At 70.0% G+C, this 47,852-nt stretch carries 43 protein-coding genes and 1 pseudogene; 17 read left to right on the top strand and 27 right to left on the bottom strand.

All coding sequences use genetic code 11. The features are described 5' to 3' along the window. The first annotated feature begins 136 nt into the window (after positions 1–136). The 5 genes from FXF52_RS26890 to FXF52_RS26870 all read left to right on the top strand — a co-directional run bounded on the left by FXF52_RS26890 (position 137) and on the right by FXF52_RS26870 (position 8,615). Complete coding sequence (locus FXF52_RS26890; protein ID WP_148801120.1) at positions 137–3,241, top strand: discoidin domain-containing protein; 3,105 nt, start codon at positions 137–139, stop codon at positions 3,239–3,241. A 36-nt stretch (positions 3,242–3,277) separates the two neighbouring features. Next, the gene (locus FXF52_RS26885; protein ID WP_222870696.1) at positions 3,278–4,576 is read left to right on the top strand and encodes an ABC transporter substrate-binding protein; all 1,299 of its coding nucleotides are present in this window, start codon (positions 3,278–3,280) and stop codon (positions 4,574–4,576) included. Continuing rightward, positions 4,573–5,595 carry a carbohydrate ABC transporter permease gene (locus tag FXF52_RS26880; protein ID WP_255472386.1) on the top strand — a complete coding sequence of 341 codons (1,023 nt, stop codon included), beginning with the start codon at positions 4,573–4,575 and terminating at the stop codon, positions 5,593–5,595. Before FXF52_RS26885 ends, FXF52_RS26880 begins: the two co-directional genes overlap by 4 nt. Continuing rightward, a complete protein-coding gene (locus FXF52_RS26875; RefSeq protein WP_148801119.1) occupies positions 5,592–6,500 on the top strand; it encodes a carbohydrate ABC transporter permease in 909 nt (302 codons plus the stop codon). Before FXF52_RS26880 ends, FXF52_RS26875 begins: the two co-directional genes overlap by 4 nt. A gap of 84 nt (positions 6,501–6,584) precedes the next feature. Next, complete coding sequence (locus FXF52_RS26870; protein WP_148801118.1) at positions 6,585–8,615, top strand: hypothetical protein; 2,031 nt, start codon at positions 6,585–6,587, stop codon at positions 8,613–8,615. Here FXF52_RS26870 and FXF52_RS26865 read toward each other — a convergent pair. From FXF52_RS26865 to FXF52_RS26855, 3 genes are read right to left on the bottom strand one after another with little or no spacing between them, the layout of a single operon-like run. Further along, the gene (locus tag FXF52_RS26865) at positions 8,606–9,604 is read right to left on the bottom strand and encodes a LacI family DNA-binding transcriptional regulator (protein WP_222870695.1); all 999 of its coding nucleotides are present in this window, start codon (positions 9,602–9,604) and stop codon (positions 8,606–8,608) included. The two genes, FXF52_RS26870 and FXF52_RS26865, sit on opposite strands and share 10 nt — an antisense overlap. A 20-nt stretch (positions 9,605–9,624) precedes the next feature. Continuing rightward, positions 9,625–10,530: an ROK family protein gene (locus FXF52_RS26860; protein WP_148801117.1), complete on the bottom strand. Its 906-nt coding sequence runs from the start codon at positions 10,528–10,530 to the stop codon at positions 9,625–9,627. A gap of 2 nt (positions 10,531–10,532) precedes the next feature. Then, a complete protein-coding gene (locus FXF52_RS26855; protein ID WP_148801116.1) occupies positions 10,533–12,266 on the bottom strand; it encodes a class I mannose-6-phosphate isomerase in 1,734 nt (577 codons plus the stop codon). Positions 12,267–12,527: 261 nt separating this feature from the next. Between FXF52_RS26855 and FXF52_RS26850 the strand changes: the two genes are divergently transcribed. The 4 genes from FXF52_RS26850 (at position 12,528) to FXF52_RS26835 (ending at position 22,947) form a co-directional block, all read left to right on the top strand. Beyond that, positions 12,528–14,570, top strand: coding sequence for a hypothetical protein (locus FXF52_RS26850; RefSeq protein WP_148801115.1), 2,043 nt, complete (start codon positions 12,528–12,530; stop codon positions 14,568–14,570). 224 nt (positions 14,571–14,794) lie between these two features. Beyond that, entirely contained in the window at positions 14,795–15,997 is a 1,203-nt protein-coding gene (locus tag FXF52_RS26845) for an ROK family transcriptional regulator (protein ID WP_222870694.1), read from the top strand. Between the two features lie 495 nt (positions 15,998–16,492). Beyond that, positions 16,493–22,204 (top strand): ThuA domain-containing protein, encoded by a 5,712-nt coding sequence (locus tag FXF52_RS26840; RefSeq protein WP_255472383.1) that lies wholly within the window; start codon positions 16,493–16,495, stop codon positions 22,202–22,204. Continuing rightward, positions 22,204–22,947 carry a hypothetical protein gene (locus tag FXF52_RS26835; protein ID WP_148801114.1) on the top strand — a complete coding sequence of 248 codons (744 nt, stop codon included), beginning with the start codon at positions 22,204–22,206 and terminating at the stop codon, positions 22,945–22,947. The genes FXF52_RS26840 and FXF52_RS26835 overlap by 1 nt, the downstream gene beginning before the upstream one ends. Before the next feature lie 307 nt (positions 22,948–23,254). On the opposite strand, the pseudogene FXF52_RS26830 reads toward FXF52_RS26835, so the two are convergent. After that, positions 23,255–23,818: pseudogene (locus tag FXF52_RS26830) on the bottom strand (condensation domain-containing protein); the annotation flags it as partial. A 58-nt stretch (positions 23,819–23,876) separates the two neighbouring features. Continuing rightward, a complete protein-coding gene (locus tag FXF52_RS26825; protein ID WP_187413713.1) occupies positions 23,877–24,413 on the bottom strand; it encodes a TetR/AcrR family transcriptional regulator in 537 nt (178 codons plus the stop codon). Between the two features lie 365 nt (positions 24,414–24,778). On the opposite strand from FXF52_RS26825, the gene FXF52_RS26820 reads away from it, so the two are divergent. Further along, positions 24,779–25,117, top strand: a complete 339-nt coding sequence (locus FXF52_RS26820) for a DoxX family protein (RefSeq protein WP_187413712.1) — start codon at positions 24,779–24,781, stop codon at positions 25,115–25,117. A 42-nt stretch (positions 25,118–25,159) separates the two neighbouring features. Here the strand turns inward: FXF52_RS26820 and FXF52_RS26815 are convergent, their stop codons facing one another. From FXF52_RS26815 to FXF52_RS26805, 3 genes are all read right to left on the bottom strand, one after another. Beyond that, positions 25,160–25,567, bottom strand: coding sequence for a hypothetical protein (locus FXF52_RS26815; RefSeq protein WP_148801123.1), 408 nt, complete (start codon positions 25,565–25,567; stop codon positions 25,160–25,162). A gap of 71 nt (positions 25,568–25,638) precedes the next feature. Continuing rightward, complete coding sequence (locus tag FXF52_RS26810) at positions 25,639–26,151, bottom strand: hypothetical protein (RefSeq protein ID WP_148801110.1); 513 nt, start codon at positions 26,149–26,151, stop codon at positions 25,639–25,641. 236 nt (positions 26,152–26,387) lie between these two features. After that, positions 26,388–26,993: a TetR family transcriptional regulator gene (locus tag FXF52_RS26805; RefSeq protein ID WP_148801109.1), complete on the bottom strand. Its 606-nt coding sequence runs from the start codon at positions 26,991–26,993 to the stop codon at positions 26,388–26,390. Positions 26,994–27,073: 80 nt separating this feature from the next. On the opposite strand from FXF52_RS26805, the gene FXF52_RS26800 reads away from it, so the two are divergent. Then, complete coding sequence (locus tag FXF52_RS26800) at positions 27,074–28,003, top strand: oxidoreductase (protein WP_148801108.1); 930 nt, start codon at positions 27,074–27,076, stop codon at positions 28,001–28,003. Here FXF52_RS26800 and FXF52_RS26795 read toward each other — a convergent pair. Further along, positions 27,966–28,934: a LysR family transcriptional regulator gene (locus FXF52_RS26795; protein ID WP_148801107.1), complete on the bottom strand. Its 969-nt coding sequence runs from the start codon at positions 28,932–28,934 to the stop codon at positions 27,966–27,968. The two genes, FXF52_RS26800 and FXF52_RS26795, sit on opposite strands and share 38 nt — an antisense overlap. A 128-nt stretch (positions 28,935–29,062) precedes the next feature. On the opposite strand from FXF52_RS26795, the gene FXF52_RS26790 reads away from it, so the two are divergent. Then, entirely contained in the window at positions 29,063–30,304 is a 1,242-nt protein-coding gene (locus tag FXF52_RS26790; protein ID WP_255472382.1) for an MFS transporter, read from the top strand. A 271-nt stretch (positions 30,305–30,575) separates the two neighbouring features. Here the strand turns inward: FXF52_RS26790 and tnpA are convergent, their stop codons facing one another. After that, on the bottom strand, positions 30,576–31,007 hold the full coding sequence (tnpA, locus tag FXF52_RS26785; RefSeq protein ID WP_148801105.1) for an IS200/IS605 family transposase: 432 nt from the start codon (positions 31,005–31,007) through the stop codon (positions 30,576–30,578). 23 nt (positions 31,008–31,030) lie between these two features. Here tnpA and FXF52_RS26780 point away from each other — a divergent pair, with 23 nt between their 5' ends. After that, positions 31,031–32,182, top strand: a complete 1,152-nt coding sequence (locus FXF52_RS26780; protein ID WP_148801104.1) for an RNA-guided endonuclease TnpB family protein — start codon at positions 31,031–31,033, stop codon at positions 32,180–32,182. On the opposite strand, the gene FXF52_RS26775 is transcribed toward FXF52_RS26780, so the two are convergent. The 9 genes from FXF52_RS26775 to FXF52_RS26735 all read right to left on the bottom strand — a co-directional run bounded on the left by FXF52_RS26775 (position 32,160) and on the right by FXF52_RS26735 (position 36,493). Then, positions 32,160–32,510, bottom strand: coding sequence for a UBP-type zinc finger domain-containing protein (locus FXF52_RS26775; protein ID WP_255472388.1), 351 nt, complete (start codon positions 32,508–32,510; stop codon positions 32,160–32,162). The two genes, FXF52_RS26780 and FXF52_RS26775, sit on opposite strands and share 23 nt — an antisense overlap. Before the next feature lie 100 nt (positions 32,511–32,610). Then, positions 32,611–32,769 (bottom strand): helix-turn-helix domain-containing protein, encoded by a 159-nt coding sequence (locus tag FXF52_RS26770; protein WP_255472387.1) that lies wholly within the window; start codon positions 32,767–32,769, stop codon positions 32,611–32,613. A gap of 26 nt (positions 32,770–32,795) precedes the next feature. Continuing rightward, positions 32,796–33,047: a hypothetical protein gene (locus tag FXF52_RS26765; protein WP_148801102.1), complete on the bottom strand. Its 252-nt coding sequence runs from the start codon at positions 33,045–33,047 to the stop codon at positions 32,796–32,798. Positions 33,048–33,109: 62 nt separating this feature from the next. Beyond that, the gene (locus tag FXF52_RS26760; protein ID WP_148801101.1) at positions 33,110–33,442 is read right to left on the bottom strand and encodes a YnfA family protein; all 333 of its coding nucleotides are present in this window, start codon (positions 33,440–33,442) and stop codon (positions 33,110–33,112) included. Continuing rightward, positions 33,439–33,714 carry a hypothetical protein gene (locus FXF52_RS26755; protein WP_148801100.1) on the bottom strand — a complete coding sequence of 92 codons (276 nt, stop codon included), beginning with the start codon at positions 33,712–33,714 and terminating at the stop codon, positions 33,439–33,441. Before FXF52_RS26755 ends, FXF52_RS26760 begins: the two co-directional genes overlap by 4 nt. A 16-nt stretch (positions 33,715–33,730) precedes the next feature. Beyond that, positions 33,731–34,180, bottom strand: a complete 450-nt coding sequence (locus tag FXF52_RS26750) for a MerR family transcriptional regulator (RefSeq protein WP_148801099.1) — start codon at positions 34,178–34,180, stop codon at positions 33,731–33,733. Next, positions 34,177–34,533 carry a hypothetical protein gene (locus tag FXF52_RS26745; protein ID WP_148801098.1) on the bottom strand — a complete coding sequence of 119 codons (357 nt, stop codon included), beginning with the start codon at positions 34,531–34,533 and terminating at the stop codon, positions 34,177–34,179. The genes FXF52_RS26750 and FXF52_RS26745 overlap by 4 nt, the downstream gene beginning before the upstream one ends. Positions 34,534–34,659: 126 nt before the next feature. After that, complete coding sequence (tuf, locus tag FXF52_RS26740) at positions 34,660–35,847, bottom strand: elongation factor Tu (RefSeq protein ID WP_148801097.1); 1,188 nt, start codon at positions 35,845–35,847, stop codon at positions 34,660–34,662. Positions 35,848–36,154: 307 nt separating this feature from the next. Next, a complete protein-coding gene (locus FXF52_RS26735) occupies positions 36,155–36,493 on the bottom strand; it encodes a hypothetical protein (protein WP_148801096.1) in 339 nt (112 codons plus the stop codon). A gap of 288 nt (positions 36,494–36,781) precedes the next feature. Between FXF52_RS26735 and FXF52_RS26730 the strand changes: the two genes are divergently transcribed. Both FXF52_RS26730 and FXF52_RS26725 read left to right on the top strand, forming a co-directional pair. Beyond that, positions 36,782–37,156: a hypothetical protein gene (locus tag FXF52_RS26730; RefSeq protein WP_255472380.1), complete on the top strand. Its 375-nt coding sequence runs from the start codon at positions 36,782–36,784 to the stop codon at positions 37,154–37,156. 64 nt (positions 37,157–37,220) lie between these two features. Further along, entirely contained in the window at positions 37,221–38,132 is a 912-nt protein-coding gene (locus FXF52_RS26725) for a TIGR03619 family F420-dependent LLM class oxidoreductase (protein WP_148801094.1), read from the top strand. A 23-nt stretch (positions 38,133–38,155) separates the two neighbouring features. On the opposite strand, the gene FXF52_RS26720 is transcribed toward FXF52_RS26725, so the two are convergent. The 3 genes from FXF52_RS26720 to FXF52_RS26710 form a co-directional block, all read right to left on the bottom strand. Then, positions 38,156–38,590, bottom strand: a complete 435-nt coding sequence (locus FXF52_RS26720; protein WP_148801093.1) for a TIGR03668 family PPOX class F420-dependent oxidoreductase — start codon at positions 38,588–38,590, stop codon at positions 38,156–38,158. Positions 38,591–38,700: 110 nt separating this feature from the next. Then, positions 38,701–39,042 (bottom strand): RidA family protein, encoded by a 342-nt coding sequence (locus FXF52_RS26715; protein WP_255472378.1) that lies wholly within the window; start codon positions 39,040–39,042, stop codon positions 38,701–38,703. Then, the gene (locus FXF52_RS26710) at positions 39,039–39,890 is read right to left on the bottom strand and encodes an NAD(P)-dependent oxidoreductase (RefSeq protein WP_148801092.1); all 852 of its coding nucleotides are present in this window, start codon (positions 39,888–39,890) and stop codon (positions 39,039–39,041) included. Before FXF52_RS26710 ends, FXF52_RS26715 begins: the two co-directional genes overlap by 4 nt. Positions 39,891–39,950: 60 nt before the next feature. Between FXF52_RS26710 and FXF52_RS26705 the strand changes: the two genes are divergently transcribed. Both FXF52_RS26705 and FXF52_RS26700 read left to right on the top strand, forming a co-directional pair. Continuing rightward, positions 39,951–40,916: a LysR family transcriptional regulator gene (locus FXF52_RS26705; RefSeq protein WP_255472376.1), complete on the top strand. Its 966-nt coding sequence runs from the start codon at positions 39,951–39,953 to the stop codon at positions 40,914–40,916. A gap of 386 nt (positions 40,917–41,302) precedes the next feature. Beyond that, positions 41,303–41,788, top strand: coding sequence for a hypothetical protein (locus FXF52_RS26700; protein ID WP_148801090.1), 486 nt, complete (start codon positions 41,303–41,305; stop codon positions 41,786–41,788). A gap of 139 nt (positions 41,789–41,927) precedes the next feature. On the opposite strand, the gene FXF52_RS26695 is transcribed toward FXF52_RS26700, so the two are convergent. From FXF52_RS26695 to FXF52_RS26675, 5 genes are all read right to left on the bottom strand, one after another. Then, complete coding sequence (locus tag FXF52_RS26695) at positions 41,928–44,693, bottom strand: AAA family ATPase (RefSeq protein WP_148801089.1); 2,766 nt, start codon at positions 44,691–44,693, stop codon at positions 41,928–41,930. 43 nt (positions 44,694–44,736) lie between these two features. Beyond that, positions 44,737–45,363 carry a hypothetical protein gene (locus FXF52_RS26690; protein WP_255472374.1) on the bottom strand — a complete coding sequence of 209 codons (627 nt, stop codon included), beginning with the start codon at positions 45,361–45,363 and terminating at the stop codon, positions 44,737–44,739. Between the two features lie 11 nt (positions 45,364–45,374). Further along, a complete protein-coding gene (locus FXF52_RS26685) occupies positions 45,375–45,941 on the bottom strand; it encodes a hypothetical protein (RefSeq protein WP_148801088.1) in 567 nt (188 codons plus the stop codon). 178 nt (positions 45,942–46,119) lie between these two features. Next, positions 46,120–46,905 (bottom strand): polysaccharide deacetylase family protein, encoded by a 786-nt coding sequence (locus FXF52_RS26680; protein WP_255472373.1) that lies wholly within the window; start codon positions 46,903–46,905, stop codon positions 46,120–46,122. A gap of 9 nt (positions 46,906–46,914) precedes the next feature. Then, positions 46,915–47,805 (bottom strand): alpha/beta fold hydrolase, encoded by an 891-nt coding sequence (locus FXF52_RS26675; protein WP_148801087.1) that lies wholly within the window; start codon positions 47,803–47,805, stop codon positions 46,915–46,917. Between the last annotated feature and the right edge of the window lie 47 nt (positions 47,806–47,852).

Raw genomic sequence — 47,852 nt, 5'->3', positions numbered from 1 at the left:
GAGTGTTGACGTAAATCGACGATGTCGATGACACTCTCTTCGACCCGGATCCCCTCAAGCGGCGTGCAGGCCAGCCGGACTGCTGGTTGGCGCTGGTACGGCGAGGATTGGAGTGCAGGTGATCAGGTTCAGACGTGTGGCAGCGCTTGCCATGGCCGCGGTTGCTGGTGCCGCGGCGGTGATGCTGGCGCCGCCCGTTGCTCAGGCGGGGCCGTCGCTGGAGATCGGTGCGGGTTTCCTGTCGGTGGGGCTGAGTGAGACAGGCCGGGTGACCAGCCTGGTGGATGTGCGGTCCGGGTTTGACTATGTGGCGGCGGGTAAGTCGGTGCCGCTGGTCAGCGTGGTGGCCGACGGGCAGCAGGCGGTGCCGACCGACGTGGAGTTCTCGCCGCGGGACAAGGTGCTGACGTTCCGCACCGACAAGGCAACAGTCAAGGTGAAGGTCGTCAACTACCCGACGTACTCGACGCTTGAGGTGGTCGGGTTGGACCCCGCGCCGGGCGCGGACGTGCAGACGCTGCTGTGGGGGCCGGTGCCGACGAAGGTCACCCAGACCGTGGGTGAGAGCGTCGGCGTGGTCCGCAACAACAATTTCGCGTTCGGGCTGCGCCCGCTCAACGACAAGACCGTGGGGTCCTGGCCGAACGAATACCTCGCCTACGGGTTCGGCCCGGACATCAACAGCAACCCCTACAGCCTGCAGGTGGCTCCGCACGTGGAATACAGCGCGGCGGAGAAGACCACGTGGGGCAGCATCCTGCGCGCCTACACCTATGACTACAGCAGGGCCCGGACGCGGCAGCGTGACACCGGATTCGAGATTCCGGTCGGCCCGCTGGCGGGGCCGGAGGGCCGGATTGTCGGGTCGAAGGTCGCGCTGTTCGGCAGTGCGCCGGATCTCGCGCTCAGTGTGCTCAGCGAGATCGCGCAGGGCCAGGGCCTGCCCTATCCGACCATCAACGGGCAGTGGCAAAAGGCCACTCAGGACTCCTCGCAGTCGTTCCTCGTGCTCAACGACCTCAACACCGGCAACTTCGACGCCGCCGTCACGTTCGCCAAGCAGGCCGGGCTGGGGACCGTCTACGCGCTCGGTGGGAATGGTCCGTGGAAGTCGCACGGCCACTACCAGTTCAACAGCTCGTTCGGCGGGTCGGACGAGGCCGCGACCAAGTTGGTGGCCAAAGCCGCCGCCGAGGGGGTCGAGGTGGGGGTGCACACACTGTCCGACTTCATCGACGCCCACGATCCCTACGTGCAGCCAGCTCCGGCCGACAAGCGGCTGGCGGTGGGGGTCAGCGTCAAGCTGACCCGCCCGCTCGGTCAGGACGACACCAAGCTGTACGTGGACGCCGAGCGCCCGCTGGGAGGCGGCGCCGGCTACGGCAAGCGGCTGCGGATCGGGGACGAGTTCATCACCTACGGCGCGGTGACCAAGGTCAGCGACACCGAGTGGGAGGTCAGCGGCCTGAAGCGGGCGGAGTGGGGATCCGCCGCCAAGTCCTACCCGGCCGGCACCAGCGCCGCCCAGGTCATCGTGAACCAGTACGGCGGGGGAACCGGCGACCTGCCGATCATCGACGAGATCGCCACCCGGCTCGCCACCGCCTTCAACACCACCGGCATCACGTCGATGTCCTACGACGGCTTGGAGTCGGCATCTGAGAGCGGCTGGGGCCCGCACGGCTTCGCGCGTCTGGTCAACGGCGTCTACCGGCAACTGGACGCCAAGGACGGGTTCATCACCGAAGCCAGCCGCCTGTCGTCCAACACCTGGGATGCGCAGTCCCGGGTCAGCTGGGGCGAGATCGGCTCCACCTCCTACGGTCAGGTCGTCAAGAACAACGTCTTCTACCGGGCCAACTTCATGCCCCCGATGATGGGCTGGCTGCGGCTGAACGGAAACGCTAGTCAGCTGAGCATCGAGTCGACCATGGCCCACGCCGCCGCGCTCGACGCCGGCATCGGGTTCCAGACCAACGTGTCGAACCTGGCCTCGGGGTCCAACACGGCCACGGTCCTCGAGATGGTCAGGATGTGGGAGTCCGCGCGGACCAGCGGCGCCTTCACGGCCGAACAGAAGAAGGTGATGGTCGACGCCGACACGTACTGGCATCTGGAGGAGGTCACGCCCGGCCAGGAGTGGTCGTTGCAGCAGTTGGACGCGGCCGGCAAGCCCGTCGGCGAGCCGCAGGCGGCCAAGGCCCCCACCCCCGGTTTCGCTACTCCGGCGCCGCCGACCGCCCAGATCGGCAAGCTGTACGAGTTCAAGGCGACCTCCAGCACTCCTAAGACGATCCGCTACGAGATCACCTCGGGGGCGCTGCCGGACGGGCTGACCCTGAAAAAGGACACCGGCGCTATCACCGGCATCCCTACTCGCCTGGGTGGCACGGAGTTCACCATCACGGCCCGCAACGGCGGGACCATTCCGGACGCGTCGATCACCTACCCGCTTACGGTCGCCCCCGTCCCGGTGCCGCCGCAGGTCGTCCTCACCGTCAACGCCGACCGCGACGTGGTCGTCCGTGGGGAGTCGGTCGACGTGTCGGTCTCCGTGCGCAACGACGGCCCCCATCCGTTGTCGGGTGTGCTGTCGCTGGCCGGGCCGGACAAGGTGCGGGTGGATCCGGACACGGCGGAGTTTTCCGACCTCAAGCCCGGCGAAGCGGTGGTTCGCTCGTTCAAGGTCAACGTCCGATCCGACATCGCGGCCGGCCAGGTCGTGCTCACGGCCTCCGCTCAGGTGACCGGAAAACCGGTGGCGCCGGTTCAGGTCTCGCTGACGGTGCCGCGGGAGAACTTTGCCCTGGGCAAGCCCACGCAGCAGTCCACCACCGCCTACGAGGGAGTGTCTTCCCGCGCCGTCGACGGCAACACCGACGGGGCGTGGGGCAGCGGCTCGGTGACCCACACCGATTATCAGAGCCAGCCGTGGTGGGAGGTGGATCTGGGCAGTTCCCGGAGCATCGGGGAGGTCGCGGTGTGGAACCGCACCGACTGCTGCGCCGCTCGGCTAACCGACTTCTACGTCCTGGTGTCGGAGTCCCCATTCACCAGCGGCTCACTGGAGACGACCCTGCAACAGCCGGGCGTGCACGCCTTCCGCCACACCGGAACCGCCGGCTCGCCAAGCCGGATCGACGTGGGCGCGTCCGGCCGCTACGTGCGGGTGCAACTCACCTCCACCAACAACACCCCCCTGTCACTGGCCGAGGTTCAGGTGCTTGAGCCGCTGGGCTGACCCCACGGCACCCATACATAGGAGGAGATAACAGCAATGGAGACGACATCGCGTCAGTGGCGCGCGATCGGGAAAGCGGTCGCGGCTCTGCTGATGCTGCCGTTGACCATGACAGCGTGCGGTGGCACCGACGACGGCAAGTCCGGCGGCCCCGCCAAGCTGGAGTTCTGGGGCTGGGCACCCGGCTACGACAAGTCGGTCGAGCTGTTCAACGCCAACCACAAGGACATCCAGGTCACGTTCAACAAGCTGCCCTCCGGCGGCTCGGGCGGGTACGACAAGATGTTCTCGGCGGTGAAGGCCGGCAACGCCCCCTGCCTGGCGCAGGTCGGCTTCGAGTCGGTGCCCACCTTCCTGCTCGAGGGCGCGTTGGAGGACGTCACCGAGGAGGCCAGCGGCGCCAAGGGCCAGTTCGTCGGATGGACGTGGAACCAGGTCAGTGTTGCCGGTAGAACGTACGGCATCCCGGTCGACACGGGCCCGACGGCCATGTACTACCGCAAGGACGTCTTCGAGAAGTACGGCATCGCCGTGCCGACGACCTGGGAGGAGTACGCCAAGGCGGCCGAAAAGTTGCACCAAGCCGACCCGAAGGCGTACATCGTGAACCTGCGGGCCACGGATTTCACTGGCCTGGCCTGGCAGAACGGTGCCAAGTGGTTCGGCACCGAGGGTGACGCGTGGAAGGTCACCATCAACGGGCCGCAGACCAAGCAGGTCGCCGACTACTGGCAGGGCCTCATTGACAAGAAGCTGGTGAACACCACTGATCAGGGTGCCGCTTGGTGGAGTTCGCTGCAGTCCGGCACCGTCGCCACCGCGATCGGCGCGGTGTGGCTGCACCCGCTGATCGCGGAGAACGCGCCAGGAGCCAAGGGCAAGTTCGCCGTCGCGCCGATGCCGCAGTGGGCGGCGGGCGACAAGAAGTTCGGCAACGAGGGCGGATCCAGCACGGCCGTGCTGAAGGGGTGCAAGAACAAGAAGGCAGCGGTCGAGTTCGCGACCTGGATGAGCACCAACCCCGACAGCCTGAAGAACCTGATCAAGGTGACCGGTATCTACCCGGCCGCCACCGCCGGCCTCGAACTGCCTGAGGTGAACACGGGGGTCGACTACTACGGCGGGCAGAACATCTTCACGGTGTTCGCCGAGGCGGCGGAAAACACCGACACGAACTGGCAGTGGGGCCCCACACACTCGCAGATGGGTGCCGACATGGGGGAGGAGTTCGGCAACGCGTACGCCGGCAAGAACACACTGTCCGGCGCGTTGGACGTCACGCAGGACAAGACTCTGGCGGCGATGAAGTCGAAGGGCCTGAAGGTCAACGGATGACCGGCCACCTCAAGCCCACGCCGGGACCGGTCGTGTCCCCTCCGGCACCGTCCGGGGGTGACGGCCGGTCCCGGCCCACCAACACCGCGGGCGATGCCGGCCGGCGGCCGGCCGGCCGCCGGCCCGCTCGCAGCAAGCTCGCCAGCCGGCGCAACCGGTCCGCCGGTCTGCTGCTCGCGCCGTTCGCCATGCTGTTCGTCGCCGTGTTCGTGATCCCTATCGGGTACGCCGTGTATCAGAGCCTGTTCCGGGTGCGGCGCTCCGGCCTCGGCCTGGGCCCACCCGAGACCGTGTTCGCCGGCCTGGACAACTACACGCGGGTGTTCGCCGACAACTCGTTCCTCACCAGCGTGGGTCGGGTGGTCGTGTTCGGCCTGGTCCAGGTGCCGGTGATGCTCGGACTGGCCCTGCTGCTCGCGCTGCTGCTGGACTCCCAGGTCGTGCGGCTCGGCCGGTTCTTCCGCCTGGCGTACTTCCTGCCGTTCGCGATCCCGGGTGTGATCGCGGCGGTCCTGTGGTCCTTCCTCTACGTGCCCGGGATCAGCCCGCTGGTCGATCTCGGCGGAAGGGCCGGCGTCGAGGTCGACTTCCTGTCCGCCGACACGATCCTGTTGTCGATCGGCAACATCGTGACCTGGTCCTGGGCGGGATACAACATGCTGATCCTCTACACGGCACTGCGGTCCATCCCTCGGGAGCTGTTCGAGGCGGCGGAGGTCGACGGTTGCTCCGGCTTCCGGATCGCCTGGCACATCAAGCTGCCCCTGCTGCGCCCGGCGCTGACCCTGACCGGGGTGTTCTCCATCATCGGCACGCTGCAGCTGTTCGGCGAGCCAATGGTGTTGCGGACCATGTCCTCGGCGATCAGTAACAGCTACACCCCGGTGATGCTCTCCTACCAGGCGGCGTTCGGCCTCAACGACTACAACTTCGCCGCCGCCATCTCGGTGGTTCTCGCCCTCGCGACGTTCGTCCTGTCGTACGGCTTCCTGCGCCTGAGCACACGAGGATCCACATGAGCAGCAGACAATCCGCAACCGATCCCCACAGGTCCCGGCCGCAACGGGCGCTCCGGTCCGGCCGCCGCGGCTCGCCCGCCGCGCAACTGAGCACCATGGTGCTGTTGCTCGCCGTCGCCGGTTACTTCCTGCTGCCGGTCTGGTGGCTGGTCGTGTCGGCTACGAAGTCCAGCGGCGACCTTTTCGGCACCAATGGTTTCTGGTTCGGGTCGAACCTGCACGTCGCCGACAACGTCACCAAGCTGTTCCAGCACAGCGACGGCGCCTTTTCCCGCTGGATCCTCAACAGTGTGCTGTACGCCGGTGGCGGCGCCCTGGCCGCCACCCTCATCGCCACCATGGCGGGGTACGCCCTGGCGAAGTATCCGTTCCGGGGTCGGGAGGGCGTCTTCGCGGTGATCATCGGCGCGGTGCTGATCCCACCACCGCTGCTCGCCCTGCCCCTGTACCTGCTCGCCTCGGCCGCCGGCGTCGTCGACACCTACTGGTCGGTGCTGATCCCGAGCGTCGTCACCCCGTTCGGGGTCTATCTCGCCCGGGTGTACGCCGCGGCCTCCGTACCTGACGAGCTGATTGACGCCGCCCGGGTGGACGGCGCGGGTGAGCTACGGATCTTCTTCACCGTCGCGCTGCGGCTGATGACTCCCGCTCTGGTCACCATCTGCCTGTTCCAGTTTGTCGGCATCTGGAACAACTTCTTCCTGCCGCTGATGATGCTCGCCGACGACAAGCTCTGGCCGCTCACACTCGGTCTCTACTTCTGGAACAGCCAGCTGCGGGACCAGCCCTGGTACGACATCGTGATCACCGGCTCGCTGATTTCGGTGGTCCCGCTCGTGGTCGCGTTCCTTGCGCTGCAACGCTATTGGCGCTCGGGTCTGTCGGCCGGAAGCATCAAAGCCTGACCGTCTGGAGCCGGACGCCCTGCTCCATCCCCGACCGGGCGCGCGCTGCGCCCGGGCCCGTTCTGACCGAGGATGCCCACCAGAATGCCCACCCACTACATCCTTCGCGTGCAGACCCGGCCGGAACTGGACCCGGAGCGGACCGCCGCGCAACTGGTCCAGATAGCCCGCGACACCGGCGCCGATGAGATCTGCATGTTCGCCTTCGCCGAGGAGCGCAACGACGGGCATCCGAGCCTGGACGAGGTGCGCCGGTGGTGTGAGCACACCCGCCCGGCCCGCGCCGCGCTCGCCGAAGCCGGGGTCCGGATCAGCATCAACCCCTGGGCGACGCTGCTGCACGTCGATCGGGGTCGGCGGCTGCGACCGGACCAGCCCTGGCAGACGCTGGTTGATCCGTACGGGCGGGCGACGCAGGCGCAGGTCTGTCCGCTGGATCCCGGCTGGCGTGCGTACTACCGGGAGGTGCTGCGGCGGTATGCCAGCGAGGAACACGTCGGGGTGGTGTGGGTGGAGGACGACATCCGGCTGCACAACCATGCACCACTGAGGTGGGGTGGCTGTTTCTGCCCGCTGCATCTGGAGCGGTTCGCTCGCCGGATCGGCCGGGTTGCCACCCGCCAGGAGGTGATCGCCGCGTGCACCGCCGACGGAGTGCCGCATCCGTGGCGCGCGCAGTGGCTGGACATGTGGGACGAGGCGCAGGTCGAGCTGATCGCCGAGTGGCGCGAGATCGTGGTGCCGCTCGGCCGGCACCTCGGCCTGATGTCGAGTCAACTGTCGGAGCACAGCGCGGAAGGGCGGCGGTGGGACGCGTGGTTCGGGGCGCTCGACCCGGACGGCACCCCGGTGCACCGGCCCCACTTCTGGCCGTACAGTTCCGGTACGCCGGACCAGTTGCCCGCGGCCGTGGTGCGGCTGGACGCGGCCCGGTCGGTCCAGCCCACCGCCGTGCGTAGTTTTCCGGAGATCGAGAACTACCCGTACGGGCGGTGGAACAAGTCGTTCCGCGAGATGTTTGCCCAGATGGCGCTGGCGCACGTGCTGGGATCGGCCGGGCTGGCGATCTCGGTGCACGACTTCATGGGCAATGAACCGACGGATGAACCGATGCGGGCGGCGTTTCTGGCCCAGGCGCGGCCGGCGCTGGACCTGATCGCCGACCTCTTCCCGCCCGCTTTGCGCAGCACCGGGGTGGGGATTCCGTGGTCGCCACACGTCGCCCGGCATCGAGCGGTGCCCGCCGGAGAACACGGACGGTGGGAGGCACTGGCCGCCCCGGTCGGCGGTATCGCGCCGTGGCTCATCGCCGCCGGTACAGCCGTCAGTCTGCGTGGTGAGGGCCGGGTCAACGCACTGCCCGCCACCATGGTTGACGTTGCCACCGCGGAAGATGTTCATCGCTGGCTGTCCGGTGGTGTCCTGCTGGACGGTCCGGCAGCGCTCGGTCTGCAGGCCCGCGGCTACGGCAGACTTATCGGCCTCACCGACGCCCGTTGGATCAGCCAGGGTCACCTGCCCTTCAGCATCGAACGCTGCACCAGGGCCGACTTCGGGTTACGCCAGGGCTGCGACATCAGCGTCAATCAGAGTGCCGGCTCGTGTCTGCACTGTCTGGTGCAGGGCACCTTGGCGCCCGGCGCGCAGCCCGCCAGCGTCCTGCTGGATGCCAGCGGCAATCCGGTCGGTCACGGCCTGGTGCTCTTCGAAAACGAACTCGGCGGCCGGGTCGCCATCCTGCCCTGGTCGATGGAAGCGTCTGTGTCGATGAACGAGCAGCGGGCCGCGCAACTGGCCAAGACCGTGGACTGGCTCGGCGACCATGACGGGGCCGGACCCGAGCACCTGGCGGTCTCCGGGCATCCGTGGCTGATCCCGATCGCTCTCACTGACGGTGAACGCTGGCGGGTCGCGGTCTTCAACGCCAGCCCGGACGACGCCACCGCGTTCGCGGTGCGGCTACCCGCCGGCATGCCCAGCCCGGCCGGCGCCCTGCACGTGACCGGGACCGGACGACTCGCCCCCGCCACGCTGGTCGACGGAGAGGTCCGCACGGTGCAGCCCATGCGGCAGTGGGAACTGGTGCTGCTGTCGTCCAGCCCGATTCACGGATAGTCGATCAATGCGGTCGGGACGATCATCCGTCGCGGTGGCGCGTCGGCGCCTCCGCCAGCCGGGTCGAGCATCCGGCTCAGCAACATTCGGCCCGCCTGGCGACCGATCTCGGCGGCGTCGTAGCTGACCACGGTGAGCGGCAGGCCCAAGGTGTCCGCGAGCTCGAAGTCGTCGAAGCCGGCCAGTGCGGTGTCCGTACCGGCCGCACGGATGGCCCGGAAGGCGCCGATGGTGTTGCGGTTGTTGGCGGAAAACAGCGCAGTCGGCGGCTTGCGCAGCCGGAGCAGCTCGGCCGCCGCCCGCTCTGCGGCACCACGGTCGCGGCCGACCCGCCGAACGTAGCGATCGTCCAGCGGCAGGCCGGCCGCGTCCAGCGCCGCGCAGAAGCCGCGGAACCGCTCCGAGCCGGTCCAGGTCGCCGGCGGAAGTCCGAGGAAGCCGATCCGTTGATGCCCGTTGTCGATCAGCCGGATGGTTGCCTCCCTGGCTCCGGTGAAGTCGTCCACCAGCACGCAGTCCAGCGGCACTCCGTCTGGCGGCCGGGCACCGAGCACCACCGGGGTGCCACGGAGGCGGATGGTCTCCAGGTGGGACTGGTCGCTGCCGGCCGGTACCACGATGATCCCATCAACCCGCCGGGCCACCAGGTCCCGGATCAGCTGCCGTTCCCGTTCGACGTCTTCGCCGGAGTTGCCGAGCACGGCGCGGATGCCGTGTTCGGCGAGCACCGACTCCACCCCGACCGCCAGCTGTGAGTAGAACGGGTTCGCCAGGTTGGTGATCACCAAACCGACCAGCCCGGTGTCGCGGCCGAGCCGCAGGCTCCGTGCCACCTCGTTGCGGTGGTAGCCGAGTTCGTTCACCGCGGCCAGCACGCGGGCCTTGGCGTCGGCGGACACCGCAGAACTGTCGTGCAGCACCCGGGACACCGTCATCGGGCTGACGCCAGCCCGTTCGGCCACATCGCGCATCGTCGGTGCCTGGTGCACGATCTGACTCCCTCGTCGCATCATCCTTCAGTCGGCATTCCAGCCGGAGGTATGTTTCGACAACAATGCCACGCCGCGCCGATCAGCGGCGACAGCTCGGGCCGGCACGCCGCCACGAGCGCGGGACAGGCCCCGGCCAGGCCGGCCCGCAGCGGCGGCTCGATCAGATCCCACGATGCCGATATCGCTCCGCCGACCACCAGTGCCGTCGCCCCGAACCGCGTCAGCCAGGGACCGAGCGCCCGGCCGAGGGCCCGCATCGCGGTATCGATCACCGCCTGGGCCTCCGGCTCACCGCTGCGGGCCCGCTCGGCCATGTCCCGGATGTCGATGTCGGGACCACCGCCGTACGCCGTGAGCAGGGCGCGGCGCGATACGGTTTCTTCCAGGGGGCGGCCGTCGATCATCAACAGATCGACCCGGCCTTCCGGCGGCACGGAGTTGCCCGCGGCAATGATCTTGCCGTGGGCCAGGAAAGCCGACCCCACGCCGGTGCCGAGCGTGATGGCGGCTGCCCGGTCGTGGCCGGACACGGCGCCGGCAATCCATTCGCCGACCAGGAAAGCGTCGGCGTCGTTGACGAAACACAGTCGCGAGCGGGCCAACCCCAGTCCGTCAGCGACAGCGCCTCGTACGTCCACGCCGTACAGCGCGTCGAACTTCCCGACCGACCGGAACAGGCCGACGCCTCGGGCGACGTCGAAGGGCCCGGGCACCGCAATCCCGCACCAGGCCGCCGCGGGCAGGCCGAGTTCGCGGCCGCAGGCCACGATGCCGCTCAGGATCTCCTCGGCGGTGCCGTCGGCTCGTAGCTGCCGCCGTCGCACACCGTCCGGTCGCGCCGTCCAGGTGGCGGTATCCACGACCGTCGCCGTGACGTGTGTCCCGCCGATGTCGAGCGCCGCTAGGACGTCGTCGTCCGCCATGGCTATCGCACCAGGGACTTCACGACCTGTACCCGCTCTTCGCCGATCCGGGTCAGCGTGTACCGCCCGACCGCGGCGGGTATCACCAGCGTCTCGGCATAGGCGAGCAGATGTTCGTCACCGGTCTCGGTCCGCACCACCACGCCGGCGCCTTCGACGACGTTGAGCACGTGGAACCGGTCCACGGTGTCGTCGCGGGCGGGCTGGTCACCGTCGAGCACGAACCGGCGCACCTGGTAGAAGACATCGGGCAGGTCACCCAGTAGCTCCTCCCGCCAGCCGGCGCCGGAGCGCAGGTTCCGTGGTGCGGGCACCAGGTCGTCGGATACCGACTGGCCTCGGCGCGTGGTGTCCAGGTTCGCGAACGCGTGCTCGATGTGCACGGGCCGCCGCCGCCCGGCGGCGTCCTGCCGCAACCAGTCGTAGAACCGCAGTGAGTACAGGTAGGGCGTGGCGCTGATCTCGAGCACCAGGTTGCCGACCCCGCTGGCGTGTGGTGTGCCAGCGGGGATGAGGTAGAGCTGGTGCGGGTCCGCGGGGTGGGTCTGCACGTGGTCGGTCGCCTCGAACGGCGTACCGTCGCGGTACGCCGCCAGCGCCTGCCGGTGGAACAGGTCCAGGTCGACGTCGTCGCGCAGGCCGAGGAACACCTGGCTGCCCGGGCTTCCGATCATCACGTAATACGTTTCGTGCTGGGTGTACTCCCAGCCGAAGAGCTGGCGCATGTAGTTGAGCCGCGGATGGCAGTGCACGGACAGGTGTCCACCGTCGATGGTGTCCAGGTAGTCGAACCGGATTGGGAAGGAGGTGCCGAACTCGGCCTGCACGGGTGGCCCGAGGATCTGTTCCGGCAGCAGCGAGACCATCATCTGGAACGGGACCTCGATCCGCGGGCCGTTCGGCTCGCCGATCAGCACGCCATTTTCCGGGGCGATCAGCTCGTAGCCGAGTGCCGTGTTCGGCGCCTGCGGGTTGAATCCGAGTTCGCGTTGCGCCCAGTGCCCGCCCCAGGTTGTGGAGTTGAAGAACGGTCGCACCCGGAACGGGCGGCCGGCCAGGGTTCGAAGCGTCGCCCGCAGTGCCGCACCGTCAAGGGAGGTCGGTTCGGGGCCGGTGACCGGGTCGGGTTGAAGATCGATCCAGCGGTCGATCCGGCCGGCGATCCGGTCGCGGTGCCGGTCGAGCACGGGCCAGTCGATGTAGAACAGCCGGCGGGTGGTCCCCGGCCCGGCCGCGGCGGGTTGCCCGAGGTTCCGCGCTTGACCAGCATGCAGGGCGGCCTCGGCGTACCGCTTCGGCAGGTCTGCGTACCAGAGCACGTCGTGCGGGACGAGCCCGGCGCCGGGACCGTAGACGATGGTGACACCTTCGTCGGCGGTCGGCGCCGGGTCGGGTGGTCGCAGGAAGTCCCGTAGTTCGCACCGCGCGATGGTGGCGAAGTCCGGGTCGTCGACGAGTTCGGCCGCCCCGGCGGGCTCGGTGAGCCGCAGGATTTCGTTCCAGGGTCGGTAGTGAGCGGTCATGTCGACCTGGCGTACGGCTACGCCTCGTTCGGACAGTGCCTTGGCCAGCCCACCCGCCGTGGCGTCCCAGTCAAGGCACGCCGGCCCGTCGAGGGCGAGCACCGTTGGCGTGCGGGGCAGGGTGGCGGCGGCGTCGTCCCAGCCGGACCGTACCCGGTCGCCGGTCGGGTGGTAGCTGGGGTTCCGTTCGTAGGTTCCTGGCGGGGTAGCCAACTGAAAACTCCTCCCTCTCTGGTATCGATACCATACAGCGCCGATCCAGAGACCCGGCCACTCGTGTGGACTTCGGCCCCAACCCATTGCTGGCCGTGAATGATAGCGATAACATCGACCGGCATGCCGGTGAAGGCTGGCTGTAGCAACGGGCGTCTCGCCCGGGACGCGTGGCAGAGCGCGGAGCCAACGCGGGTTCCCTTTCCTACTTCAGAGGATCGGCCGTCCGCCCGGGTACGGCGTTCAGGATCGGAGGCGTAGGTGATCAGGTTCAGACATGCGACGGCGTTGGCCGCAGCCGTGGTTGCTGGTCTCGCGGCGGTGGTGGTGGCCCCAGCGGGGGCACAGGCGGGACCACCCTTGGAGATCAACGCGGGCTTCCTGTCGTTGAAGTTGAATGGGACCGGTCGGGTGACCAGCCTGGTGGATGTTCGCCGGGGCACGGATTATCTGGCGGCGGGTAAGTCAGTGCCGTTGGTCAGTGTGGTGGCCGACGGGGAGCAGGCGGCGCCGACCGAGGTGGAGTATTCGTCACGGGACAAGGTGTTCACGTTCCATACCGCCAAGGCGACGATCGATGTGAAGGTCGTCAACTACGCCACCTACTCCACTCTTGAGGTGGTCGGCCTGGACGTCGCGCCGGGTGCGGACGTGCAGACGCTGCTGTGGGGCCCCCTGCCGACAAGCATCACCCAGGCCGTCGGTGAGGACGTCGGTGTCGTCGGTAACGACGCCTTCCGGTTCGGGTGGCACCCGCTCAACGACAAGACCGTCGGCGCCTGGCCCAGGGAGTTCAACTCATACGGTTTCGGGTCGGACGTCCAAGCCAACCCGTACGGCGCGGCTGGAACGCAGAACGACTGGAGTGCCGCGGCCAAGACGACGTGGGGCAGCATCCTGCGCGCCTACACCTACGACTACAGCAAGGTCCGGATACGGGACGGCCAGATGCCGACCGGTCCGCTGTCGGGATCCGAGGGTCAGATCGTCGGGTCGAAGCTGGCGTTGTTCGGCAGCTCACCGGACCTCGTGCTCAGCGTACTCAGTCAGGTCGCGCAGGATCAGGGCCTGCCCTACCCGACGATCAACGGGCAGTGGCAGAAGGTCGCCCAGGCGACCCGGCAGTCGTTCCTGACGCTGCACGACCTCAGTGCCGGAAATCTCGCCTCCGCCGTGAAGTTCGCCGAGCAGGCGGGGATCAAGAACGTCTACTCCGTGCAGGGTGCCGCCGGGCCATGGGTGTCGACCGGCCACTACCGGTTCAACAGCAACTTCGGCGGTTCGGACGCAGCGGCGACCCAGATGGTGAACACGGCCGCCGCGAGCGGGGTTCGGGTCGGCGTGCACACACTTTCCAACTTCATCGCCCCCAACGACCCCTACATCGTGCCGTCCCCGGCCGACACGCGGCTCACGGCCGGCAAGACGGTGAAGCTGACGCGCCCTCTCGCCGCAACGGACACGACCCTGTACGCCGATGGCAACTCTGGCGGCGGCGGGTATGTCTTGGGCCGTCGGCTGCGAATCGGCGACGAGTTCGTCACGTTCTCCGGCGTGACCCAGCTCAGCGCGACCGAGTGGCAGTTCACCGGCCTCAGCCGCGGGCAGTGGCGGTCCACCGCCGCCTCCTACGCCACCGGGACCAGCGCGACCCGGATCGCCGAGAACCAGTACGGCGGAGCGAGAGGCGACCTGCCGATCATCGACGAGATCGCGACCCGGCTGGCCACCGTGTACAACACCACCGGCATCAGGGACACCTCATACGACGGGCTGGAGGAGGCGGCCTGGAACGGCTGGGGAGGGCAGGGATTCGCACACCTGGTCAACGGCGTCTACCGTCAGCTCAACTCCAAGGACGGCTTCATCACCGAGGCCTCCAACCCGTCGTCCAACACATGGGATGCGCAGTCGCGGATCAGCTGGGGTGGCATCGGGTGGTCGGACTCCAACTATGACCAGGTGACCAGGAACAACAACTTCTACCGGGCCAACTACCTGCCCGCCATGGGAGGCTCGCTCCCGATCAACGGCAACCAGAGCACTCTCAGTATCGAGACGAACCTGGCGCGGGCCGCATCCCTTGGCGCGACCTTCGGTTGGTTCGAGACAAACGTGGGCAGCCTGTCCGGCGGCTCCAACACCACGGCCATCCTCGCCGCGATAAAGACCTGGAACTCTGCCATCGCGGCCGGCGCATTCAGTTCCACCCAGCGGCAGCTAATGGCTGACCAGGGCACCTACTGGCATCTGCAGGACTCGCGCCGGTTGGGGGCTACTTGGCCCAAAAGCCGGTTCTTGTGAAGTGGAGGAGGAGCCTTGACCCTCTGATATGGACGACTTAGTTTGTCGCCACGACAAACGAGGAGGACGCCCCATTGGAGAGCGCGTGGCAGCCAAACCGCCACCCGGCGGGTGCGGGGCGGTCGGGCGCGGGACGCGCCGAGAAACCGGTGCGAACCGCTGCGGAGCGGACGCGGCGAGCGCCCGCAGACCAAACCACCGTTCGCCGCAGCAACCTGGTGCTTGTGCTGCGGCACCTGCGCGACATGGGCCCACGGACGCGAGCGCAGATCGCCGCTGAGACCGGACTTAACAAGGCAACGGTGTCGAGCCTGGTAGCCGAACTGGTGCAGCGCGGACTCGTACGCGAGGGGACCGTGCTGCGGGAAGGCTCCATCGGGCGCCCGGGCCAGGTCGTCGAACTGGATGGCCACGGCGTCTGCGGCGTCGGACTCGAGGTGAACGTCGACTACGTCGCCGCTATCGTCCTCAACCTTCGCGGTGACGTCATCTCCGAGAGCAGCATGGGGCTGGATGTGCCTCGGCTTGGTCCCGACGGTGCTCTGGACGCGCTGGCCGACGTGGCCCGAGAGGCCATTCGAGCGGCCGCCGACAGCGGTGCGACCCCGGTCGGTGTGACCGTGGCGATCCCCGGGCTGGTTGATGTGGCCCAGGGCGTGCTCACCTTCGCGCCGAACCTCAGGTGGCGCGACGTTCCGGTGGTGGAAGCTCTTCTGGAGCGGCTGGAGCGGCCGACCTACCCGGTGCGGGTGGACAATGACGCGAACCTTTCCGCACTGGCTGAGTACCTCATGGGCGGGTCCCCGGATGTCTCGAATCTCGTCTATCTGACGGGTGAGGTGGGTGTCGGCGGGGGAGTGATCGTCGATGGTCGCCTCCTTCGCGGTGTCGAGGGCTTCAGCGGTGAAGTGGGCCACATGCCGTTCGGCTCCGCGCAGCACGTGTGCGGCTGCGGCCGCCGTGGCTGCTGGGAGACAGCGGTTGGGCTCGCGGCATTGCTGCGGGCTGTCGCGGACCCGGATGACCCGGTACGCGAACCGGTTCGTGGCCTCGAGCCGCGGCTCGCGGAGATCAAGCGTCGAGCGGAGGGCGGTGACGAACGTACGCTCGCCGCCCTGCAGCAAATCGGCGCGGCACTCGGTCTGGGCGCCTCAGTCCTGGTCAACCTGTTCAACCCGCGGGCTGTGGTACTCGGCGGCTACTTCGCCACCCTCGGGCAGTACTTCCTCGAACCCGCAATGGCTGAGTTGCGGGCGCGGGTTCTGGCGCCCGATGCAGCTGGCTGTCGGCTCGAACTGTCCACCCTCGGCTTCACCGCTGCTGTCCGCGGTGGTGCCCACGTCGCGCTTGAGGCGGTCCTGGCGGACCCCACGCTCGTTCCGGCGACGGACCGCCGCTCGCTGAGCAGCACATCAGGGCTCGGGTGAGATCCGGTGGCTTCCCGCCTCGAGCGCTGCGGTGCGGCCTGGTATCGCAACCAGGGATGTGTGCCCACCTACCTCATCCGGTGGGCGCCACCGCTCACACCTCGACCGACTTGCCATGGACCACTTGCGTGGTGTGCGCGGCCGGTAGCGACCGGCCGCGCACACCGGGGCTCACCGAGGTGACGGCCTCGAGTGACCCGTGCCACCCAACCCCGGCGGCCTGCCACGGCACGGCAGCCCGCCGGGCCGGATCGAAGGGAGGAAGGCACAAGGCGAAGGACTTCCGATCCGAGGGCGACCCGTCCAGGGTCTCCCTCGCCGACCCGGGCGAGTCGGGAGCACCGGTTTCGAAGCGTAGCGGACGCCTGATGGCTCTTGCGCGTTGTCGACGGCAGCTCCCGCGGTCGCCCCGCCGGGCTGATGCCCGGCGGCACCACTCGTACGAACCGGCACCCCTAGCCGCGCGCATTGCGCGGCGCGACCGAAGGAGTACCCGTGGCATCATCATGGCGCCGTCTCCGGGCGGTGGTCCTGGCTGCGGTGCTGGCCGTCCCCACCGGCCTGGCCGCGTTGACCGGCCCAGCCGCTGCGGCGGGCACCAGCACCGCGACGGCGGAACCCGACTTCCGGGCCCTCGTTTTCTCGAAGACCGCCGGCTTCCGGCACAGCTCCATCCCCAACGGCATCGCGGCGATCCAGAAACTGGGGCAGGAAAACAACTTCGCCGTCGACACCACCGAGGACTCGACCCAGTTCACCGATGAGAACCTCGCCAACTACGACGTCGTCATCTGGCTGTCGACGACCGGCGACGTGCTCAACACCGACCAGCAGGCGGCGTTCGAACGCTACGTCCAGGCCGGCGGTGGCTACGCCGGTGTCCATGCCGCAGCCGACACGGAGTACGACTGGGCGTGGTACGGCAACCTTGTCGGGGCCTACTTCAACTCCCACCCCGCCCAACAGAACGCCACCGTCAAGGTGGAGGATCCGGCCCACCCGTCGACGAAGGAACTGCCGGCGCGGTGGACGCGGTACGACGAGTGGTACAACTACCGCACCAACCCGCGCGGCAAGGTTCACGTCCTCACCTCGATGGACGAGAAGTCGTACAGCCCGGGTGCGGGCGCGATGGGCGCCGAGCACCCGATCACGTGGTGCCAGGATTACGACGGCGGCCGTTCGTGGTACACCGGCCTTGGTCACACCGAGCAGTCCTACACCGAGCCGGAGTTCCTCAAGCTGCTCCTCGGCGGTCTGCAGACGGCCGCTGGCACGGTCAAAGCGGACTGCTCGGCCACGCTGACCTCGAGCTTCGAGAAGGTCACGCTCGACGACAACACGTCGAATCCGATGTCCCTCAATGTCGCCAACGACGGCCGGGTCTTCTACATTGACCGGCTCGGTGATGTGAAGGTCATCAAGCCGGATACCCAGCAGACCGTGCAGGCCGGCCACCTCGACGTGTTCACCGCCAACGAGAGCGGCCTGCTCGGCTTGGCCCTCGACCCGAAGTTCGACGAGAACAACTGGGTGTACCTCTACTATTCGCCGAGCGGAGCGAACGTCGACCGGCTGAGCCGATTCACCATGAGTGGCGACATGCTCGACCTGACGACCGAGAAGAAGGTCCTGGACGTGCCCGTCCAGCGCGCCGAGTGCTGCCACCACGGCGGGGACCTGGTCTTCGACGGCGCCGGTAACCTCGTCATCTCCGCCGGCGACAACACGAACCCGTTCGCGTCGGACGGCTACGCCCCGATCGACGAGCGGGCCGGCCGGTCGGACTGGGACGCGCAGGGCACGTCGGGAAACACCAACGACCTGCGCGGCAAGATCCTGCGCATCCGGCCGCAGGCTGATGGCACGTACACCATCCCCGCGGGGAACCTCTTCGCACCGGGAACCGACAAGACGAAGCCCGAGATCTACGCCATGGGCTTCCGCAATCCGTTCCGGATCGACGTCGACCGGGCGACCGGACGGGTGCTCGTCGCGGACTACGGACCGGACGCGGGCTCGGCGAACCCGAACCGCGGTCCCGAGAACACGGTCGAGTGGAACGTCCTCAAGCAGGCCGGCAACTACGGCTGGCCGTACTGCATCGGCAACAACAAGCCGTACCGGGACTATGACTTCGCGACCGGCGTGTCCGGGCCGGCCTTCGACTGCGCCGCGCCGGTCAACAACTCACCGAACAACACGGGTCTGACCAACCTGCCCGCGGCGACCGCGGCGGACGTGTACTACCACTACGCCGGAGACCCGGCGTTCCCCGAGATCGGTGGGGGCGGCGCTCCGATGGCCGGCCCGGTCTACCACTACAACCCCAACCTGGCCTCAGAGCGCAAGTGGCCCGCGTACTACGACGGGAAGGCGCTGTTTGCCGAGTGGAACTCGAACAAGATGTTCACCATGCAACTGGACGGCGACGGCAAGCTCGTCGACATCAACCAGGTGCTGGTCGGGATGGACTTCAAGCGGCCAATGGACTTCACCTTCGGACCGGACGGAGCCATGTATCTCGTCGAGTGGGGTTCGGGCTTCGGCGGCAACAACGCCGACTCGGGCATCTACCGGATCGACTACCTCAAGGGCACCCGGTCACCGATTGTCAAGGCTTCGGCCACGCCGACCTCGGGGAAGGCTCCGCTGACCGTGCAGTTCTCCAGCGCCGGCACCCGCGATCCGGACGGGGGCACGCTGACGTACGCCTGGGACTTCGGCGACGGCGGCCAGTCCACCGAGCCGAACCCCGAACACACCTACACCGCCAACGGTGACTACACCGCCAAGCTCACGGTGACCAACCCGAACAGCAAGACCGCGGTCGCCAACGTGCGGGTCACGGTGGGCAACACCGCGCCGACGGTGAAGATCAACCTGCCCCCGAACGGAGGGTTCTTCGAGTTCGGCGACCAGGTGAAGTACTCCGTCACCGTCACCGACCCCGAGGACGGTGAGATCGACTGCACGAAGGTGACGGTGCAGTCCTCGCTGGGCCACGACGCCCACGCACACCCGCTCGACCAGCAGAACGCGTGTGCGGGGACGATCCAGACGCTGTCCGACGGGGGCCACGGCGCCGACGCGAACCTGTTCTGGGTGATCGAGGCGACCTACACCGACCAGGGCGGCCAGAACGCCAGCCCCCTGACCGGCAGTGACATCGCCGTTCTCCAGCCGAAGCGTAAGCAGGCGGAGTACCTCACCTCGACCGGCCGCACCGCGGACAGCAAGGGCGGGGGCACTCCCGGCGTCCAGGTGGAGAGCACGGGTGACACCCAGGGCGGCTATCAGAACGTCGGCTACATCGAGGACGGCGACTGGTTCGCCTTCGAGCCGGCAAACCTGACCAATGTGACCTCGTTCAATGTCCGCGCGGCTGCGGCCAGCGCCCAGGGCGGCACGGTCGAGGCGCGCTGGGGTGCTGACAACGGTCCGCTGCTCGGCTCCGTGGCGGTGCCGAACACGGGTGGGTGGCAGACGTATCGGGACTTCGCGCTGCCGCTGTCCACCGTTCCGGCTGAGACCGGCACGATCTACTTCGTGATCCGCCGCCCGGCCGGAAGCGCGGACACCGGCGGGCTGGTCAACGTGAACTGGGTCGACTTCATCGGCCGCGGCGTGACGGACAACCAGCGCCCGCTGGTCGAGGTCACCGCGAGCCCCACCTCCGGGACCGCTCCGCTCACCGTCAACTTCACGGCGACGGCGACCGACCCTGATGGCGACAACCCGCTTACGTACGCGTGGGACTTCGGAGTGGCGGGTGCGCCGAAGCCCACCACGCAGAACGCCACCTACACCTACACCGCCCCGGGCACCTACCAGGCGATGGTGACGGTGACCGACGCCCGCGGCGCGGCAACCCTGAAGTCCGTGAGCATCAAGGTGGACCCGCCGCTGAACCTGTGCCTCGCCGGCCGTTCCGACGACTTCACCGGTTCGGAACTGGACCGGAACCGGTGGACCAAGGTGGTCCGGGAGAACCAGGACATGCGCGTCAGCGACGGCAAGCTGGTCATCCCGACCAGTAACACCGACATCTACGGCGCCACCGTCAACACGACCCCGAACATCGTGCTGCAGCCACTCCCGTCGGGGCCGTTCACCGCGACCGCGAAGCTGACCCTGCTGGCACGGCAGGCGTACCAGCAGGCCGGTCTGGTGCTCTACGGTGACGACAACAACTACGCCAAGATGGTGTTCGAGGGCCGCAGCAGCACTGATGACGCCAACGCGCGCATCTTCCAGTTCATCCGCGAGGAGAACGGCCAGCCGAACGAGGTCGCGGAGAGCAACACGGCCAACCTCGGCGCCAGCTACCCCGACACCGTCTACGTCCGCTTCACGAGTGACGGCAGCAACCTTAGGGCGGCCTACTCCGCGGACGGCGTGACCTTCACCGCGATGGCGCAGACGAAGTCGCTGGCGGGCATCAACAACCCGCACATCGGCCTCATCTCGCTGTCCGGGACGGGCTCGCGTCCGGTGCTCGACGCGGCGTTCGACTGGTTCCACATCACCCCGGACAGCACGGTTACACGTCCGAGCCCGAACGACGAGTTCGACGGCACCGTACTCGATGCGTGCCGGTGGGACGCGATCGTCCGGCCGAACCCGTCCACGTACCGCGTCTCGGGCGGCAATCTCGAGATCGACACCGAGAAGGGCGACATCTACGGAAGCTCCAACAGCGGCACGAAGAACTTCATCCTGCAGACCGCCCCTGACGGCGACTGGACCATCGAGACCAAGGTCGATGGCAGCGCCTTCAACGAGCAATGGCAGCAGGCCGGTCTGCTCGTCTACCAGGACGACGACAACTACGTGAAGTTCGACTACATCAGCGACAACCAGGCCGGCCAGGCGATCGCTCGCCGGATCGAGTTGCGCAGTGAGGTCGGCGGCGTGGTGCAGCAGCCGGCGCCGAGCGCCAGCAACCTCACCACCGGCGTGTGGTGGCTGCGGGTCAGCAAGGCGGGTAACACCTTCCGCGGCTACTACTCCAGCGATGGCACGACCTGGACCGAGCTCGGTACGGGTGTCCCGAACGGTGCCCTCGCCTCGGCCAAGGTGGGTCTGTTCGCCTTCGGCGCGAACCAACAGACCGCCAGGACGGCGAAGTTCGACTACTTCCACCTCACCGTGGTTGATCGGACTCCGCCGACCGTGACGGCGACCGTCGAACCCGCTGCGCCGGACGGAAGCAACGGCTGGTACTCCTCCGCGCCGAAGGTCAAGATCGCCGCGACCGACGAGAAGGGTGGTTCCGGGGTCGGCAAGGTCGAGTACAAGCTGGACAACGCCGACTGGGCCGTCGCAACCGACGCCGTGGACATCGAGACCGATGGTGAGCACACCGTCCAGTACCGGGCGACCGACAAGGCGGGCAACACGTCGACGGTCGGCACCGTCGTGGTCAAGCGCGACGCGACAGCGCCGGAGACGACAGTCACCTACGAGGCGGCCAACGGCGCCGGCTGGCACCGTGGCGACATCGCGGTGACGCTGACGGCCACCGACAGCACGTCGGGTATCGCGGCGACCGAATACCAGCTAGACGGTGGCGCATGGACGGCCTACACCGGCCCGGTCATCGTCTCCGGCGACGGGTCGCACGAGCTGGCGTACCGGTCGACGGACAAGGCGGGCAACGTCGAGGTGGCGGCGACGAAGACGTTCAAGATCGACGGCATCGCGCCGTCAGTGAGCATCAGCGGAATCGCCGACGGTCAGTCGTACGGTGACAGCGGCCAGCCGGCCGTCGGCTGGAGCGCCGCCGACGCCGGCTCGGGGGTTGCCACCATCGCGGCAACCCTCGACGGCACGACCATCGGGGTGGGGGAGCTGCCACTGTGGAAGCTCACGCTCGGTGAGCACACGCTCGAAGTGACGGCCACCGACCACGCCGGAAACCGTGCGACCGAGACGATCCGCTTCCAGGTCACCACCTCCTACGACGATCTGAAGCAGCTCGTCAACCGGTTCAACGGCGCCGGCGACATCTCCAAAGGGATAGCCACGGCGCTGCGGGCCCAGCTCGACGAGGCGAAGGCCGAGGAGGAGGCCGGCGACCTCGCGGAGGCAAAGGCCGTACTCCAGCAGTTCAGGTCGTTCGCAACGAAGCAGGTGGCCGACCTCGCCACCCGCCAGGTCCTGGTGCGTGACGCCGAGGCCCTGATCGATCGACTGGGCAGCTGATGTCGCAACGGAAGAACCCCGCTGTCCCCTCCCGCAACGCGGGAGGGGCGGCGGCCCGTCGCCGGGTGGCGGGCGCACCGACCCGCCGCCCGGCCCCGGCCGACGCCCGATCGGCGACGAGCCGAATCATCCGAATCCTGGGGGCGTTCGCCCTCGGTGCCCTGGTGGCCGCGGCCGTCGCCGCGCTCGTCGCCCGTCCCGACCCGGTGCAGCGCAAGGTGGACGAGTTGCGCGCCGCTGATGCGGCGCGGGACGCCGTCCAGATCACCGAACTGACCGCGCAGGCGCGGTCGTCGGCGCAGCGGCTCGGCCCAGTGCTGCAGGGATTGGCCACCGCTGTCCCGATCGATCCCGATGCGGCCCCGGCGCTCGCCCCCGCCAGCACCGTGGCAGGCTGGCGGCAGGTGGCGCAGCAGGTCGCCCGGGAGTACGACAATCCGCCGTCGGGCGCGACCGCGACGAACATCGCCCGGGAGAGCTTCGCGATGGCCCTCGACCAGTTGGTGGCGGCCGTCGAGACGTACGACTCGGCGCTGCGCGCCGAGGGCGCCCAACGGGTCCGGCTGCTCGACCTCGCGCGGGAGCAGCGGAATCTTGCGGTCCGGGCGTGGGCCGTCGGGGCCACCCAACTTGACGTGCTCAACATCGATGCCGGTCACGGGCACGCCCACGTCTTCTTGCCGGCTGGATCTGGAACCGGGGCGTTCAACGCCGACCCGGAGCCTGAGGGGAGCCATCGATGACTACATCCCGGATACGAACCGCTGCGGCCAGGTCGGGACGCCGCCTACTCCTGGCTTGCGCCGCTGCCCTCGCCATCGTGCTGTTGCCGCCCGTCGTGGCATTCGCCCACGGCGGAGGCCTCAGACTGGAGGTGGCTGGCGACGGTGCGGGCGGAATCGATGTTGTGGCCACCTGGAAGAAGGACAACCACCCGGTGGCGGAGAGCGTCGCGATGACCGTGGTCGCGGTCGGGGCCGGCGGTCAGAAGATTGGTCCCACCCGAATCATGTCCGCCGCCGAAGGCGTCGGCTTCTACCACGCCGATCTTCAGCTAGCCCCCGGGCAGTGGACGGTGACCGTCTCGGCCACCGAGCCCGCCACGGCGAAGGCCACCGTCGACGTGACGGTCGACCAGCCGGCACCGAACAGTGGCGACTCTCCAGCCGCGGCGGTGAGCGGTGACCCGACCAGCAGAGCACCCGGCCCGACGGGGGCGTACGGCAGGCTGCCCCCGACACCGGTAAGGGTGCCTGGCAGGTTCCGCTGGTGGCAGCCGTCCTGGTTGTCCTCGCCACGGTCGTTGGCATGTTGTTGGTGCGGCGGCGACGCTCCGCGGGAGGGCGGTAACGATCGCAGCGACCGGGCGAACCGGCGTCTGACTGGTGGGAGCGCGCGGGGATCGGTGAGGTGGTCGACGAAGCGCACCGGCAGCGCCGGCGCTGCGGCCGGTACGCCGCCGGCGAACTCGCCGTACCAGCGGATCAGCTCCTCCCGGAACAGTCCGGCCGACCAGGCGTCGAAGACGATGTGGTGCACGGTCACCAGCAGCAGGTGCTCGCCGTCGGCGAGGGCCAGCAGGCGGACCGCGAGCAGCGGGCCGGCGGTCAGGTCGAACCGGACGGCGGCGTGCCCGAGCTGACGGCTCGCGCCGGGCGTGTATGCGGCCTGATCATCGGTCCGCCGGTCGCCAGGTCGTGCCGAGTACGTGGGCGATGACGTCGTTGACCAGGTTCGGAGGGATGGGCCGGTGGGCGACGAAGCGGCGGTAGAAGAACGGGCTGGTGAGCAGGTCGACCGCTAGCTCTGGGTCGAGATGGCCGGGCAGTTGGCCGCGCTCGCGTGCGCGGGTCAGCGCGACGAGGAGCGGTTCGCGACGACGGCGGGTCAACTCGGCGTGGAGTGACGCGAGGGTGGGGTCACGTTCGGCGGCGTCGATGAAGGCGGCGAGCAGGCGCGGGAACGGGGTGTGTTCGAGCAGGGCGACGAAGGCGGTGAGCAACTGGGCGACGTCGGTCTCCACGCTTCCGGTGTCGGGCTCGGGGAAGGGCTGGAACGTGGCGTCCATGGCGTCGACCATGAGCGCGCCGGCGGTGGGCCAGTGTCGGTACAAGGTGGCCTTGCTCGCGCCGGCGCGCCGGGCCACGGCCTCCATGGTGAAGCCGGGGAGACCATGCTCGTCGAGCACCTGGAGGGCGGCCTGCAGCACCCGCTGACGTGCGCCTGCCCCGCGTGAAATCGGCTCCCGGGGCTCGGTCGGGGATCGGGACGAGGCCGTCGAGGCAGCCCGGCTTTGTTCCGCGGCGCGCGATGCCGCGGGCGCAGTCGTCGGCGAATGCGTGGGACGGTTGCCGCCTTGTCGAGGACCATTGACCATTGCCGCACCTCCATCGAAACGGTACCGTACTTATATTAAGGAAACGTGTCCGTGTCGATAGGAGGGTTCCGATGGCACGAGCGCCAGCTCCAGCGTCCGGACCGGACGGTGGAGCCACAGGGCCAGCGATCATGACCACCCGGCCAGCCGCCGTAGCAGCCGCCGCTCTACGCCGTCACCGCACTGGCGCCTACTGGGTGCTCACTGCGATGGTGGCCGGTGAATGCGCGGTTGGCGGCGCGATGGATCTGCTCCGGATGGCACCGTTCTACCCGGTGATGATCGACCTGGGGTACCCCAGCTATCTGGCCACAATCATGGGTGCCGCGAAGGTCATCGCCGCCGGGGTCGTGCTGCCGCCGGGGCTGCCCCGTTTGAAGGAGTGGGCCTATGCCGGCATCATGATCAATATGATTGGTGCGGCCGCTTCGCACCTCGCCACGCACCAAGCCCTGAGCAACCTCATCGCTCCCGCCATCTTCGCGGGGCTGGCGATGCTCTCCTGGGCATGGCGCCCACCCGCACGTCGGCTCTGAGGATTTCGCCCACCCGGCGATTGCGTGTCCGGTGCCCGCGAATCAGGCGGTCAGCAGCCCGACGCCGAGGCTCACCACCCCCGCAGCGAGCGAGAGTGCGCCTACCCACAGCACCCAGACGAACCGGTTCGGCGCCGTGACGTTCCTGCCGGCGGACGACGCGAAGAATCCCGCCGACATCAGGATCGCTGCGATCGGCACTCCGAGCCGTGCGGTCCACAGCAGTACGCCGTTGAGGCCCGTGGCGTCCACATAGAGCAGTGCTACCAGGCTCAGCAGCACCAGCACGCCGGCGTGGCCGTGCCCGGCGCGCGCGAAGGACTTCTGGAAGTCGGTCATCGGCACCGCCCCGCGGGCGATTCGGGTCATGAACCAGCCGCCGACCTGGATGGTGACGATCGTGAGCAGCACCGCTCCGGCGATGATCCGTGACTCGGTGCTGAGGCCCATGCTCTGCACGGCAGGCTCCTTCGGGTTGGGTGTGGCGAGGTCTAATGAGGGATTGAGGCTCGGTCGAACTCTTACGCTCGCTGGGTTCGGGATGCTGGCGCGCGCCGTAGCGATGGCAGCGGCAGTGCGCCGCGAGTGGCCCAGAGTGCCGTGGCGATGTAGAGGACTTGTTCGGGGATGCGCTGCCACAGCGGCGACGCGGGCTCGCCAGCGAGCGGGACGTCGGCGATCGCAGCGTAGATGTTCGCCGGGAGCAGGCTGACGAACAGCAGCGTGAGGCAGTATCCGGCAGCGCGGCGGGTGCCGGCGACGATGAGGCCGAGCGCGCCGAGAAACTCCAGGACGCCGGTGAGGTACACCATGGCGGACGGGAACGGCACGGCGGGCGGCACCATCGCGACCAGGTCGTCGTGAGTCGGCATGACGGTGACGCCGCCCGGGACGAAGTGGGCGCTGGCGGTCATGAACAGCATGATCGCCAGCGCGTGGGCCGCGGCGGAAGGCCAGGTGGCGAACCGCCGCACGCCGAGCGCGCCGAGGCCGCGCAGGACAGCGAGCGCGATGAGCAGGACGAGGAGTGTCATGGTGAGGTCCAAATCTAGCCACTGTCAAGTTCTCGTCGAACCTAGCCCTGCCGGAGCATCTTGTCAATGACTAGTTTCGTGTTGCGGTGCACGCCGCGCAGGACGAAAGGAATCTCATGGCAGGCCTCCGCTACGTCCGGCCACTCACCCGCTCGTCAGGGCATGACGTCTCCGGGGCAGCAGCATGCCCAGGCGATCAGAGGAGGCGGCATTCCGGCAGCGCACGTGAGTGCGGGCTAGATCGTGTCGAGCGCCGGGGCGATGACGGCGAAGGCTTGGTCGGTCAGCTCGGCGGGGTCTTCCTTGCCTTCGCTGTCGCTCCACCTTTGCAGCACCGTGCCGAAGGCGGCCAGCGCCATGCGGGCCGCCATCTGGGGATACACCGCATGGCCGGTGTCGAGCCCCAGCCGGCTTGCCAGCTCGGTTGCCAGGTCGTCGCGCCACTGTTCCTGTCGCTCGAGGAAGCGGGCGAGCAGGGCGGGCGTGCGCAGGATCAACTGGACGACGCGCAGCGTGCGCTCAGGGTGGTCGGCGCAGGCGGCGATGGGCACCCACACGGCGTGCCGCAGCGCCACCGAGGGCGGCTCGGCACTTGGGCGGGCGGCCAGGTCGGCGCGGATGTCAGCGCCCATGTCGACCAGGAACTGGACGACCACGTCCTCCTTCGATCGGAAGTACCGGAAGAAGGTTCGCTGGGAGACGCCAGCGGCCGCGACGATCTCATCGATGGTGACCGAGTCGAACCCCTTGAGGGCGAGTAGCTGTAGCGCAGCCTCGGTCAGCTCGGTCGACACGAGCTGCCGCTTGCGCTGGGCCAAGGTCACTTCGGGACGGGACGCCATCGCCCGATGATATCCCCTGCCGTTTATGGCACAGGCCGCACTTGTTGACAGTAACTGCCATGCGTGGCAGCGTTGGTCACATGAAGCAGCAATCCTGGACCGCCGAGCAGATCCCGGACCAGACCGGCCGGGTGTTCGTCGTCACCGGAGCCACCAGTGGTCTCGGCCTGGCCGCCACCCGCGCGCTCGCCCGTCGTACCGGCCAGGTCATCCTCGCCGTCCGCGACGAGGAGAAGGGCCGGCGCGTCGTCGCCGACCTCACCGCCCAACACCCCGGGGCCCGCCTCGAGGTATGCCACCTCGATCTGGCCGACCTCGACTCGGTCCGCACCTTCGCCGCCCGGCTGCACGGCGACCTTTCCCGGCTGGACGTGCTCGTCAACAACGCCGGCGTGATGGCCCCACCCCGGACACTGACCGCACAGGGCCACGAACTGCAGTTCGCCGCGAACCACCTCGGCCACTTCGCCCTCACCGGACTGCTGCTGGAATTGCTGGCCGCGGGGCAGGACCCCCGCGTGGTCACCGTCAGCTCGCTCAACCACCGCCAGGGGCGCATCTTCTTCGACGACCTGACCGGCGCCCGTGGCTACCGGCCGATGGCCTACTACAACCAGTCCAAGCTGGCCAACGCCATCTTCGGCTGGGAACTGCACCGGCGTCTGGCCGCGGCGGGCAGCCCGCTGCGTAGCGTGCTGTCCCACCCCGGGTACACCGCCACCAACCTGCAGATGCGGGCGACCGGCCTGCCGCGGCTGCTGTTCGGCATCATCGCCAAGCCGCTCGCGCAGGCGCCGGACCAGGGCGCGTTGCCCTTGCTGTACGCCGCGGTCGCGCCTGGGATCGAAGGCGGCGCGTTCATCGGCCCGGACGGTCAGGGCGAACTGCGCGGTTCCCCGACCCGGGTATCCCTGTCGGCTGGGGCGACCGACATCGAGACCGGTCGCCGGCTGTGGGAGCTGTCGGAGCAGCTCACCGGCGTACGGTACGCGCTGCCCGCGACCGCCTAGACGTTGTCGTTGCCCAGGACGGGAGCCAGGCCGTCTCGGGGAGCGGTGGCAGGCTTGCGAAGTGGTTGATGATCGCCCGAAGTCCCGGGTGCGGATTCGTGCTGGGGAACATGAGGGAGAGCGGGTAGGCGAGCGTCGGGTTCACGATCGGGATGCGGCGTAGGTCGTGGTTCGTCGGCCAGATGTACCGGTCGCGCGCGCCGACGAGGGTGGCCACGTCGGCGGATTCCGCGAGGGTGTCGAGGAGTACCTCGTCACCGAAGTTCGGGCCTGCCGCGTCGATGCGGAGGTCGAAGGCGGTGGCGAGCTGATCGTAGAACTCTGCCCATTCGCTTCGGGGCACGATGCCCGGCACCCAGATCCGAAGCTTGCGCAGCTGGGGTGGTGTCAGTGTTCGTGCGGCGGCAAGCGGATGCCTGGGGCCGACGAGAAGTTCCAGCGGGGAGTCGAAGGCGTGGATCATCTGTACGTCGCGCGGCAGCGTGGCCGGATCGGTGACGGTGCGGAACGAGGCGTCGATATCGCCTGCCTGGACGGCGGCGGCCGCCACGTGAGGGTCGTTGACCCTGAGGGTCACCACGTCGAGGTCAGTTTCGGGATGCGACCGCCAGTAGTCGTGCAGAACGACGGCCTGCGCGCTTCGCAGGCCCAGAACGTCGATCCGAAGGGCCCGCGAGCCCGGCCTGACCGCGGTGACGGCGCGATCAGCACCTGCGACGATGCTCCGTGCATGTGGGAGGAATGCCTGGCCGTCGAGCGTCAGTTCGACCCCTCGGGCGGTACGGGTGAACAGGCGGACCTCCAGCTCACGCTCCAGAGCGGCAACCCGCTTCGAGACCGCCTGCTGCGTCACGCCCAGCTCGTCGGCCGCGTGTTGCAACTGCCCGAGCTCGGCCGCCCGGACGAACGATCGCACTGCCTCGGTGTCCATCGGTCCAGCTTATGCCTACACAACTGATCGTTGTGGCTCGCCGAAAGGCGGTTGTTTGATCCTGCGCCCGCGCAGCCGATGTGATTCCGGGACCCAAACATCGGTTGTTGCGGAGGAGTCATGTGCGCGTGAAATTGGGGTCCAGTTTCGGCTGGCTGTGGTCGGCCTACGCCGTCAGCACGTACGGCACGTGGATCGCCTTCGGAGCGTTCCCGCTCATCGCGGTTCGAGTGCTGCACTCGTCGGCATTCGCGGTTTCGCTGCTGGAGGCAGCCGGGCTTGCCGTCGCGGCGATCATTGCGATCCCGCTCGGGCCGTGGGTCGAGCACCGGTCCAAGCGTCCGGTGATGATCGCGATGGACCTGGCGCGGTTCCTCGCGATGGCGAGTGTTCCGGTCGCGTACCTTTTCGGCTTGCTGTCCTACGGCCAGTTGCTGGTCGTCTCGGTCATCTCCGGAACCGCAAGCATCGCCTTCACCGCCGCATCCGGCGCGTACCTGAAATACCTCGTCCGCGGTGCTCACCTCCTTACCGCGAACGGGCGATTCGAGGGCACGAGCTGGGTGGCGACCGCGGCCGGACCGCCCCTCGGCGGCGCGCTCATCGGGCTGCTCGGCCCGGTCGTCACCATCATGGCCGACGCCCTTAGCTATCTGCTGTCCGCACTCGCGGTCCTCCGCATCCGCGGAGGCGACGTGGCGGCCCCCCGCGACCCGGCCACCAGGTTGCGCGGAGCCGACCTGCTTCGTGGCTGGCGGTTCATCCTCCACGACCGCGCACTACGGTGCCTGTTCCTCAACTCGATCCTGGTCGCCGGCCTGATCACGGCCACCGTCCCGCTCCTGGCCGTCCTCCTGCTGGGCGAATACCACTTCCCGGCCTGGCAATACGGTCTTGCCTTCGGCATCCCGGCACTCGGCGGCTTCGTGGGCGCCCGCCTCTCCGCCCGCCTCGTGAGGCGTTACGGCCGGCACCGGGTCATGACCGTCTCCGGCTGGCTGCGATCACTCTTCCCGCTCGGTCTCGCGTTCATCCATCCCGGCATCACCGGACTCGTCACCGTGATCGTCGTCGAGGGCCTGCTGATCACCTGCATGGGCATCTTCAACCCGATCTACGCCACCGAACGCCTGCAACGGACTCCCGCGGATCATGCCGCCCAAGTCCTCAGCGCATGGGGTGTCAGCAGCAAACTCGTGCAGGCCACCCTCATGGTGGTCTGGGGCATCCTCGCCACGCTCACCAGCCCCCTCGCCGCGATCACCATCTCCGGCGTTCTCCTGCTCGCCACCCCACTCCTGCTGCCCAACCGGACACACTTCTTCCACCCTGAACCCGCCCGGTCGGCCGAAGACGTCCCGGCCGCATGACTCACCGCAACGCCCGTTCACCCTGGAAGGGCCCCGCAGGCTCATCGAGCGCTGTCGCACCCGCCCGGTCGCGCATTGTCGCTGCGGAGATAGGGATATCGCGAGCGGCGGTGTCGGCGTGGGTGAATCTGGAGAGAATGCGCCGGGAGTGCAAGTGGTCGGCCTCCGCCGACGCTCGCCCCATGCCTGGCATCTGCGGGTCGACCAGGTTGGCCGGTTCAGCGGTTGATAAGGCGGGAACCCTGGCCGTTCACGGCTGGGAGGAACACTGTCACGGACCGGGATGTTTCTGGGTCTCGATGTACTCCTTGACCACTGTGAGGGGCGCGCCGCCGCATGATCCGGCGAAGTACGACGGTGACCACAGATGCTCGCCCCACAGGTAGTTGCGCAGGTGTCCGGCGAATTCGCGGCGCAGGTATCGGGAACTGACGCCCTTGAGGCTGTTGACCAGCCGCGACAGGGCGACGCTCGGCGGGTAGTGGACGAGCAGATGCACATGATCGTCCTCGCCGTTGAACTCCCGCAGTTCGGCGCCGAAGTCCCGGCACACCTCGGCCATGACCTGCTGGCAGCGGGTGAGGATCGGATCGGTGAGGGCCCCGCGCCGGTACTTCGTGGTGAAGACCAAGTGCGCGTGAAGGTGGGAGACAACCGAGCGTCCCCGGCGGACATCCGGGTCTGGGGTCCATCGTGGTGACATAGACCAAACGATACGATGATGGTGTGAAGTTGGTGGTGCAGGTCAAGCTCCTGCCGACGCCCGACGAGGCTGCGGCGCTGGAGGCGACCCTGCGCGCCTGCAACTCCGCAGCATCCGACGTCGCAGTGATGGCACGGGAAATTGACTGCTACCGCAACTACGACCTGCGCCGGCACGCCTACCACGGCATCAAGGACGACTACGGGCTCGGCGCGCAGGCCGCCCAGCACGTCATCAAAAAGGTCGCCGACGTCTACAAGACGCTCGCAGGCAACCTCAAGGCCGGCAACTACGGCAAGCCCGGATCGAAGCGCCGCCGCAAGGTCGAGACCAACCCGATCACATTCCGCTGGGACGCCGCCCAGCCCTACGACGCGAGGATGCTGTCGTGGCGGCACGACGCCCGCGTCGTCTCCATCTGGACCGTGCAAGGGCGGCTCAAACAGGTCACGTTCACCGGCTCGGCCGACCAGATCAAGGCCGTCGCAACCCATCCGGTCGGCGAGTCCGACCTGGTGCACCGCGACGGCATGTGGTTCCTGTACGCCACCGTTGAGGTGGACGAGCCGCAGGTCTACGAACCGGACGGATTCCTCGGTGTCGACATGGGCATCGCGAACATCGCCTACGACTCCGACGACACCCGTTACACCGGAACCAAGCTCAACGGCTACCGGCGCCGCCAGCAGCGGCTCAGGAAGCGGTTGCAGGAAAAAGGCACCAAGTCGGCGAAACGGCTCCTGGCCCGCCGCCGCCGCAAGGAAACACGGCACACCGCGAACATCAACCACACCATCGCCAAGAGCATCGTGACCGAGGCTGCACGCACCGGCCGCGGAATCGCCGTCGAGAAACTGACGGGGATCCGCGACCGGGTCCGGCTGAGGAAGCCCCAACGGGTCACGCTGCACTCTTGGGCGTTCCAGCAACTCGGCGCGTTCCTGATCTACAAGGCGCGCCGGGCGGGTGTACCACTGGTCCAGGTCGACCCCCGGTACACCTCCCAGACCTGTGCAGCTTGCGGGTATCGGGACAAACGGAACCGACCCAACCAGGAAACCTTCCACTGTCGGTCGTGCGGGGTCGTTGCCCACGCCGACCACAATGCGGCTCGCAACATCGCGTCCCGTGGTGTCGCGAGCTGGGGCGCAGTCAATCGCCCGCACGCGGCCTAGCCTCACAGCCAGCGAGGACAGTGATCCGCAAACCCGCCCATTCATGGGGCGGGTAGTTGACTGCAGCCGGGTCTTCCAGTCCCCGGCACGCGGCCCCGCGCGGACCGGGGGCGGGCTGGTCGATTGGGTGCGAGTGCGGGGCGGCCAGCTCCGGTCCGGCGGCGTAGAACTGGCCGTTGGAGTAGTCCCAGAAGCACGACTCGCCGGGTTCGAAGCTCTGGATGATCGGGTGACCCGTCGCAGCTGCGTGAGCGGTCGCGTGCTGGCTCGGCGAGGAGTCGCAGCAGCCGGTCTTACCCAGGTGGGTGGTGCCGGCTTGACGTTTCACGGCCACCGGCTCGCCGGGGCGGGTCTTACGGTCGGCTCCGCGTCCTGCCACCGGGCCACTCCCAGCGGTGAGGTTCCCCCGGTAGCGCCGAGACTCCGCGTTATCGGGGGAACCTCACATCCGGCACCCCGTAGGTCCGTTCCGCAGCGCGCTGATCCATGACCGCCTTCACCCGTGCCAGGGCCCAGTTGTACGCCACCCGCGCTGCACCCGCATGCGCCAATACCGACCGCTCCTGACCCGGGGTCAGATCCGGCACGAACCGGTACGCCTGCACCACCACTGTCACGCCGTGCCGTCCTCGCCGGTGGCGGCGTCGATCGCGCGGCGGGCACGGTCCGCTGCCGCACGGCGGCGCCGCTGGTCCGCCGATGACACCCGGGCGTACACCACCACCTGCCCCACAACCGCCCGGGCCACAGGCAACGGCTCACCCACCACGATCAGCCGGCCCAGCCGATACGGGGGAACGGGCAGCTTCCCAGCCGCGTACTGCCGCCGCGCGGTGATGTACGCAATGCCTGCGACGCCGCCCATTCCTTCTAGTTCACCCGAGCACCGTAGTGGCTCAAGGAGCGCCAATGATGCTCGACACGACATCAGCTGCGTGGGGCGTACATGATGACGGCGACGCCGATGAGGCAGATGGCTGCGCCGATGAGGTCGTAGCGATCGGGGCGGAACTTGTCCACGGCCATGCCCCAGGCGAGGGATCCGGCGACGAAGACGCCGCCGTAGGCGGCGAGGATGCGGCCGAAGTGCGGGTCGGGTTGGAAGGTGGCGACGAAGCCGTAGCACCCGAGCGCGATGACTCCGGCCGCGATCCACAGCAGCCCTCGATGTTCCCGCCAGCCCTGCCACACCAGCCAGGCGCCACCGATCTCGGCGAGCGCGGCGAGCAGGAACAGCAGGATCGAGCGGGTGACCGTCATGCCTTGGACCGTAGCGGCAGCTCCACGCGGCCCTGTTCCTCGGGGTTTCCGCAGGCGCAGTCACCGCCGGAACAGCCGGCGGCGTGCCGGCGCTTGCTGGCCCACCACCAGGACAGGCCGGCGAGGACCGCCAGGGCGACGGCAACGCCGGGCATGAAGCGGTTGGCGGCCGCCCACCCGGCGCCACCGATCACCCCGGCGGCCAGCAGGGCCGGCAGAACGCAGCAGGCGGCGCAGGCGGTCACGGCGAGTCCGGTCAGGCCGGAAGGCATCAGGCGGCGAGTCCGGTCAGCAATGGTCGACACGGTCGTTTCTCTCGGCGAGTTCAGCGAATGGCAGGGGACAGCAGGAGCTGCCGGCGCAGGCGACCAGGTCGTCACAGCCGGCGGAGATGGCGGCCCGCAGGGTGTCGCGGATGACGGTCAGGTCCGCCAGCTTCTGTTCGATCTCCGCGAGCTTGCCTCTGGCCCGTGCCTGCAGGCCGCTGTCCGGTTGCCGGCCGTGCTGGTGTCGTCCGACGTCGAGCAGGTCGGCGATCTCCTTGAGGGTGAAGCCGAGGCGCTGCGCGGTCTTGATCACCCGCAGCAGGGTGATCGTCTCGGACGGGTAGAGCCGATGCCCGCCCGGTGATCGCCGCGGGGAGGTGAGCAGGCCCCGCCGTTCGTAGTACCGCAGGGTCTGCTGGTTGATGCCGGCGGCCTCGGCCAACTCGCCGCTACGCAGCCCAGCCTCGGTCATCCCTGGCCCCGGACTGACGCCGCCCGATCGGCGAGGGCGTCGAGCACGTCGACATGCCTGGTTGGTACCCGAACGTCCAATGTCAGTGAGTCCGGACCGGGTCGGGAGAGGTCGAAGGCGAAGAAGGAGCAGCAGGACGACTCACGGGCGGTCAGGTCCCGAGCCGTGTCCTCTACCTGGGCCGCGCCGTCGAGGTGCAACCGCAGGTGCTGCGCCGACACCCGATCAGCCGCCCGCACGGATGCGGCGAAGAACTGATCGAATTCGGTGAGCCGCAGCGGCCGGTCGGTGGTCGGCAGAGTGCACGCATCCGGCACCCAGGCGCCATCGGTGGTGATGTCGTGGTCGCTCATGTCTCGACGGTAAGCCGGTACCTAGGTACCAGATGCAAGCCCGGGTGCGCGCGGCATCACGACGATGCTCGTCGGGCAGGCCGGGCCGGAAGGGCCCCTTGTTGCCGAGGGGCCCTTCCGCGCACCTCAGTCGAGCAGTTCGGTGACCGTGCCGGCGGCCACCGTACGGCCGCCCTCCCGGACGGCGAAGCCGAGCCCCACATCCATCGCGATCGGCTTGCCGAGCTCCACCGACAGGTCAACGGTGTCGCCCGGCAGGACCATTGTCACGTCACCGAGGTCCACCGTCCCGACCACATCCGTGGTGCGGAAGTAGAACTGCGGCCGGTAGTTGGCGAGGAACGGCGTGTGACGTCCGCCTTCGGCGGTGGTCAGGGCGTAGAGCCTGGCCCGGAACCGCTGGTGCGGCGTGACGCTGCCCGGCAGCGCCACCACCTGACCCCGCTGTACCTGGTCGCGCTTGACCCCGCGCAGCAGTACGGCGGCGTTGTCCCCGGCCTCGGCGGTCGCCAGCGACTTGCCGAAGGTTTCCAGCCCCGTCGCCACGGTCGACAGCGTCGGGCCGAGGCCGACCACCTCCACCGGGTTGCCGACCCGCAGGGTGCCCCGCTCGACCGCGCCGGTCACCACCGTTCCCCGTCCGGAGATCGTCATCACGTTCTCGATCGGCATGAGGAACGGCTCGCCGAGCTCGCGGGGCGGCACCGGGACGTACCGGTCGACGGCGTCGAGCAGTTCCACGACGGACGACACCCAGCGCGGGTCGCCCTCGAGGGCCCGCAGCGCCGACACCCGTACGACGGGCACCTCGTCGCCGGGGAACCCGTACTCGGAGACAAGCTCCCGGACCTCGAGCTCGACCAGGTCGAGCAGCTCCGGGTCCTCGATCGCGTCGGCCTTGTTCATCGCCACCACCAGGTAGGGCACGCCGACCCGCCGAGCGAGCAGCACGTGCTCGCGGGTTTGCGGCATCGCCCCGTCGAGCGCGGAGACGACCAGGATCGCGCCGTCGACCTGCGCCGCCCCCGTGATCATGTTCTTCACGAAGTCGGCGTGGCCGGGCATGTCCACGTGGGCGTAGTGCCGGGTCGCGGTCTCGTACTCGACGTGCGCGATGTTGATGGTGATGCCGCGCGCCACCTCTTCCGGCGCCCGGTCGATGCCGTCGAAGGACACGAACCGGTTGACGGCGGGGTCGTGGTCGGCGAGGACCTTGGTGATGGCGGCCGTCAGGGTCGTCTTGCCGTGGTCGACGTGACCCATCGTGCCGATGTTGAGGTGCGGCTTCGTGCGCACGAACTGGCTCTTGGCCATGATGGAACTCCACACTGGAGATGAGCTGGCGGACGACGAACGCGGGCGGGTGCCACTCCGCGGGAAACCGCGCCAGAACCGCACGTCACGGCGCGCCTGAATGGGCAGCGCCGGAGCACCGGGCCACCCTCCTCCGTGGTTCTGCCGGAGCGGGAGGAGGGTCAGCTTCGGGTATCAGCCAGCCATGCGCACACGTCGACGGCACCCGGCAGGTGGAAACCTGCGGGCCGCACAGAGCCGACGGTGCCGAACATGGCGATCACGCTAGCCCCGAACGTCGGGTGGGGCTACCGATATTCCCAGGGCCTCAGCGGGCGGGGGAGTGGCGCCGCCGGCTGCGGGCGGCGGCGACCAGGGCCAACCCGCCCGCGATGAGGATGGGCAGACCGATCGACAGGATGGCGAGCAGACCCAGCGCCGCCAGCAGCACTCCCGACGCCGCCAGCGCCCAGCTGCGCCGAGGCGCGGTGCGGACCACACCGTAGCCCGCGAGGATCGCGGCCGCCGCCAGCGCGGCGACGACCCAGGCGAGGGGCTGCTCGCCCTGCTGCCGCACGAGTCCGACGTAGAGGCCGAGAACGAGCACCGCGATCAGGGCCGGGGCGGCGGCCAGCAGATCCGCCCCGCTGCGCCATCGGGAGGCCATGGTTCATGGTGGCAGACCCGGTGGCGGCAGGCCAACGACGCGCGGCGCACCTCAGGCAGCGACCGCCGGAACCCGGGGGACCCGGCCGGTGTCCTCGAAGTGGATCCAGAGATCAGGTCATCGGCAAGCAGGATCGTCCGGGGGTGTGCGATGGGCTCGTGGGGCAGGGGGTTGCTGGGGTCGGTGCTGTTGCTGGCGGGGTGCACCACCGCCGACCGGTCAGGCGCGCCGGCCGGTGCTCCGGCCAGTACGGCCTCCCCGAGCGCGGCCACCGGCTGCACCTCCCCGATGGAGATGGGACCCCTGCCCGACTGGGCGGACGAGGGGTTCCACGGGAGCAGCGCGGGGCCGCACGTCTTCGGCGCGAAGGGTGAGATCGTCGCGGTGCTGTTCGGTCACCCGCTCTCGCAGCCGACCGAAGGCGGGCGCAACAACAAGATCCTCTGGGTCTCCCGGCCCGCCCCGACGCCGTCCGACCCGGGATCGCCGACGACGCTGGTGATCACGGCGACGCTGGACGGCACCGACACCCGGGTGACCCACGAGGTCGCCGGCGGTCCCGGCCCGTCGATCATCGACATGCCGCGCGCCGGCTGCTGGCATCTCGAACTCCGCTGGTCCGGGCGTACCGACACGATGGATCTCGTCTACGTCGGGCGTTAGGCCGCGGGTCGTCATCCGAGCCGGTTCGCGCGCCGGACCGGGCGGATCCCGGTACGGTGCCGAGGTGGAGATTGGATTCGCCGTGCCCGTCTCCGGCTCGTGGGCCACGCCGGAGCACATGATCCACGTGGCCCGCCGGGCCGAACAGCTCGGCTACCACTCGCTCTGGACGTTCCAACGCCTGCTGGTGCCCGCCGATCTGGGTTGGAGCGAGACCTACCACAGCGTCCAGGACCCGCTGACCACGCTGGCGTTCCTCGCCGCCCACACCGGGCGGATCCGGCTCGGCGTGGCCGTGCTCAACATGCCGTTCCTGTCGCCGGTGGTGCTGGCCAAGCAGACCGCGACCCTCGACATCCTCGCCGCCGGGCGGCTCGACCTCGGGCTCGGGCTCGGCTGGGCGGAGGAGGAGTACCAGGCCACCGGCGCGAGCAGGCAGCAGCGAGGCCGGCGGGCGGAGGAGTTCCTCACCGTGCTCCGTAGCCTCTGGCAGGAGGAGGTCACGGCGTATCGCGGCGAGTTCTACCAGGTCCCGCCGACGCGGATGCAGCCGAAGCCGGTGCAGCGACCGCACCCGCCGATCCTGCTCGGCGGGCACGCGCCGGCCGCGCTGCACCGGGCGGGCCGGCTCGCCGACGGCTGGGTCAGCGGCAGCCAGGCCGACCTTACGGGCATCGGCGAGGCGGTCGCGACGGTCAAGGCCGCCGCGGCGGGCGCGGGCCGGGACCCGGAGGCGCTGCGGTTCGTCTGCCGCGGCGCGGTGCGGGTACGGACGGCCGGACTGCCAGACCGCGAGCCCCTCACCGGCACGCTCGACCAGATCCGCTCGGATGTCGGCGGGCTCGCCGCGGCCGGTATCACGGAGCTGTTCCTCGACCTCAACTTCGACCCGGAGATCGGCTCACCCCGGGCCGACCCATACGCGTCGTTGCGCCGGGCCGACGAGGTGCTCGACGCCCTCGCCCCCGGCCGGTGACCCGTCGACGGCGCGGCTGAGGGTCACGCGGCCGGATCCGCCGTCCCCTCGGCGGCCGACCACGCCGACCACCGGATCACCGTGACCGCGACGACCGGCCCGTCCGGCGGCCGATCCACGTACTGCGGATACTTGTCGCGCAACGCCGCCCGGGCGGTGGCCTCCTCCGTCGGGGCCGCCACCACCCGGCCGTGGCCGTCCAGGCGCACCCACCACAGCCTCGACCAGTCCTCGGCGTATTCGTCGATGAGCAGGCAGACCCTCCCCGTCGCCTCGATGTTGTCCAGGCGCCGTAGCCGGCGGTGGCGCTTGGGCTTGCGGTCCACCGCGTGGTAGACCACGTCGCCGAGCAGGACGAAGCACACCGGCACCAGGTGGGGGCGGCCGTCGGCCCCGACGGTGGCCAGCCGGGCGACCCGGGCCGACGCGACCCGGTGCCGCAGGTCGTCAGCGGGCACAAGCCCGACCCTAACTGAGCCCGGCCGGGGGAGGGCCTTATCGGCTCAGCTGCTGGTCACGGCGGCGGTCACCTCGACCTCCAGCACCGCACCGGCCAGGAACAGCCGGCTCACCTCCACGGTGGTGCTGGCCGGCTTGGCGCGGGGAAGTAGCGGTTGCGTACCGCGCCGTAGTCGGCCAGGTCGTCGAGGTCGGTCAGGAACGTGCGGACGTGCAGGACGTCGGCGAACGTGGCGCCGTGCGCGGCCAGCAGGGCCCCGATCAGTTCGAAGATCTGTTCGGTCTGCGCCCGGACGTCGCCGGGCGCCACCACGGCGCCGGCGTCGTCCACAGCGACCTGACCGGAGAGCATCAGCAGCGCCCCGCCCGGCAGGTCGAGGCGGGCGACGTGGGCGAACCGGTCGCCGTACGGCGCGGGCACGGTCGCGGGGTTGTCCAGGATCACGGTCACGATTGCTCCTTGTCTCCGGGGGCGACGCCCACGGTGCGGGCGTCGGCGAGGGTGGCGATGTCGGCGTCCGGCCGGGGCGCGGCCGCCAACACCGATGCGGCGGCCCGCAGGACGGGGGCCGGCACGTCGCTCAGCGCGTCGAGGGCGAGCCGGGCGTCCTTGGCGGCCAGCGCGACGGCGAATGCGGCCTCCGTGGTGGTCGCCCGGGCGACCGCGCCGCCGAGCGGTCCGTTGGCGAGCGCCTCGCACGCCGTACGGCGGTCCACGCCGACCGCGTCGGCGACGGCGAGGGCGTCGGCGACTGCCGTGACCGCGGTGACCAGAGCGGTGTTGAGCACCAGCTTCATGGCCGCGCCGCGGCCGGAACCGCCGCACCGGCGGATCGTGCCGAGGGTCGCCAGCACCGGGGCGACCCGGTCGACGGCCTCCTCCGCGCCGCCGGCCAGCACCACGAGCCGGCCCGCCTCCGCCGCGCCGGCGCTGCCGCCGACCGGTGCGTCCACGAGAGGTACGTCGGGTGGCAACCGTGCGGCCAGGGCGCCGACGGCGTGCGGGCCGATCGTGGACATCTCCACGAGGTGGGTCCCGGGCCGCAGGGCGCACGCGGCCGCGTCGGCACCGAACAGCGTCTCCCGTACGGCGGTGGCGTCGGTGAGCATGGTGATCACCACGTCGGCGTCCCGGACGGCCTCGGCCGGGGTGGCGGCGGCCCGCGCGCCGGCCTCGACCAGCGGCCGGGTCCGGCCGGGGGTCCGGTTCCAGACGGTGAGCCGGTGCCCGGTGGCCAGCAGGCGGCGGCCGAGCGCCGTGCCCATGGTGCCCGCGCCCAGCAGTGCGATGGCGTTCATGCCCCGGAACGTTAGGGGGGCCGCCAGCCATGCCACCAGCGAATGTTGAACATGCCAGCCATGCCGCGAGAGCATGGCGGGATGCAGCCGCACGCCCTCCAGGTCTTCCGCGCCGTCGCCGAGCACGGGTCCATCACGGCCGCCGCCCGGACCCTGCGCTACACCCAGTCGGCGGTGTCCCGGCAGATCGCCGCTCTGGAAGCCGAGACCGGGGCCATCCTGTTCGACCGGTTGCCGCGCGGCGTCGCCCTGACCGAGCAGGGCCGCTGCCTGCTCGGCCACGCCGAAGCGGTGCTCGACCGGCTCGACGCCGCCCGCCGCGACCTCGCCGCACTGCGCGAGCTGACCGCCGGCCGGCTGCGGGTCGGCGCGTTTCCCACGGCGGTCGCCGCGCTCGTGCCGCGCGCGCTGGCCACGTTCCGGTCCGCCCATCCCGGCGTCGCCCTCTCCCTGGTCGAGGGGCTGACGCCCGGCCTGTTGGAGCGCCTGCTTGCCGGGGACGCCGACGTCGCGGTGCTGAGCGCCGCATCCGATCAGCCCCTCGACGACGAGCGCTTCGACCTGCACCACCTGGTCGATGAGGTGCTGCTGGTGGCGGTGCCCCGCACGCACCGGCTCGCCCACCGGCGTACCGTCCGGCTGCGCGAGCTGGCCGACGACGCCTTCATCGCCGGTTCGGCGGACGCCGAGAAGACGCTGCTGCGCGCCACCCTGCCGGCCGACTTCCGACCGCGGATCGACATCGTGGCCGCCGAGTGGACCGGCAAACTGGGCTGCGTCGCGGCCGGACTGGGCGTCGCGCTGATCCCTGCGCTGGCCGTCCGCGCCGCTCCGCCCGACCTCGCCCTGCTCCGGCTGCACCCCGACGACGCCTCCGTCCGGCGGGTGTTCGCCGCCACCGTCGCGGGACGCAGTCGTCCCCCCGCCGTGCACCGGTTCCTCGACCATCTCGACACGGCGGCGGCCGGGCTGGGGCTGCCCGATCACCCCTCCGGCAGCGGTGTGACACCGGGGAATACCAACTAGTCTTCGGGCTATATTCACGAAACGGACGTAATCTGTTTCAAGTGTCATATACTCGACCAAACGACACCTGCTCCGGAGGCCCCGATGCGGGCGCCGGAACAGAGTTGACCGGCGGCGCCGACCCGGACGCCGCCAAGCCGGGCAGCCCCGCGCGGCGGCGGAGGCGATCCGGCGGTACGACTGCCAGGCGGCCGGAACACCTGTCCGGCCCAGCGGCGGCCACAGACGGTGATTTTGGGTGATCACCGCGGCCGGCACGGGTCTCGCCCTCCTACGGGCCCGTGCCGGCCACTCCGGCAGGCGGTGACCCGGCGGCGACATCGTCGCGCAGTGCCGAGGAGTTCGATCGGTTGCCCGGCCAGGCCGGCACGGGAGAGGAGAGGGTGATGTGGAAGCCGCCAACCCCGGCGGAGCAGGAGCTGTGGAACGCCGTCGTGGCCGGCGTCCACGCGGCCAACCGGATGGATCGCGGGGGCTTCGACGCGGCGGTCGATCGGCTGACCCGGCTGCCCGGCGCCTGGGTGCGCCGGACCCTCACGGGCACCACCCGGCTGCTCGCCGAGGAGTTCGCCCCGGCTCCCCGTGACCCGTGGCCGCTCGTGGCGGTGCAGATCGACCGCGTCGGCGCCTGGCTGCCCGAGGTGGACCCGCAACTGCTGGCCGCACTCCTTCCTGGTCGCCATCGACCGTTGGATCCCGACGTGCCGGATGACCCGCGATACCTCATGCACCGGCTGCTGCTGATCGCCTGTCTGTCGAACGTCGCGCAGAGCGGCGTGGGCGCGTTCGTCGACGTGGCGTTGGCCCGAGACGGCGGCCGGGCCGGCCGGCGCCTCTCCGGGCTGGTGCCGCAGCATCGCACCGGACGGTGAGACGCCCGATGGCCGGCCCGGGCGGTTGTCCGTCCGGTACCGGCCGTCAGCCGCTCCATCACGCGAGCCAGCATATCGGACAAAGGGGACGAAAGTGGACGTAAGCGGAACAAACATCGCCGAGTGTTGGAAATGTCGGTCACCCTGGAATTGACTCCGGCGGCGGGGCGGGCGGCCTGCCCATCGCCGCGCCCAGCTCCGCTCGGCTGGAGATGCAGAGCTTCCGGTACACCCGGGCGAGGTTGGCCTCGACCGTCTTCGGGCTGATGAACAGCGAGTCGGCGATGGCCCGGTTGGTGCGGCCCTGGGCGGCGAGGCGGGCCACCCGCTCCTCCGTGGCGGTCAGCGCGGTCGGCGCGGGCGTACGCCGCCCGATCCGGGCCAGCTCCGCGTGGGCCCGCTCGGCGAAGGCGACGGCGCCGAGGGCGGTGAACTCGGCGGCCGCCGCGTCGAGGGCGTCGCGGGCCTCCCGCCGGCGGCGGGCCCGGCGATGCGCCCGGCCGGCCACCAGCAGGCAGCGGGCCCGGTCCAGCGGCAGCACGTCCACCGGCACGCTCGCCCGTGCGGCGGCCAGCGCGGCCAGCGCCGCGGACGGATCGGCTCCGGTGGCGCTGTCCACCAGCACCCGGCTACGGGCCAGACCGAGCGTGGTCCACGGGCGGGCCAGCCGGGCGTGCCGCTCGGTGAGCCGGGCGAGCGCGGCGCGGGCGCTGTCCAGGTCACCGGCTCCGACGCACGCCTCGATCCAGTCCGGCTCGAAGCGCTGCGCCAGCGGCTCGGCGATCCCCGAGGTGTCCAACGCGGCGACCAGTCCGCCGTACGCGGCGGCTGCCTCGGTCATCCTGCCGGCGGAGAGTGCCACGAACCCGGCGAGCTGCAGGTGGATCCGCCGGCACCAGGCGTCGTCGAACTCGTCGGCGCGGCGCAGCCCGGCCTCGGCCACCGCGCCCGCCTCGGCGAGCCGGCCCCGGTAGGCGTCCAGCAGGCCGGCCAGCCAGGTCTCGCCGACCAGGCCGGTGCCGAGTTGCTCACCCAGCTCCCGCGCCGCCGCGATGTGCTCCCCGGCGGCGTCGAACCGGCCGGCCAGCAGCTCGGCCTCGCCCAGGTGGGTGAGCATCTCGTGCTGCCACGGTTCGTCGCCGCGCGCCACGGCCCGGCCCAACATGTGATGGAGCCGGGCCCGGGCCCGCGCGTGGTCGTCCGTGGCCTTCCACCAGATCGCCGGGATCGACCCGGCCAACCAGGAGGGTTCACCGGCCTCCAGGACCAGCGCCCGGTCGAGCAGCTCGGTCCGGGCCGGGCGCCCGGCGCGTACCTCGTGGAAGAACAGCAGCAACAGCGCGGCGGTGAGCAGCGGACGGTGCTCGTCGCTGCCGGACAGCTGCGCGATGGCGGCCTCGGCGTGCCGGCGGGCGGGCTCCGGCGCGTCCTGGAACAGGGTCAGGTGCGCATGGATGCGCCCGGCCAGGTCGCGGTGCGCCTCGGCCGCGGCCAGGGCGCGCTGGGCGAGCGAGACCGCGCTGGTGAGGTCGTCGACGCACCACGCCACCATGGCGCGGAGCAGCAGCGCCTCCGCGTGCGCCGCGCCGGCCAGCTGGCCGGCGGCGGCATCCGCCGCCGCACCGGCCGCAGCGTAGTCGCCGCTGTCGATCCGGCACTGCACCGCGTCGAGGCGGCGCCGGTCCCGCTCCGCGGTGGCCGTCGGGGGCGTGAGGTCGGCGGCGCGGTCGTACCATTCGGCGGCGGCCGCGGGCGCACCCCGGGAGCGTTGGCGCGCGGCTGCGGCGGCCAGTTCGGCGGCGATCGCGGCGTCCGGCGCCACCGTGCAGCGGGCGAGCTGCCGGGCCCGCTCGTCGGGGTCGGACACCGCGTCGGCCAGCACAGCGTGGAGCCGGCGCCGGACGCCGGGCGGGACGCCCTCGCGCACGGCGGCGGCGTATCGGGGGTGGGCGAAACTGATCCGCCTCGGCGTCACGCTCAGCAGACCGGCCTCCTCCGCCGCGTCGAACGCGTCCGCCGGCACGCCGGCCGCGTGCAGGTCCCGCAGTGTGGGCACGGTCAGCAGCGCCGCCAGGCGCACCGCGTCCCGACTGGAGGGGGGCAGGGTCCGCAGGGCGTCCGCGAGCAGTTGACGCATCGACGACGGCACCGGCAGGTCCTCGCCCGGCCACGGCGGCCGGGGCAACCGCAGCACCGCCCGGGCCAGTTCGATGGCCAGCAGCGGGTTGCCCCCGGCGTCCCGGGCGATCCGGGCGAGCAGCGGGCGGCTGAGCGTGCCCCCGAGCCGCGCCTGCACGATGCGGTGCAGCGCGGCCGGGCCGAGTGGCGGCACGTCGATCCGGGTGAGCCGGCGGTCGCCGGCCCGGTCGTCGTCGAGACCGAGCGGGAGGGCCGGCGCCCCGGCCTCGTCGGTACGGCGGGTGAGCAGGGTGGCGGGCCAGCGGGCGAGGCGGCGCAGCGCGAACCGCAGGGCCCGCTCGCTCGGCGGGTCGAGCCAGGCCGCGTCGTCGACGGCGAGCAGCACCGGCACCTCGCCGCCCGTCGCGGCCTCGAGCAACGAGCGGGTGGCCGCACCCACCGCCCGCTCGTCGATCGGCTCGTCGTGCTCGGCGGCCAGCAGCACCACCTCGGCGGCGAGCCGCTGTGGCGGTGGGAGGGCCGCCACCCGGTCGGCCAGCGGCCGCAGCACGTCGGCCAGTGCCGCGTACGGCAGCACGGCCTCCGCCTCGGTCGGCGCGCTGGCCAGCAGGACCCAGCCGGACCGCTCGGCCCGGGCGAGGGCGGCCCGCCACAGCGCGGTCTTGCCGATGCCGCTGGGTCCTTCCAGGAGAACCGGGGCGCCGCCCACCAGCGCGCGCCAGGTCTGCTCGAGGGTCGCGTCACGGCCGACGAGGGCGGCGTCCATGGCGGGATGATGGCACAGCCGTGCCACCTACCGAGGTCGTCGTTCACCTCCGGGCGTGTCCACGCACCGCCACGGGTGGACCTGTGGTCGGGACCAGCACCTCCGTTCCTCGAGTGGACCGCGGCGGCCGCCTCACAGCCGGCCGGCGACGACGCGGGCGAGGGCCTCCCAGCGGCTTGCGGTTTGCCGCCGGGTCGTTGAGTCGCATCAGCCGGACCGCCAACCACACGTCGCCCTTCCTGATGAAGAACGCCTCCATCGTGACGTGGGCCTCGTCCCCCACCCCGGACAGGGCCCGCACCTCGTGCCCGAGGTCGCGTTCGATGTCGAGGTACTTCTTCGCGCCGTCGCCGACGTACACCTCGACCTGCGCCGTCGGGCCGGTGACCGGGGCGGTGTAGGTGCAGCTCTCCCGGACCGCCACCGCGTCGTCCAGCCGCGTGCCGGCCAGCTTCTCCGCGTCCGCCTTGGACACCAGGGTGCAGGCGTCGGGCCGCGCGGCGGAGGTGGCCTGGCCGGCGTCCTCGGCGGCCGCGCTGGTCTCCTCGGCCGCCGTGGCCGCCGGGACCGGCTGCCCGCCCGCGGCGGGCTTGTCGGCGCCGCCGCATCCGGCGGGCAGCACGAGGGCGACCACGGCCGCCCCGAGCACCGCGAGGTGCCTGTTACGCATCTGGGTCCCCCTCACGCCGGAAGCGCGTCGAGCAGGCGACGCAGCTTCTGCTCGTAGCCCGCGACGTCCATGCTGAAGCTGCTCATGATCAGGGTGTAGCTGCCCTTGGGGCCGACCACGACGGCCTCGGCCGCGATGTCCTTGGCGGCGAGGTACGACCGGTCGCCGAGGTCCACCACCTTCTCGTACTGCTGACCGGCCTGCTCGTGCTGGTAGTCGTAGGTCGTCGCGCCGGCGAACTCGGAGGCCATGGTGATGGTGAGGCTGGCGACCCCCTTGCCGTCGCCGAACACGCAGTTGCCCTCGTCCTTCAGGGACTGCCCGAGCAGTTCGGACACCCGGTCGGCGGTGAAAGGGCAGCCCGGCACCGAGCCACCAAGCTTGCCGAGGTCGTCCGAACCCGCGTCGACTCCCGACCCGGCGTCGGCCCCCTCAGACGCGGGGGAGCCGGTCGAGCTGTCGCAGGCGGCGGGCACGAGCAGGGCGAGCAGGAGCAGCGGCAGCAGCCGCCCTCGTGCGGCACGGGCTCGGGAACGTGGTGCGCCGGGGCGGTCCGGCGCGAACAGGTGACGGGCCATGCCGTCGACGCTATGGCGCGAACGGCACCGGGTAATCGGGTGATTCCCTACGCCGTCACGAGTTGGCGCTGCACCCCAGTTGCCCGCGCCGGCGCCCCGGGCCGGCGCTGGAACCAGGGGTGGCCGGCGGCCACCGCCGTCGCCCCAGGAGACTGGCGGCGCCATCGGACGACGAGCATCAGGCCAGCAATTCCTTCATCGACACGGCGTGCAGACCCCGTTGGCGCAGCCCGTCGAGGATCGGCCCGATGGCGGCCAGCGTGTCCCGATGGCCGAAGTGCAGGCTGACGATCGAACCCGGCCGGACCTGGCTCATCGTCGTCCGTACCACCAGCGGTGGGCCGGGGTCGGTGGAGTCGAGCGAGTCCACGTCGTACGACACGCACGTCGGATAGCCCACCCGGCTGGCCTGGGCGCGGATCATGGCGTTGGCGTGCTGGGTCTGCGACGGACGGAACCAGACGCCGATCGAGCCGGTGAGCTGCTTGATCCGCTGGGCGCACCGGTTGATCTCACCGAACGCCTCGGCCGGGGTCAGCCGGCTGATGTCGGCATGGTTCTCGGTGTGGTTGCCCAACTCATGACCGCCGTCGAGGACTCGCCGCGCCATCGCGGGCTGGTCGGCCAACCACGTACCGACCGCGAAGACGGTGACCCGGGCGTCGGCACGCTCCAGTTCGGTCAGCAACTGGCGGGCGAGGGCGGGCTCCCCCTGGCCATGAAAGGTCAGCGCCACTTTGGGCCGTTCCCGTGGTCCGTTGCTGATCTCCCCTGGTAAGGCCGGAGGACCGGAGGCACCTGCGATCGACGGGGGCGGGAAGGCGGGCGGCGACGTGGTGCCGGTCCCCGACGGGGCCGACCGGGCGACCGACGGTCGGCGTGCCTGGTCACAGCCGGCCAGTCCGACAATCCCGGCGGCCGCAGCGACGGCGGCGCGCAGCGCACCGCGACGGTCCGGTGACACTCTGCGATGCTAAGCCGCCGCGGGGCTGGCGGAGAGGAAATCGAGGAGGCGGCATGCCGTCTCCTCCGGCGCCTCCTCGGCGAGGAAGTGCCCCGCCGACATCGGGCCGCCGTGCACGTCGTCCGCCCATCGCCGCCAGACCTCGAGCGGTTCGTAGCGGCCGGCAAGAAACCCGGTGCCGCTCCACAGCGCGAGGACCGGGCAGGTGATCCGTCGGCTGCCCCGATCGGCCTCGTCGTGGGCGTAGTCGAGGGTGATCGACGCCCGGTACTCCTCGCACACGGCGTGGACCGTGTCGGGATGCCGGAATGCCTCGACGTAGGCGGCGCGGACCTCGGGCGGGAAGACCTCCGGCCGCTCGGACCACGCGTCGAGCATGTGGTTGACGATGACGTCGGGGGCCTGGGCGATGAGCCGTTCGGGGACCGGTTCCGGGGCGGACAGGAAGGACCACACCCAGAAGCCGCGGGTGAACTCCCGGTCGACGTTCCGGTAGGTGTCCGCGGTGGGGATGATGTCGAGCACCGCGAGCCGGGTGACGGTGCGCGGATGGTCCAACGCCATCCGGTACGCGCACCGCGCGCCCCGGTCATGGCCGACCACGCTGAACCGGTCGTACCCCAGCCTCGCCATGACCTCGACCTGGTCGCGGGCGATCTCCCGCATGCTGTACGGCGCGTGGTCCGGACCGGTCGGTGGTTTGCCGCTGGCGCCGTACCCCCGCAGGTCGGTGGCGACCACCGTGAACCGCTCGGCGAGCGTCGGGGCCACGTGCCGCCACATGAGGTGGGTTTCGGGAATGCCGTGCAGGAGGAGGACCGGTTCCCCCGCGCCGCCGCGACGCCCGTGGATCGTCGTGCCGGTCGTGGTGATGTCGAACTCCTCGAAACCATCGAACATCGGGACCTCCGCGCCTGCCGCAAGACGGCACTGCGGCGCCGTGCCTC

Origin of the sequence: Micromonospora sp. MP36, from assembly GCF_008119785.1 — a bacterium.
In the GTDB taxonomy this organism is placed as follows: Bacteria; Actinomycetota; Actinomycetes; order Mycobacteriales; family Micromonosporaceae; genus Micromonospora.
The sequence above is the reverse complement of the archived record's forward strand: the minus strand, read 5'-3'. Positions and strand labels throughout refer to the sequence as shown.

Coding starts and splice junctions, on each gene's coding strand:
- FXF52_RS26885 (WP_222870696.1), top strand. CDS start 3,278: ATGGAGACGACATCGCGTCAGTGGCGCGCGATCGGGAAAGCGGTCGCG.
- FXF52_RS26880 (WP_255472386.1), top strand. CDS start 4,573: ATGACCGGCCACCTCAAGCCCACGCCGGGACCGGTCGTGTCCCCTCCG.
- FXF52_RS26875 (WP_148801119.1), top strand. CDS start 5,592: ATGAGCAGCAGACAATCCGCAACCGATCCCCACAGGTCCCGGCCGCAA.
- FXF52_RS26870 (WP_148801118.1), top strand. CDS start 6,585: ATGCCCACCCACTACATCCTTCGCGTGCAGACCCGGCCGGAACTGGAC.
- FXF52_RS26860 (WP_148801117.1), bottom strand. CDS start 10,530: ATGGCGGACGACGACGTCCTAGCGGCGCTCGACATCGGCGGGACACAC.
- FXF52_RS26835 (WP_148801114.1), top strand. CDS start 22,204: ATGTCGCAACGGAAGAACCCCGCTGTCCCCTCCCGCAACGCGGGAGGG.
- FXF52_RS26815 (WP_148801123.1), bottom strand. CDS start 25,567: ATGGGCCTCAGCACCGAGTCACGGATCATCGCCGGAGCGGTGCTGCTC.
- FXF52_RS26810 (WP_148801110.1), bottom strand. CDS start 26,151: ATGACACTCCTCGTCCTGCTCATCGCGCTCGCTGTCCTGCGCGGCCTC.
- FXF52_RS26805 (WP_148801109.1), bottom strand. CDS start 26,993: ATGGCGTCCCGTCCCGAAGTGACCTTGGCCCAGCGCAAGCGGCAGCTC.
- FXF52_RS26800 (WP_148801108.1), top strand. CDS start 27,074: ATGAAGCAGCAATCCTGGACCGCCGAGCAGATCCCGGACCAGACCGGC.
- FXF52_RS26795 (WP_148801107.1), bottom strand. CDS start 28,934: ATGGACACCGAGGCAGTGCGATCGTTCGTCCGGGCGGCCGAGCTCGGG.
- tnpA (WP_148801105.1), bottom strand. CDS start 31,007: ATGTCACCACGATGGACCCCAGACCCGGATGTCCGCCGGGGACGCTCG.
- FXF52_RS26765 (WP_148801102.1), bottom strand. CDS start 33,047: ATGGGCGGCGTCGCAGGCATTGCGTACATCACCGCGCGGCGGCAGTAC.
- FXF52_RS26760 (WP_148801101.1), bottom strand. CDS start 33,442: ATGACGGTCACCCGCTCGATCCTGCTGTTCCTGCTCGCCGCGCTCGCC.
- FXF52_RS26755 (WP_148801100.1), bottom strand. CDS start 33,714: ATGCCTTCCGGCCTGACCGGACTCGCCGTGACCGCCTGCGCCGCCTGC.
- FXF52_RS26750 (WP_148801099.1), bottom strand. CDS start 34,180: ATGACCGAGGCTGGGCTGCGTAGCGGCGAGTTGGCCGAGGCCGCCGGC.
- FXF52_RS26745 (WP_148801098.1), bottom strand. CDS start 34,533: ATGAGCGACCACGACATCACCACCGATGGCGCCTGGGTGCCGGATGCG.
- tuf (WP_148801097.1), bottom strand. CDS start 35,847: ATGGCCAAGAGCCAGTTCGTGCGCACGAAGCCGCACCTCAACATCGGC.
- FXF52_RS26735 (WP_148801096.1), bottom strand. CDS start 36,493: ATGGCCTCCCGATGGCGCAGCGGGGCGGATCTGCTGGCCGCCGCCCCG.
- FXF52_RS26730 (WP_255472380.1), top strand. CDS start 36,782: ATGGAGATGGGACCCCTGCCCGACTGGGCGGACGAGGGGTTCCACGGG.
- FXF52_RS26710 (WP_148801092.1), bottom strand. CDS start 39,890: ATGAACGCCATCGCACTGCTGGGCGCGGGCACCATGGGCACGGCGCTC.
- FXF52_RS26705 (WP_255472376.1), top strand. CDS start 39,951: ATGCCGCGAGAGCATGGCGGGATGCAGCCGCACGCCCTCCAGGTCTTC.
- FXF52_RS26700 (WP_148801090.1), top strand. CDS start 41,303: ATGTGGAAGCCGCCAACCCCGGCGGAGCAGGAGCTGTGGAACGCCGTC.
- FXF52_RS26695 (WP_148801089.1), bottom strand. CDS start 44,693: ATGGACGCCGCCCTCGTCGGCCGTGACGCGACCCTCGAGCAGACCTGG.
- FXF52_RS26690 (WP_255472374.1), bottom strand. CDS start 45,363: ATGCGTAACAGGCACCTCGCGGTGCTCGGGGCGGCCGTGGTCGCCCTC.
- FXF52_RS26685 (WP_148801088.1), bottom strand. CDS start 45,941: ATGGCCCGTCACCTGTTCGCGCCGGACCGCCCCGGCGCACCACGTTCC.
- FXF52_RS26675 (WP_148801087.1), bottom strand. CDS start 47,805: ATGTTCGATGGTTTCGAGGAGTTCGACATCACCACGACCGGCACGACG.